Here is a 57,206-nt window from a genome sequence, read left to right on the forward strand (position 1 = left end):
CAGTCGGTTAGAATACCGGCCTGTCACGCCGGGGGTCGCGGGTTCGAGTCCCGTCCGCTGCGCCATATTCCACTTCCAGGGCCTACTGAACACCCGGAAGTAACAGAGAAAGCGACCTTAGGGTCGCTTTTTTTGTTTCTGCATTGAGCAAAAAACTATCTTGTACCTGTCAGGGCCTCATCGCCGGCAAGCCAGCTCCCACCTCGACCGCATTGATCTCAAGCCATACGCTATCCCTGTGGGAGCTGGCTTGCCGGCGAATGGGCTGCAAAGCAGCCCCGGCAATTTCAGCGGCGACGCTCTTCTTCCCGTAAGGTCAGCACCTCGACCCCATCCTCGGTCACCGCCACTGTATGCTCCCACTGCGCCGACAAGCTGTGGTCGCGGGTAATCACTGTCCAGCCGTCCTTCAGCGTGCGCGTCCCGCGTCCGCCCTGGTTGATCATCGGTTCGATGGTAAACACCATCCCCGGCTTCAACTTCAGGCCCATCCCGCGCTGGCCAATGTGCAGCACCTCGGGCCCTTCATGCATCTGTTGGCCAATGCCATGCCCGCAGTACTCACGTACGACGCTGTAGCCCGCCGCTTCGGCATGGGTCTGGATGGCATGCCCGATATCACCCAGCGTAGCCCCGGGGCGTACCTGTTCGATGCCTTTCCATAGCGCGTCATAGGTGGTGTCGACCAGGCGCTGCGCCTCATCGCTGATCGGCCCGATGCTGTACATCTTCGACGAGTCGGCGATATAGCCGCCTTGTTCCAGGGTGATGTCGATGTTGATGATCGAGCCTTCTTTCAGCACTTCATCGACCTTGGGCATGCCATGGCACACCACATGGTCCACCGAGGTGTTGAGCGCATAGGGGAAACCATACTGGCCCTTGCTCGCCGGGCGGGCCTTGAGCGTGCCGACGATGAACGCCTCGGCGCGGTCGTTGATCTGCATGGTGGTCACGCCGGGGCGGATGAAGCTGTCGAGGTCGGCGAACACCTGGGCAAGCAGCTGGCCGGCGCGGCGCATCAGGTCGAGTTGGGCGGGGGTCTTGATAATCACCTGGGACATGGGGGGAGGGCAGTGGCTCATGCTGGAATGTGCCCCAGCATAGCGCCATGGGGTGCGGGGTTGCCATCGCATGGTGCACAGCCTGTACCGGCCTCTTCGCGGGCACGCCCGCTCCCACAGGTGCAGCACCGCCCTCAGGCCTTGCGATATCCCTGTGGGAGCGGGCATGCCCGCGAAAGGGGCGGCACAGCTGGCCCATAAATTGCTGTTTCACCTCCATCCAGGGCTATCAACGTCGACAGCCCACAAAACTTCACGACAAAGGCGCCGTGTTGCCCCGCTTGCCCAGCAAGCAGGGGCAGCCGGCGCCTTTTTGCGTTCCCTACAGGAGCCCGCCATGGCCAACAGCGAAGTGCGCAGCGTCTGCCCCTACTGCGGCGTCGGTTGCGGCATCGTCATGAGCGTCGCCGATGGCAAGGTCGGCAAGATCAGCGGCGACAAGCAGCACCCCAGCAACTTCGGCCGCCTGTGCACCAAAGGCCTCACCGCACACCTGCCGCTGACTGCCGCCGGGCGCATGGAGGATGCCTATGTGCGCCAGCAGCGCAGCCAGCAGCCAGCGCGTACCGGCATCGACCAGGCCATCGCTGCCGCCGCCGGGCGCTTGCGCAGCATCATCGACCAGCACGGCCCCGACGCTGTGGCGCTGTACGTGTCCGGGCAGATGTCGCTGGAGGCCCAGTACCTGGCCAACAAGCTGGCCAAGGGCTTTATCCGCACCCGCCACATCGAGTCCAACTCGCGCCTGTGCATGGCCAGCGCCGGCAGCGGCTACAAGCTGTCGCTCGGTGCCGATGGCCCGCCCGGCAGCTATCAGGACTTCGAGCACGCCGACGTATTCCTGGTGATCGGCGCCAACATGGCCGACTGTCACCCGATCCTGTTCCTGCGCCTGCTCGACCGGGTCAAGGCGGGGGCCAAGCTGATCGTCGTCGACCCGCGGCGCAGTGCCACCGCCGACAAGGCCGACCTGTTCCTGCAGGTGCGCCCCGGCAGCGACATGGCCTTGCTCAACGGCCTGCTGCACCTGCTGCTGCGTAACGGCCACACCGACCCCGACTTCATCGCCCGCCACACTGAAGGCTGGGACGAACTGCCGGCCTTTCTCGATGACTACACCCCTGACCGCGTGGCCGCCATTACCGGGCTGGCCGAGGCCGACATCATCAGGGCCGCCGAATGGATCGGCAGCGCCAGCAACTGGATGAGCTGCTGGACCATGGGCCTGAACCAGAGCATCCATGGCACCTGGCACACCAATGCGATCTGCAACCTGCACCTGGCCACGGGCGCGATCTGCCGCCCGGGCAGCGGCCCGTTCTCGTTGACCGGCCAACCCAATGCCATGGGCGGCCGCGAGATGGGCTACATGGGCCCCGGCCTGCCAGGCCAGCGTTCGGCGCTGGTAGCGCAAGACCGTGCCTTCGTCGAGCAGCAGTGGCAACTGGCCCCGGGCAGCCTGCGCAACGAAGGCGGCGAGGGCACGGTGGCGCTGTTCGAGCAGATGAAAAGCGGCGCGGTAAAGGCCTGCTGGGTCATCTGCAGCAACCCGGTGGCCAGTGTCGCCAACCGCCAGCAGGTGATCGACGGCCTGCGCCAGGCTGAACTGGTAATTACCCAGGATGCCTTCCTCGACACCGAGACCAACCGCTACGCTGACATCCTGCTACCGGCTGCACTTTGGGCCGAAGGCGAGGGCGTGATGATCAACAGCGAGCGTAACCTCACCCTCATGCCACGTGCCGTCGAACCGCCCGGGCAGAGCCTGCCAGACTGGCAGATCATCGCCCGGGTCGCCTGCGCCATGGGCTATGCCGACGCCTTCGACTACCCCGATGCCGAGGCGGTGTACGAGGAGATCCGCCGCTTTCACAACCCAACCACCGGCTATGACCTGCGGGGCATCGGCTATGCCGAACTACGCGAACAGCCGCACCAGTGGCCCTGCGCCCCGGGCCGCGACAACCCGCGCAGCCCGCTGCGCTATCGCAACGACGGCAGCAGCCAGACGCTGTTGCACGATGCCCAGGGCGAGTGCCCGGTGTTGGCCTTCCCGACCGCCAGCGGCAAGGCCCGCTTCTTCGCCCGGCCCTGGTTGCCGGCGGCGGATCTGCCGGATGCCGAGTACCCCATGGTGCTGAATACCGGCCGCGTGCAGCACCAGTGGCACACCCTGACCAAGACCGGCAAGGTACCGGCGCTGAACAAGCTGGAGCCCGGCCCCTTCGTGGAAATCCACTGCGACGATGCTGCCCGGCTGGGCATCGCCGAAAAGGACCTGGTGGCCATTCGCTCGCGCCGCGGGCAGGCCGTGCTACCCGCGCGAATCAGCGACCGGGTCATGCCTGGCAACTGCTTTGCCCCGTTTCACTGGAATGACCTGATCGGCGAGCAACTGGCGATCAACGCCGTGACATGTGATGCGGTCGACCCGCTGTCGCTGCAGCCGGCGTTCAAGCATTGTGCCGTGACCCTGGAGCGGGTTGCCGGTGAGCGCATCGAAGCCCTTGATCTGAACACTGCCAATCCGGAGCCTGCCCGCATGCCGACCGCCACCCTGTCCCGTCTGCTTGGCCTGGACACCCTGCCAGCTCCGGTGCTGGCCGAGGAAGAGCGCCATTACCTGCAAGGCTTTCTGCTGGGCCTGGACCAGGCCCGCGCCGAGGGCGTGCCCTGTCTGCCGGCCAGTGCGCCGCTGGCCGCCAACCGCCGGTTGTTCGTCGATGGCTTGCTGGCCGGGCTGTTCGCCCAGCCGGCGGTGCTGCCCGATGCGGCGTTGATGGCACCACGGCACCAGGTGCTGTGGGCTTCGCAAACCGGCAACGGCGAGCTGTTGGCCGAACGCTGTGCCGAGCGCCTGCGTGGTGCCGGCCTCGACGTGCAGCTCAGCTGCATGGAAGCGGTCAGCCCGCGCCAGCTGCAGGGAGCCGCCAGCGTGGTGCTGATCGCCAGCACCTTTGGCGATGGTGACGCGCCCGACAGCGCAGCGGCATTCTGGCAAGCCTTGCAGGGCGAGGAGGGCGCCCACTGCGCCGAACTGCCTTTTGCCGTGCTGGCCCTGGGCGACTCCAGTTACGACCAGTTCTGCGGCTTTGGCCGCAAACTCGACCAACGCCTGGCCGAGCTGGGCGGGCGGCGCCTGCTGCAGCGGGTGGACTGCGAGCCGGACTTCGACGACGCCTTCGCCGCTTGGCTGGATGCGCTGCTGCCCACGCTAAGCAGCGCTGCTGCACCGCAACCGGTCACCGAGCCTGCGCCCGTGGCGGCCTATGGCAAGCAGCAACCCTGGGCTGCCACCTTGCTGGAAAACCGCCTGCTGAACGGCCCGGGTGCTACCAAGGAAACCCGTCAACTGGTGTTCGACCTCAGCGGCAGCGGCTTCACCTATGCCGCCGGTGATGCCCTGGGCGTGTGGCCGCGCAACTGTCCCGCCCTGGTCGACGAACTGCTGGCGCTAATACAGCTCGATGGCCAGACCATGGTCGAGCTGAAAGGCCAGCCCGCCATGCCGCTGACCGAAGCCCTTCAAGCGCACCTGGAAATCGCCAAGGTCACCACGCAGCAGCTGCAGGCCTTCGCCGGCAATGCTCCGGACCTGCAGCGCCTGCTGCAGCCCGAGTGCAAGGCCGAGCTGAAGGACTGGTTGTGGGGGCGGCAACTGGTCGATGTTCTGCGCGCCTTCCCCCAGCAACTGCCGCTGGCCAGCTGGCTGGAGCTGCTCAAGCCCTTGCAGCCGCGCCTGTACTCGATCAGCTCCAGCCCGCTGGCGCACCCGCAGCAGGTGCACCTGACCGTGTCAACGGTGCGCTATGGCGCGCGCAAAGGGGTGTGTTCAAGCTTCCTTGCCGACCGTGCGCAGGCGCTGAAGGTTGCCATCTTCCCGCAGGTGTCGAAGCACTTTCGCCTGCCCGAGGACGACAGCGTGCCGGTGATCATGGTCGGCCCCGGCACTGGCATTGCGCCGTTCAGGGCCTTTCTCGAAGAACGAGAGGCACGTGGGGCGAAAGGGGCTAACTGGCTGTTCTTTGGCGAGCAGTACGCGGCCACCGATTTCTATTACCAGGAGCAGCTACAGGCCTGGCAGGCGGCAGGGCACTTGCGCCTGGACACAGCGTTCTCGCGCGACCAGGCCGAGAAGGTCTATGTGCAGCAGCGCATGCTCGAACAGGGCGCGCAGTTGTGGCAATGGCTGGAGGCGGGCGCGTATTTCTATGTGTGTGGCGATGCGCAGCGCATGGCCAAGGATGTGGATGCGGCGTTGCGGGCGATCGTCGCCGAGCATGGCGGCATGGATGCAGTGGCGGCTGCGGCTTATGTCGAAGCGCTGGGCAGGGCCAAGCGGTATCGGCGGGATGTGTATTGATGTGCTCCAAGATGGGGAGTGATGCACTTGGAATGTGCATTTGCTGTACTGGCCTCTTCGCGGGCACGCCCGCTCCCACAGGTACTGCACAGGTCTGAATAAACGTGGAGAACCCTGTGGGAGCGGGCGTGCCCGCGAAGAGGCCGGTACAGGAAACAGGGTTGGCACACTCCCTGCTTTATCCCAGTTACAACAAAGCCCACTGATCAACGGCGATCAACCCGGGCCCCCTACCGTGATGAATACAGGCAAAGGCGCCTGGAGCTTCGGCTCCAGGCGCTTTTTTTTTGATCGAGGATCGGCTTATGAAGGCAACAGCGAGCAGCGGGCAACGAGAGCGACTGGTCATCGTCGGCAACGGCATGGTCGGCCACCATTGCGTCGAACAACTGGTCAGCCGCGGCGCCTTGCAGCGCTTCGAAGTGCATGTGTTCGGCGAAGAGCGCCAGCGTGCCTACGACCGCGTGCACCTGTCCGAGTACTTCGGCGGCAGCTGTGCCGAAACCCTGGCCCTGTGCGGGCAGGACTTCTACGGCGCCAACGGTGTGCACCTGCACCTCGGTGAAGCGGTGCTGGAAATCGACCGTGAGCACGCCGAAGTGGTTACCGCCGAGGGCCGTTACGGCTACGACCAATTGGTGCTGGCCACGGGTTCCTATCCCTTCGTGCCACCGATCGAAGGTTCCAACGGTAATGCCCGCCTGGTCTACCGCACCCTCGACGACCTCGACGCCATCCGCGCTGCCGCAGCCAGTGCCCGACGTGGCGTGGTAGTGGGCGGTGGCTTGCTTGGCCTGGAAGCAGCCAACGCCCTCAAGTCGCTGGGCCTGGAAGCCCACGTGGTGGAGTTCGCCCCACGGCTGATGCCGGTGCAGCTGGACGGCGAGGGCGGTGCCGCGCTCAAGGCACAGATCGAAGCGCTGGGTGTTGGCGTGCATCTGTCGCGGGCCACCCAGTCGATCAGTGCGGGTGAAGACTACCGCTACCGCATGAACTTCGATGGCGGCGAGCACCTGGAAACCGACCTGATCGTGTTCTCCGCAGGTATCCGCCCGCAGGATGCCCTGGGCCGTGCCTGTGGCCTGGACATCGCCGCGCGTGGCGGCGTGGTGATCGACAACCATTGCCGCAGCAGCGACCCACGCATCTTCGCCATCGGCGAGTGCGCCTCGTGGAACGGCAGTGTGTTCGGCCTGGTCGCCCCTGGCTACAGCATGGCGCGCAACCTGGCGGCTTTGCTGATGGGTGAGGCCGCTGGCGAATTCACCGGTGCCGACATGTCGACCAAGCTCAAGTTGCTGGGCGTGGATGTCGGCTCCATCGGCGATGCCCATGGCGCCACCCCGGGCGCACGCAGCTACCGCTTCATCGACGAAGCCAACAGCGCCTACCGCCGGCTGGTGGTGGATGCCAGCGGCAAGCACGTGCTCGGTGCGGTGCTGGTGGGCGACAACAGCTACTACGACACCCTTCTGCAATACGCCCAGAACGGCATCGCCCTGCCAGCCGACCCCGCGGCACTGATCCTGCCGCAAGGCGGCGGCACACCGGCCCTGGGCGCCGATGCGCTGCCCGATAGCGCGACCATCTGCTCGTGCCACAACGTCAGCAAGGGCGCGGTCTGCGCCGCCATAGACAGCGGCTGCGGCGACCTTGCCGCAGTCAAGGGCTGCACCAAGGCCGCCACCGGTTGTGGTGGTTGCGCGGCACTGCTCAAGCAGGTGTTCGAGCACGAGCTGACCGCCCGTGGCGTGGCGGTGGACAGGAGCCTGTGCGAGCACTTCGCCTACACCCGTCAGGAGCTGTACGGGCTGGTTCGGGTAGAGGGTATCCGCACCTTCAACGAACTGCTCGAACGCCACGGCAAGGGCCACGTTGGCTGCGACATCTGCAAGCCGGCGGTGGGCAGTATTCTCGCCTCGTGCTGGAACCAGCCGATCATGGACCCGGCGCTGGTGCCGCTGCAGGACACCAACGACACCTTCATGGCCAACATGCAGAAGAACGGCACCTACTCGGTGGTGCCGCGCATCCCCGGTGGTGAAATCACCCCCGACAAGCTCATCGTGATCGGCCAGGTGGCGAAAAAGTACGACCTGTACACCAAGATCACCGGCGGCCAGCGCATCGACCTGTTCGGCGCCCAGTTGCACGAGCTGCCGCTGATCTGGGGCGAGCTGATCGAGGCCGGCTTCGAAACCGGCCACGCCTACGGCAAGTCGACCCGCACGGTAAAGTCGTGCGTCGGCAGCACCTGGTGCCGTTATGGCGTGCAGGATAGCGTCGGCATGGCCCTGCGCCTGGAAGACCGCTACAAAGGCCTGCGCAGCCCGCACAAGCTCAAGTTCGCGGTGTCCGGCTGCACCCGCGAATGCGCCGAGGCACAGAGCAAGGACATCGGCGTGATCGCCACCGAAAAGGGCTGGAACCTGTACGTGTGCGGCAACGGCGGCATGCGCCCGCGGCACGCCGAACTGTTCGCCACCGACCTCGACGACGAAACCCTGGTGCGCCTGATCGACCGCGTGCTGATGTTCTACATCCGCACCGCCGACAAACTGCAGCGCACCTCGGTGTGGCGCGAGAGCCTGGAAGGTGGGCTGGACTACCTGAAGCAGGTGATCCTCGACGACAGCCTGGGCCTGGCCAGCGAGCTGGAGGCGCAGATGCAGCATGTGGTCGACCAGTATGAATGCGAATGGGCCAACGCCCTCAACGACCCCGAGAAGCTCAAGCGCTTCCGTACTTTCGTCAACGACCGCCGCGCCGACCCGGACGTGCACTTCGTGCGCGAACGCGAACAGCGCCGGCCTGCTGCGCCACTGCACCTGATCCCAACCGTCGAGGAGGCTGTCTGATGAACTTGTCCAATGCTGCTGTGAAAACCCACGAGAACTGGCAGGCGGTGTGCCAGGCGGATGACCTGGTGGCTGATTCCGGGGTGGTGGTTTGGCTCGACGGGGCCCAGGTGGCGCTGTTCTACCTGCCGGGGCAGGCGCAGCCGCTGTACGCGGTGGACAACCGCGACCCGAGGTCCGGCGCCAACATCATCGGTCGCGGCCTGGTGGGCAGTGTGCAGGGCGAGCTGGTGGTGGCGGCGCCGTTGTACAAGCAGCACTTCAGCCTGGAGAGCGGGGAGTGCCTGGAGGATAGCGGGCAGCGCCTGCGGGTGTGGCCGGTGCGGTTGAACGGGGAGGCGGTGGAGTTGGCTGTGGCCTGATAGTCATCTGCCGCCTGCACCGGCCTCTTCGCGGGCACGCCCGCTCCTACAGGTATTGCACTGGTCTGGAGAACTGTGGAGATCCCTGTGGGAGCGGGCGTGCCCGCGAAGAGGCCGGGACAGGCAATATACATAACCAGACCCAGCAATGCGGTAAGCTTGAGCCCATGAACCTCGACACCCGCATCAAGTACCGCCACCTGCTGTGCTTCCTGGAGATTGCCCGGCAGGGCAGCCTGGCCAGGGCTGCCGACATCCTGGCAATCAGCCAGCCAGCCATCTCCAAGACCCTCAAGGAACTCGAAGACCTGCTGGAAACGCGCCTGTTCGCGCGCAGCCGCCAGGGCGTCGAGCTGACCCCGGCCGGTACGCGTTTCATGCGCTATGCCGGGCCCAGCGTGCAAGCCCTGCGCGATGGCGTCAGCAGCCTGCGTGGCGAGGCGCGGGCGCCGTCGCAGGTGCGCATCGGTGTGCTGTCCACGGTCGAAGGCCTGCTCATGCCCGAAGTGCTGTGCCGCCTGCACCAGCGGCATGAGGCGCTGGTGATCAGTGTGGTCACCGGGGTCAGCGCGCAGCTGCTCGGCCAGTTGCGCCTCGGCGAACTGGAACTGGTGGTCGGGCGCATGACCGACAGCCCGCAGATCCAGGGCCTGTCGTTCGAGCACCTGTACAGCGAGTCGATGAGCCTGGTGGTGCGGCCCGGCCACCCGCTGCTGACCAGCAAGCCAGTAGAGCGCGGGGAGGTTGGACATTACCCGCTGGTGCTGCCGCCAGCCGGCACCACCATCCGCCAGCATGCCGACAGCCTGTTCGTGCAATGTGGCATCCAGATGCCCGCCCAGCGCCTGGAAACCCTGTCGCTGGCGCTAAGCCGGCGCTACCTGTTGGGCAGCGATGCAGTGTGGGTGGCGCCGCGCGATGCGGTGCTGCTCGACCTGCGCCGGGGCGAGCTGGTCGAGCTCGACCTGGGTGTGCGCGAGCCGGGCGGCTCGGTCGGCATCTGTCGCAATGCTGCCTTGCCGCAGAGCCTGCCGGGGCAGTGGGTGTGCGAGGTGCTGCGTGAGGTGGCAGGGCAGTACCGCGAGGGGGCCTACCCTTGAGCCCGCTCCCTCAACAGGGCACTGAGTGCCCTGTTGAGGTTGTCGTCGCTCAGGCTGCCGCTGGCCGCCATCAGGAGTAGGCGATTGCGGCTATCACGGCATCTACGCTTTTGTCATCGTTGTAAAAAATCTGCCCGCAAACCAGCATGCGTCCAGAGTTGGCTACAAAGGCAACAGAGGCGTCATAATCGGGTTCGAATCCACCAGCACCGACTGGTATATCGAGCATGCCATATCCGTCAGGTGGAACGAAGCTTGTATCCAGTTGGCCTTCAAGTGTGTAGCAAACAGCGCGATTATGCGTGTAGAAACCGCCCCATCCCATCAGGCGGCCCTCGAACTCATGCATGTGATCCCAGCCACCGGGTGCGGTGAATCGAAGGGGGTTACCCTCGTTGAACTTCTCGTGAGGCTTGCCGTCTGCGTCTAGCCTCTGCACCTCAGGAAACTCTGTTTTAAAGTCGTCAAACGTATGGGAGCCGTAGACAGTGATCACCTGCGATGGCGCATCGACGGACAAGTTGTGGTACAGGGTGCCGTGTTCTGCCGTATAGCGACCGCGGTCCGCAAATTGGGTATCAAGTTTTCCATCGTGGGCTATTTTGACCACTTGGGAGTAAAAGTTATCGTCAGCATCGTTCAGGATCGCTGTTACGATGCAGTTTCGGCCCAAGACAGCCATGCACAGTCCCAAGCTGCCGATGACGGGCTGCGAAAATATGGACGCCAGATCGACGGTTCCACGTTGTCCAAAGTCCTCGTTGATACTTCCATTCGACGCCAGTGCAAGCAACTTGTGTGTCCCACTCTGGCCAGTAACAAAGTACCCGTCCGCGCTTGCCCAGATCTGAATGAGGCCCGACAGATTGAGGTCATCAGCTTCGATGTAACCTTTGCCTGCAAAGCCGGTGTCCAAGGAACCATCATCATTGAACCGCCAGATACGACTGGCGGTGCTACCGTTCACAGTTGCGGTACCATGGCACAATATTTTGCCGTTTGCGTCTGCAATCAGCTGCTTAGGCCAGAATGTTCCTTCACTCAGATGATCCTCGATCTTCACGAGGCGTTTTTCGACCTTGCCGTTCGCATCAAGGCGCACGATGAATGTGTCATCTTGGTTGTCTGCAGTTCGATAAAATGATGCCACAGAATAAAATACGCCCGCTTTGATCGGGCTTTGAACGATGTCGGCACACAGCGAGTGGCGCGCGGAGTCCTGATCCACCACATAGCAGTAACCCTGGTCACCAAAATTTTCATCCACCGGGGCCACTTGCAGTTTTGCCGCGCTGGGGCGGCGTGGTTGTAGGCGGGTTTTGAAATGTTTGACCTGGTACTTGGTTGGCATGGCTGTTAGCTCCTATGCTTGGGCTTTCGCATCAATATTTTCAACTTGCCCTGCGATTAGGCGCCTGCGCATCGGTTGGTGCTACTGGCAGAAATGCCAGTTGCCAAGGAAGAAGACAGTGTCAAGTACCATACTGGCCAGTGGCTGCAATCGGGAGAATGAAGATGTCTTCACTTACTGAACTTCCTTACCAAAACTCGCTCCTATGCCGGTAGCCATTGGTCATGGCCGCCTGCTAAGCTCGCGGCTTTACCCTGATTGCCCTTTTGGCGCATGAACAAGGAAATAGCATGAAACAGCATCGTTTGGCGGCTGCGGTTGCCCTGGTAGGCCTGGTACTGGCTGGCTGTGATCAACAGACCAGCAGCCCCGAGCTGAAGACTCCGGCACAGAAAGCCTCCTACGGTATCGGCCTGAACATGGGCAAGAGCCTGGCTCAGGAAGGCATGGAAGACCTTGATTCGAAAGCAGTAGCCCTCGGCATCGAAGACGCCGTTGGCAAGAAGGAACAGCGCATCAAGGACGAAGAGCTGGTAGAAGCCTTCACTGCGCTGCAGAAGCGTGCCGAAGAGCGCCTGGCCAAGGCCAGCGAAGAAGCCGCCTCCGCCGGCAAGAAATTCCTCGAGGAAAACGCCAAGAAGGCAGGCGTGGTCACCACTGCCTCGGGCCTGCAGTACGAAGTGGTCAAGAAGGCCGATGGCCCGCAGCCCAAGGCGACTGATGTGGTCACCGTCCACTACGAAGGCAAGCTGATCGATGGCAAGGTGTTCGACAGCTCCGTCGAGCGCGGCAGCCCGATCGACCTGCCCGTCAGCGGCGTGATCCCGGGTTGGGTCGAAGGTCTGCAACTGATGCATGTCGGCGAGAAGTACAAGCTGTTCATCCCGGCTGAACTGGCTTACGGCGCACAAAGCCCAAGCCCGCTGATTCCGGCCAACTCGGTTCTGGTGTTCGACCTGGAACTGATCGCCATCAAGGATCCGGCCCAGTTGCAGGGCGCCGAGCCGGAAGCGGAAGCTCCTGCTGAAGCCCCGGCCGAAGCGCCTGCCAAGTAACACTGGCTGGCTCACGCAAAACGCCCCGTCCTGACGGGGCGTTTTCGTTTGTGCCGGGTAGTTGGACGAACCTGCAACTGCTGATACTGTCCGAGGAAATGCAGCGTGAAGCCGCAGGATGCTTCTGATGCAAATCGTTTGCGGCGTACCCACCCACGGTGTGAAACGACTGTGTAAAAAACGCCCGATCTGACCGAGGCCCTTGCCTGGCAGGCACCTGGGGTCAGAAACGTCGCCCTGTTCACAAGGTTATCCACAATAAATGTGGATAACCTTTTCCTCTGGAGGCTCCATGAGCGCACCCTGGAATTTTGCCCGTTTCCTGCCGTTGGCCGAGCGCCTGCTCAGCCGCGGCCGGTTGCCCGCCTTGCTGTTCGCGGTAGCTCGCAAAGGCCCGCGCATCGGCCAGCTGCGTGAAGACGTGAAGCTGCTGCAGTCGCTGTGCCTGGCCTGGTGGCGCGGCGAGTACCGTGCCATCAGCCCCAAGGCGCTGGTCACCATCGTCGCCGGGCTGCTGTATTTCGTCAGCCCCATCGACGCCATCCCCGACTGGCTGCTGGGCGTGGGTTTCCTCGACGACATCGCGGTCCTGGGCTGGGTACTGAAGACCGTGGCAGACGAACTGGCGCGCTTCAAGGCCTGGCGCGACAGCCAGGCGCCCGAACGGCTGCGCGTGGTCGAGCGCCTGCCGGCCACCCCCGAAGCGCTGCGGTTGGAACGCAACACGCAGTGAAACTGGCCGCAACCGCAGCGCAACTGCACAGACCCCAGAGTTGGTAATATAATTGGCATAAGGGTTATGCCTACGGATTACATGCTGTAATCCTTTTTAAAGGGGTTTGTAATGGGTATTCAGGTCATCAGCCGGGACGGTCAACCCGAGTACGCCGTCGTTCCCTGGGAACAGTACCAGGCACTGCTCAAGGCCGCAGGGCAGGCACCAGCCGAGGTAGTTGCCAGTGAAGCGCAGGGCGATGTAGCCAGTGCGCCATTGCCGGCCTTCAGCGAAGTGGCACAGATTCGCCAGGCAAAGGGCATTGCCCCTGAGCAGTTGGCGCGCAATGTCGGGGTAAGCCCGGCATACCTGGCCATGATCGAATCAGGTGAACGCCAGCCGGATGCTGCTATCCGCCGTGCTCTGGCCTGGCATCTGGGGGTGGCTGGCTGGAGCGAACCATCATGAGCCAGGTCAGGATCAGCCGTCAGCACTGGGATAACCTGCTGGGCGAGCTTGACCTGGCCCGTCGTCAACGTCACTTGCTGACCTATCGAGCGCTGATCGAGCGCTTGCAGTTGCCCAGCCCGGCCATGCAGACGCTGACGGCCGCGCTGGAGTATCTGGCGGTGCTGGATGCCCGCGCCGAGCAGCCATTGCGCAGCTCGCTGGTGATCAGTCAGGGTGCCAGCCGTTTGCCGCGTACCGGGTTTTTTGAGTGCGTTGAACGGTTGGGCCGATTTTCCGGGCCGGTCGACGGCATGGAAGCGGCCTCATGGCATGCCTCCGAGGTGGTCAGGGTGTTCGAGTACAGCTATCCCGAAACGGCCTGATTCGTTGCCTGTCCCGGCCTCTTCGCGGGTAAACCCGCTCCTACAAGGTACTGCACAAGGTTCAAGATGTGTGGTGAGCCTGTGGGAGCCGGCTTGCCGGTGACAGGGCCGGAACAGGCAGTGCATCCCTGTGAATCAATCCACAAGCCCTGCCATCGGCATCCACCACCTCCAATACCTCCAGGTGCCGGTGTCGGCCAAACAACTCCAGCAACTGCCCAATCGTCGCATTGAGCCGCACCGTCGGCTGTTCGGCCTGCGGAACGTTCATCAGCGCCGGTAGTGGCCGGCTTTCGCGCACCCCCAGCTCCTGCGGCCGCCCCAGCAGATAGCCCTGCACCAGGTCCACCCCCATTTCCACCAGCACCGCCAGCTCCTCCGCCATCTCGATGCCTTCGGCAATTACCTGCGCCTTCGACGCTCGGGCAATCTGCAATATCGAACCGACAAATTCACGCTTGAGCGGGTCGCGGTGGATGCCGTCGATGAAGTGGCGATCGATTTTCACATATTCAGGGCGCAGCTCCGACCACAGGCGCAGGCTCGAATAACCCGCTCCCAGATCGTCGATGGCAATCGAGAAGCCCATGTCCCGGTAGTGGTGCAGGGCGTTGGACAGCAGCTGGAAGTCGTCGGTCGGGGTGTGTTCGGTCAGCTCGATTACCACCCGGCTAGGCGGTAGGCCGACCTGTCCGAGCAGTTTCAGGGTCTGCCCGGACGGGTAGTGCGGCTCGAGCAGCGATTCCGGCGAGATGTTGAGAAACAGCTTGCCCTGCAACTGCTGTTCGCTGAAACGCCGGCAGGCGCTTTCCCGGCAGGCAGCCTCCAGTTCGGTCAGGCGGCCGGCCTGGCGGGCGATGGTAAACAGGTTCAGCGGTGCGTGCAGCGGGCTGTTGGACGGCCCGCGGCTCAACGCCTCATGGCCGAAAACCCGTTGCTCGCTCAGGCACATGATCGGCTGGAACAGACTGTGGATGCTGCGTTGAGCCAGGATGGCACTCAAGGCACTGAGCTGTTCGGCGACGGTCATGGCGTATTCCTGAAAATGAAAGGGCCGGGCGATTCCACGCCCGGCCCCTCTATTTCACGACAGCGCGATGACTGTTTGATGACAAGTAAAGCTAATTTGCCATCATTGCCACAGTCTTACTTCTTGGCCACCTTGGTGCTTGCACTCAGGTAGTCGATAAGGATGCGGCCGGTTTCCGACAGGTAGGCATCGTCTTCCGGCTTGGTGTTTTCATCCTCGGTCGGCAGCGCATCCTCGTCCTCTTTCTTCAGCTCCTTCAGCGGCTCTTCACCCTTGGCCTTGCGGCGGATGTTCTCCAGTGCCAGCTGCTTGGCCTCGATTGCATCGTGGCGTGCACGACGGTCCTGCTCGTTGAGGCTGACGGTCTTTTCGTTCATCAGCTTCTGGGTCAGGGCCAGGCGGTCGCGGATGTAGGTGAACTCTGCATCCTTGTCGCTGCGCGCTTCATGCTGCGCCTTGAGTTGGGCCAGGAACGGCTTGAACGGGTCGGCCGCCGGCTTGACCACCGGGCGAATGGTGTCCCACGGCATGGCCTCGGGCAGGGCGCTCTCGCCGATCTCCTTGGTATCGATGATCGACGGGTAGTCGATGTCCGGCAGCACGCCCTGATGCTGGGTGCTCTGCCCGGAAACCCGGTAGAACTTGGCCAGGGTAAGCTTCAGCTCGCCATGGTTGAGTGGCTGGATGGTCTGCACGGTGCCTTTGCCGAAGGTCTGGCCGCCGATGATCAGCGCACGGTGGTAGTCCTGCATGGCACCGGCGAAGATCTCCGAAGCCGAGGCCGACAGGCGGTTGACCAGCAGTGCCAATGGGCCCTTGTAGAAGGCACCGGGGTTTTCGTCTTCCAGCACGTCGACACGGCCGTCGCTGTTGCGCACCAGCACGGTTGGGCCTTTCTCGATGAACAGGCTGGTCAGCTCGGTAGCTTCCTGCAGCGAGCCGCCGCCGTTGTTGCGCAGGTCGATGACCACGCCGTCGACTTTTTCTTTCTGCAACTCGGTCAGCAGCTTCTTCACGTCACGCGTGGTGCTCTTGTACTCCGGGTCACCGGCGCGATAGGCCTTGAAGTCCAGGTAGAAGGCCGGGATCTCGATGATGCCCAGCTTGTAGTCACGCCCGTCCTGCTTGAGCTTGAGCACCGACTTCTTCGCTGCCTGCTCCTCGAGCTTCACCGCCTCGCGGGTGATCGACACGATCTTGCTGGTCTGGTCGCTAGGCGCGTTACTGGCGGGGATGATCTCCAGGCGCACCACCGAGCCTTTCGGGCCGCGGATCAGCTTGACCACTTCATCCAGGCGCCAGCCGACCACGTCGACCATCTCCTTGTTGCCCTGGGCCACACCGATGATCTTGTCGGCCGGTGCCACCTGCTTGGTCTTGGCCGCCGGGCCTGCCGGCACCAGGCGCACGATCTTGACCTGGTCATTGTCGCTTTGCAGCACTGCGCCGATGCCTTCCAGCGACAGGCTCATGTTGATATCGAAGTTTTCCGCATTGTCCGGCGACAGGTAGTTGGTGTGCGGGTCGTAGGATTGGGCGAAGGTATTGATGTAGGCCTGGAAGATGTCCTCGGCACGGGTCTGGTCCAGGCGCGACAGTTGGTTCTTGTAGCGCTTGGTCAGGGTTTCCTGGATCTGCTTGGGTTCCTTGCCGGCGATCTTCTGGCGCAGCACTTCGTCCTTGACGCGCTTGCGCCACAAATCGTCGAGCTCGGCCTGGTCCTTCATCCACGGGGCGTCCTTGCGGTCGATCAGCAAGGTTTCCTTGGCGTTGAAGTCGATCTTGTCCACGCCCTTGTTCAGCTCGGCCAGGGCAAAGTCCAGACGTTGCTTGACGCGGTCCAGATAGCGTTTGTAGATGGTGAAGCCCGGGTCCAGGTTGCCGCTCTTGAGGAAATCGTCGAATTGCGTTTTCCATTTGTCGAATTCGGCGATGTCGGCAGCGGTGAAGTAGCTGCGCGCCGGGTCCAGCAGCTTGATGTAGCTGTCATAGATGATGACCGAACGGGCGTCGTCCAGCGGCGGCTTGCTGTAGTGGTGGCGCTTGAGCAATTCCACCACGTTGAGGCTGGCGACGATCTCGTCGCGGTCCGGCTGCAGGCTGTCCCATTTGTTGGCGGCCGCCGCATTGCCGCCGAGCGTGAGGCTGCCCAGGCCGATCATCAGCGCCAGGGCGGTGCTTGGGAGGAAATGCTTCATGCTGATTCGACGTGGAGACAATTGATCACGCATAGTAGGCCGTCTTTTCTGTTCACCGGTTGCAAAAAACCGGATGCATACTGCAAAAAGCCTGGGGACTTGGCGTTCCCAGGCTCGGTCATATGATTCAACTATGGAGGCACTGTGAAGGCATTGCAAGGCGTTGACGGACATGTGGCTTGGGTCGAGGCCGAGCGCCCGGCCTGCGACGCGGGTCAAGTGCGCATTCGCGTGGCTGCTGCGGGGCTGAACCGCGCCGATCTGCTGCAGATGAAAGGTTTGTACCCACCACCGCCAGGCGCCAGCCCGTACATGGGCCTGGAGTGCTCCGGGGTGATCGAGGAAGTGGGGGCCGGTGCCGACTGGCGGGTGGGTGACCGGGTGTGCGCGCTGCTGGCCAGCGGCGCCATGGCCGAGGAAGTGGTGGTGGATGCCCGCCACGTGCTGCCGGTGCCCGAAGGCCTGAGCCTGCACGAAGCGGCTGCGTTGCCGGAGGTATATGCCACTGCCTGGCTGAACATCTTCCAGCTGGGTGGCGTGAAAGCTGGCGAGAAGGTGCTGGTGCACGCTGGCGCCAGTGGCGTTGGCTCGGCCGCCATCCAGCTGTGCAAGGCGTTCGGCAGCCCGGTATGGGTCAGCGTCGGTTCCCAGGACCGCCTGGCCTACTGCGAGGCGCTGGGCGCCGCCGGTGGTGTGGTACGTAACGAAAACCTGGAAGCGCTGGAAGGTTTCGGCCCGTTCGACGTGATTCTCGACCCGGTGGGCGCCAGCTACGGCGAGCTCAACCTCAAGTTGCTGGCGCGTGACGGGCGCTGGGTGATCATCGGCCTGATGGGCGGGCGCAAGTTCGAGCTGGACCTGGCACAGGTACTGGGCAAGCGCCTGGAGATTACCGGTTCCACACTGCGCAACCGCGATGACGGCTTCAAGGCCGAACTGCTGCGCGAGTTGCAGCAGCAGGTGTGGCCGCTGTTTGCCGAAGGGCGCCTGTCGCCGCAATTGGTGGACACCTACCCGGTGGAGTTTGCCCAGGCGGCGTATGCCGAGCTTGAGACCAACCAGGTGTCGGGCAAGCTGGTGATGGTGATAGACCCTAGCCTGGTGTAAGCAGGCCTGGCCCTTTCGCGGGCACGCCCGCTCCTACAAGGACCCCACAATATTCGAGTTTGTGGTGATTCCTGTGGGAGCGGGCGAGCCCGCGAAGAGGCCCACACAAATCTTCAAGTCCAGCTCAGAATCGGCCAGCCATTGATCTCGGCATGCTCCCGCAACACCGCATCCGGGTTCACCACATGCGGATGATCCACCTTCAGCAACAGCGGCAAATCGTTGCGCGAGTCGGAATAGAAAGTCGCCCCTTCCAGGTTCTCCTGCTCCTGGTCCAGCCATTCCAGCAACCGCGTGATCTTCCCTTCGCGATAGGTCAGCACCCCGTGGGTCTTGCCGGTATAAACCCCGTTCACCGCCTCCAGTTCAATCGCCAGGTATTCGTCCACCCCCAGCCGCGCCGCAATCGGCCCGACCAGGTGCGTACCCGACGCTGAAATGATCAGGATGCGATCCCCGCGCTTGCGGTGCTCGGCAATGCAGCGGCAGGCGTCGCCGTAGATGATTGGCTCGATCACCTCTTCGACCCACGGTGCTACCAGGTGCTCGACCTCTTCCAGGGTGCGCCCGGCAATCGGCTCCAGGCTGAAGGCCATGTAGTCCTCCATCCGCAGGTGGCCCTTGCCATAGGCTTCCATCAACTCATGGTCGCGGCGCAGGAAGGCTTTGCCGTCGACCCAGCCCAGCCGGGCCATCTGCTCGCTCCACAGTGAGGCGCAGTCGCCGTGGATCAGGGTTTCGTCCAGATCGAAAATTGCCAGTGCCATGGTGTTGATTCTCCTTAGGCCACTTCCCGTAGCGCCGTGGGGTCGATCGACAAGCTTACCCGTTGCCCGTCCGCGTGCAGGTCGGACGGTGAGCGGTTGAGCACGTCGACCACCAGTTCCACCTCGCGCACCCGCACCCGGTAGCGGATCACGTTGCCCAGCAGGCTGTGGCTGCGCACTTCGGCGTCCAGTTCACCGTTGATGCCCAAGGTAATCGACTCGGGGCGTATCGCCAGGCGGCTGGCCACCGGGCGCTGCAGCAGGCGGCTGGCGCTGTCGGCGTCGAGCAGGTTGTAGTTGCCGATGAAGCCGGCGGCAAACAGGTCCACCGGCGCGGTGTACAGGGTTTCGGCATCGCCGCTCTGGACGATGCGCCCCTGGTTCATCAGGAAGATGCGGTCGGACATGGTCAGCGCCTCTTCCTGGTCGTGGGTGACGAAGATGGTGGTCAGCCCCAGCTCGCGCTGGATGGCGCGGATCTGCTCGCGCAGGTGCTTGCGGATGCGCGCATCCAGCGCCGACAACGGCTCGTCGAGCAGCAGCAGGCGCGGGCGGGTGACCAGCGAGCGGGCCAGGGCAACGCGCTGGCACTGACCGCCGGACAACTGGTGCGGGTAGCGCCCGGCGAAGTTGCCCAGTTCCACCAGTTCCAGCGCCTCGCGCACCCGGGCCTGGCTTTCGTCGGCCTTGACCTTCAGCATGCGCAGGCCGAAGGCGACGTTCTGCTCCACGGTCATGTTGGGGAACAGCGCATAGCTTTGAAACACCATGCCGATGCCACGCTTTTGCGGGCTCAGCGGTACGATGTCATGGCCGTCGAGCAGGATCTGCCCGCTGTCCACCGGGGTCAGCCCGGCGATGCAGCGCAGCAGCGTGGACTTGCCGCAACCGGACGGGCCAAGCAGGGTGACGAACTCACCGCGTTCGATATGGCAGTCGATGTTCTCGAACACCGGGCTGCCGGCGTAGCTTTTTTGCAGTTTCTGTACGCTGACGAAGCTCATGTCAGGTCTTGTCCTTGTTCAGGCGGTTGGCGACCCAGGTCAGTACCAGCACGAAGGCGAAGTACGAGATCACCAGCGCGCTGTTGAAGTGGCCGCTGCTGTTGCGCATGTTGTTCAGGTACACCTGCAGGGTCTCGTAGCGGGTGCCGACCAGCAGGTTGGCGAACACGAACTCGCCGAACAGGAACGAGAACGACAGTAGCAGTGCCACCATCAGGCCCTTGCGCAGGTTCGGCAGCACCACCAGCAGCGCCGCCTGCCAGGTGCTGGCGCCCAGCAGCTGGGCGGCGTCCATCAGGTCGCGCAGGTTGATCGCCTGCAGGTTGTTGGTAATGGCCCGGTACATGAACGGCAAGGCGATGGTGAAGTAGCAGCCGATCAGGATCCACGGTGTACCGACCATGGCCATGGGCCCGCTGCCATACAGCTGCAGCAGCCCCACCGACGACACCACCGGCGGCACCGCGAACGGCAGCAGGATGAGGATGTTCATCAGCGCATCGAGCCTCGGGAAGTGGTAGTGCACCACGAACAGCAGCGGCAGGATAAGTACCACCGACAGCAGCAGCGCGCCCACGCACACCAGCAGCGACTGGCCGAAGGCGGCCAGGAAGCGCGGCTCACTCCACAGCGCGATGTACCACTTGAAGGTCAGGCCGCTGGGCAGCAGGCTGGCCGACCAGCTGGTGGCCAGCGAGTAGAGCAGGGTGCCGGCCAGCGGCAGCAGCAGGATGAGGAACAGCAGGTAGACCACGGCGCGGTGGTACCAGCCGCCGGAACGGGCGTCAGCGCGCATGGTAGCTCCTTTTCAGCAGCCATTGGTGCACCACCGTGACCAGCGTCATTAGCCCCACCAGTACCATCGCCAGGGCGCTGGCCAGGTTGGGATCGAGGCTGATGTCACCTGCCACCAGGCCGGCGATGCGGATCGGCAGTACGTTGAAGTTGCCGGTTGTCAGCGCGTACACGGTGGCGTAGGCACCGAGGGCGTTGGCCAACAGGATGACGAAAGTGCCCAGCAGTGCCGGGGTCAGCACCGGCAGGCCGATGTGTCGCCAGAATTGCCAGTGGCTGGCACCCAGCAGTGCGGCCGACTCGCGCCAGTCTTCGCGCAGTGCGTCGAACGCGGGGTACAGCAGCAACACGCCAAGCGGGATCTGGAAGTAGGTGTACACCAGGATCAGCCCGCTCTTGGAATAGATGCTGAAGTCCTCCAGCAGGCCGACCTGCTTCAGCAGCAGGGTCAGCGCGCCGTTGAAACCGAGCAGGATGATGAAGGCGAAGGCCAGCGGCACCCCGGCAAAGTTGCTGGTCATGTTGGCGAAGGCGCTGACGAAGTCGCGCAGCTTCGAGTCCACCTGGCGCAGCGAGTAGGCGCCCAGGGTGGCGATGACGATGCCGAACAGGCTTGACCAGAAGCTGATTTCCAGGCTGCGTTGCAGGGCCTGCAGGTAGAACTTCGAGGCGAATACCTTGCTGAAGTTGTCCACGCCCCAACCCGCTTCCGATTGCAGGCTGTTGATCGCCACCCAGGCCAGCGGGGCGATCTGAAAGATGACGAAGAACACGGCGAACGGTAGCAGGCAGAGCAGGGCCAGGTAGCGGCCACGGGTGTTGCTGCTCTTGGGTGTGGTCACTTCAGCAGCTCCCGGCAGACGGTCTTGTCATGCGGCGCGCCGAGCAGCTCGCAGATGGTCCCGCACAACTCGGTCTGCAGCGGTTTGGCCGCAGGATCCAGGCTGAAGGCATCGCCGAAGACGAACAGCGGCACTTCGCGCTCCTCGGTCAGCAGGCCATTGTGCGAGCGGTCGTTGTTCATGCCGTGGTCGGCGGTGACCAGTACCTGGTAGCCCTCTTCGAGCCAGCCTGGCAGGTAGTCTGCCAGCAGGATGTCGGCGCTGCGTGCGGCGTTGCGGTACTGGCTGCTGTCCAGACCGTGGTGGTGGCCGACATCGTCGATGCTCATCGGGTGCACCAGCAGGAAATTGGGGGCGTGGCGGCGGCGCAGGTATTCGCCATCGGCCAGCAGGTGCGAATCGGGGTAACGGTCGTCCCAGTAGAACAGCCCGTGCTGGATCGGCAGCTTCGGTGCGTGGGTATGGCGGTCGCGCTGCGGGTCGAAGGGCGAGCGGTTGTACAGCTCGCTCATCCAGTGATAGGCCGCAGCCGCAGTGCCCAGGTTGGCCTCGCGGGCGTAGTGGAACACGCTGCGCTGGTTGGACAGACGGTTGACGTTGTTGTGCACGATGCCGCTGTCGATCGGCGGTACACCGGTGAGGATGCACTCGTACAGCGGCCGCGACAGCGACGGCAGTTCGCATTCCACGCGGTACAGCGCGGCACGGTCGGCCTCGACGTAGGCGTGCAGGTGGCCCATGGCGTGATGCGCGACCTGGTAGTTGAGGCCGTCGAGCAGGACCAGGATGACGTTGTGTTGCATGGTGGCTCCAGTCATAAACCGCGTTGGCTTCTTCGCGGGCTCGCCCGCTCCCACAGGTTGATCACTGCCTTTCAGGCTTGTGCTCTACCTGTGGGAGCGGGCATGCCCGCGAAAGGGCCGGATCAGGCACTACAAAAGCTAGCCCCTTACTCCATCTCGATGATCACCTGCTCCTGCCACATCTGCGGCAGTTTCTTCGAGCTCGCTTCCCAGGCCCCGGCATTCTTGATCGGCTGCGCAGCCTTGTACTGTTCGTTGGGCAGCAACTTGGCCTGCACATCGTCCGGCAGCTTCAGGTGCTCGGCACGGATCGGCCGCGCATGCCCTTTGGCCAGGTTGATCTGCCCGGCATCGCTGAAGATGTATTCACGTGTCAGCTTGGCCGCATTCGGGTGCTTGGCGTACTTGTTGATGATGGTGGTATAGCCGGAGATCACCGAGCCATCCGACGGGATCAGCACTTCGAAACGCTTGGGGTCGATCTGTTCACGGTAGCTCAGGCCGTTGAAGTCCCACACCACGCCCACTTCCACCTCGCCCTTCTCCAGGGTCTGGATGGTCGGGTTGGCCAGCGACAGGCGCTTCTGCTGGGCCAGCTTGGTGAACAGTTGCAGGCCCGGTGCCAGGTTGGTCTCGTCACCCTTGTAGGCGATAGCCGCTGCCAGCACGCCGTTGGCGGCCTGGGCTGCGGTGCCGACGTCACCGATGGCAACCTTGTACTTGCCTTTTTCCAGGTCGTGCCAGGTCGTTGGCCGCTCGCCTTCCTTGACCAGGTCCTTGTTGATGATGAAGGCGATGGTGCCGGTATAGGCCAGCGCCCAGTGGCCGTCCTTGTCCTTGGCCCAGGTCGGCACCTGGTCCCAGGTGCTCGGCTTGTACGGTTGGCTCACGCCCTTGCTCACGGCGATCGGGCCGAAGGCGGCACCCACGTCGCCGATGTCGGCGCTGGCGTTGTCCTTCTCGGCTTCGAACTTGGCGATTTCCTGGGCCGAGCTCATGTCGGTGTCGCTGTGCTTCAGGCCGTACTTGCTGGCCAGGTCTTCCCAGGTGCCTTTCCAGTTGGCCCAGGCATCGGGCATGCCCACGCTGTTGACGTTGCCTTCCTTGCGGGCGGCGTCTTCCAGGGCCTTGAGGTCGGTATCGGCGGCCATTGCCGTGGTACACAGGGCGATGGCCGAACCGAGCAGTGACGCCATGAACAACTTTTTCATCCGAAGCTCCTTGGTGGGTGCCTTTAGCGATGGTTGTTATGAGTGAAGCCGTTGTCTGGTGACCGTTGGTCTAGGTCAGCAAACCTTGAGCCAAGGTAGGCTGCTTGCGTGACAGTTTGATGTAGGGAAGGGCCGGTGAAGGCCCTGAAGCTACAGCGTAGACCACGGAACCGCCCCGGTTCTGCTGGCTTGGCGCGTTTCTGGCAGTGTTTGGCCAAAGCCTTGTCACAGGATGTTCATCAGCCCTGCCTAGGCTTGCACTATTCTCCAAGTGCCCTGTTCTGGGGCTGGACTAGTCCAGATAGGTAACCTTTGATGCAGCCGATGCCACCGCGTGCGGTAACAGCCATCTGTCACGCCCTGCAGGAACAGATAGAGCACGGCCTGCTGGCGCCGGGCGGCAAGCTGCCGGCCGAGCGCAAGCTCAGCGAGGTGTTCGATACCACGCGCATTACCCTGCGTGAGGCGCTGGTGCAGCTGGAAGCCCAAGGGCTGATCTACCGCGAAGAGCGTCGCGGCTGGTTCGTCGCGCCCGAGCGGCTGACCTACGACCTGATCGAGCGCAGCCACTTCCATGCCATGGTCCGCGACCAGGGGCGGGTGCCCAGTACCGAACTCTTGTCAGCTCGGCTGCAGCCGGCGTCGGCGGCCATCTGTGCGCGCTTGCAACTGCCGGCGTTGTCCAGCGTGGTACGTATCTGCCGGTTGCGGCGGATCGATGGGCGGGCGGTGCTGTATGCCGAGCACTACCTCAACCCCCGGTACTTCCCGGAGATTCTCGAACAGGACCTGGCCCAGTCGCTGACCGAGATTTATGGGCGGGTGTACGGTATCCAGTATGGGCAGGTGTGCTTCGAGATCTTGCCGACGGCGTTGCCGGTGGAGGCAGCCGGTGCCTTGAAGGTGTCGGCGGGAAGCCCCGGGTTGCATATCACCCGGGTCAACAGTGACCAGCATGGGCACCTGATCGACTGCGACCTGGAGTATTGGCGGCATGATGCCATCCGCATCCGCGCCCAGGCGGGTTGAGGTGTTGGCTTCTTCGCGGGCTCGCCCGCTCCCACAGGGACGCCACAGCATCTGACCTGGCGTCATCCTGTGGGAGCGGGCAAGCCCGCGAACAGGCCCTAACTGGCGGAACCGGTTTGCGCCATCCCGCCACCCCCGGCCGTCACCACCTGCACCGACAATCGCGGCGTCGCCAGGTCCAGCCCCGCCTCATCCAGCTGCCGCTTCAACGCCAGGTTGAACGCCCGCGACACTTCCCACTGCTTGATCGGCGCAGTCTTGAACCGCGCTCGCAAGATCGCCGACCCCGACTCGAAGCTCTCCACCCCCTGCAGCTCCAGCGGCGACCAGATATTGCGGCGCATCAGCGGGTCGTTGCGCAGCTTCTGCCCCACTTCGCGAATCAGCGTGATGGCCTGGTCGATGTTCATGCTGTGCGGGATCGCCACGCGGAAGATCGCGTAGCCGAACTCGCGCGAGTAGTTCTTGATGCTCTTGATCTCGCTGAACGGGATGGTATGCACGATGCCGTCGATGTCACGCAGGCGTACGGTACGGATGGTCAGCCCCTCCACCGTGCCCAGGTGGCCGCCCACATCCACGTAGTCGTCGATGGCCAGCGAGTCCTCGATGATGATGAACAAGCCGGTGATCAGGTCGGCCACCAGCGACTGGGCACCAAAGCCGATGGCCAGGCCGATCACACCGGCACCCGCCAGCAGCGGGGTGACGTTCATGCCCATGTTGGCCAGGGCGACAATCACCGCGATGATGAAGATGACCACGAACATCACGTTGCGGATCAACGGCATCATGGTTTGCGCACGGGCGTTGGCCAGGCCCCGGCGCGAACGCACCAGTGCGTGGTGCACGGCGGTGTCGGCAAGGATCCACACCAGCCAGGCGACGATCAGCGTGCCGGCCAGGCCCAGCAGGCGCACGCTTATGTCGTGACCGTCGCCTTCGGCGAAGCTGATCATCGACAGGCCCCACACACGCAGCCCCAGTTCGATGAACACCAGCCAGATGAACAGGTGCACCAGCAGGTAGCCGAAGTTGCGCAGGCGTTCGGCGTACACCGCCTGGCGCTTGCTGGCGCGCTTGGGGTTGGCGGCGTGGCGGCGCACCAGGCCGTTGAGCACCATGCACACCACCACCAGCACCGTGCACATCAGCGACTGGCGCAGGGCGGTGCTGGTGTCGCCGGCCGAGATAAAGGTTGCGAACAGCGAAATCGCCACCAGGATCAGTGCTGGCACGAACCAGAAGCTGCCGAGGATCTCGATGGTGTCACTGAGGGTGCGCCGGGTCAGGCGCCGTGACAGCGGCTGGTTGCGGATCAGGTGGGCGATCGGGCGACGGAAGCGCAGGATGAACAGCCCGGTGCACAGCGCCGCGATCACGTTGGCCAGGGTGGCCAGGGCGTGGGCCAGGTGGGTGCCGAGGGCGACCATCAGGCGCGGGTCGCTCATCGCTTCGCCAAACGCGGCGAAACTGCCGATCAGCCACAGCGGGCGGAAGGCCTGGTGGCGCAGGATGTACAGGGCGCGGTGGCGGTGGGGGCCGTCGAGCAGCGAGAAGGCAATCACGCAGATGGCCGAGAAGCAGGTGCCGACCACCAGTGCGTAGGCCAGCACCATGGCCAGCGACTTGCCCAGCGACGGCGGCAGCACGAAGCTCAGGTACACGGTGAACACCAGCGCCACCAGCCATGGGCCCAGCTTGCGCAGGGCAAAGCGCACCAGGTCCCAGGTGCGCGGGTGCTGCGGCAGTTCCTCGCTCAGGCCAAAACGCAGGCGTACCCGATGCCCGACCCAGTTGAAGGCGTAGGCCAGCACGCTCCAGACGGCGATGACGGCGGCAAAGCCGAACAGAATGGCCGGCCACTGGTGCACCGGCACCATCAACTCGGTCAGTTCGGCCTGGGCCTGTTCGATTTCCGCGGCCCAGCGATGGAACGGGCTGGCATCGCCGCTGAACTGCTTTTCGAAGTCCTGCAGGGTGCCGCCGATCAGGCCGAGCACGCCCTGTTCGACGGTGGGTTGCGATTGCCTGGTGGCGTCGCGCAGCTTTTTCAGGTCGGCCAGGAGTTTGGCCCGCTGCTGGTCGTTTTCCAGGTTCTTGATCACCTCGTCCAGCGACTTGCCCAGCGGTTCGCTGGCTTCTGGCTGCGCGGGCGCGCTGCCACCCAGCAGGCCTGGCAGGCCCGCAGCCTGTAACGGGGTGACAAACAGGAACAGCAGCAGGAACAGGCAACGCAGGAGAGCAGGCACTGGCAAAACTACCTCAGGTCAAACGATTGACCGAGTGTAGAGGTTCACGACGGCAGTTGCTCCAGGATTTTCCAGCAGGTGAGGCCGAAGATACCCAGTGTGCCGACCCACATCATCACAACGCCGATATTGCGCTCGCGCAGGCTGAAACCGATGGTCAGCAGCAACAGGAACAGAAACACCGGCACGAACAGGGACAGGAACGGGGACATGGACAGCAATCCTTTTGCAGTGGGGCCATGTAACAAGCATAGCGGGTGGTAGACGAAGCGGGATTGACCTTGAGCAGGCCCGGCCTCTTCGCGGGCATGCCCGCTCCCACAGGTACTGCACAGTCCTTGAATGCTGTGATGATCCTGTGGGAGCGGGCGAGCCCGCGAAGAGGCCGGGCCTGGCTACATCAAAGCATCAAGGCAACTCGCGGCAACGGTAGAAGGCGCTCAGCACCTTCACCAGGTGCGCCAGGTCATGGCTGCCGCACAGTTCGCGAATCGAATGCATGGCAAAGGTCGGCAAGCCGATATCCACCGTACGCACGCCCAGGTGGCTGGCGGCAATCGGCCCGATGGTCGAACCACAGCCCATGTCGCTGCGTACCACGAAGCTCTGCACCGGCACTTCCTCGGCCATGCACAGGTGACGGAAGAACCCGGCGGTTTCGCTGTTGGTAGCGTAGCGCTGGTTGTTGTTCACCTTGATTACCGGCCCGGCGTTGAGTTTGGGCCCGTGGTTGCCGTCGTGCTTGTCGGCGTAGTTGGGGTGCACGCCGTGGGCGTTGTCGGCCGACACCATCAGCGAGCGCTGGATGGTGCGCACGTAGGCGTCGCCATCCGGCAGCAGGCGCTGCAGGGTCTGCTCCAGCATCGGCCCGTCGGCGCCACAGGCCGAGCAGCTACCGACTTCTTCATGGTCGTTGCACACCAGTACGCAGGTTTCGTCGCTGTCGGCGGCCAGCAGTGCCTGCAGGCCGGCATAGCACGACAACAGGTTGTCCAGGCGCGCGCCGGCGATGAAGTCGCCGTTCAGGCCGACCAGCGCGGCGTTTTGGGTGTCGTAGAAGCTCAGCTCGTAATCCAGCACCACGTCGGCAATCAGCTCGTGCTCGCGGGCCAGTTGCTCGGTGAGCAGGGCGCGGAAGTCGATGCGCTCGTCACCCGCCACCTGGGCCAGGATCGGCGGCAGCTCGTTCTGCGGGTTGATCGCCCAGCCTTCGTTGGCGGTGCGATTGAGATGGATTGCCAGGTTGGGGATGACCGCGATCGGCAGCTTGAAGTCGATCAGCTGGCTTTCGACCTTGCCGTCACGGCGGTAGGTGACCCGGCCGGCCAGCGACAGGTCGCGGTCGAACCATGGCGCCAGCAGGGCGCCGCCATACACTTCGACGCCCAGCTGCAGGAAGCCCTGGCGCTGCAGCTCGGGCTGCGGCTTGACCCGCAGGCACGGGCTGTCGGTGTGGGCACCGACCATGCGGATGCCGTTCAGCAACGGTGCCTGCTTGCCCAGCTTGATGGCGATGATCGACGAGTCGTTACGGGTGACGTAGTAGCGGCCGCCAGGTACCGTGGCCCAGCTGTCGCGCTCGTCCAGGCGCTGGTAGCCGGCAGCTTCCAGGCGCTGGGCCAGGCTGGCGGTGGCGTGGAAGGGCGTGGGGGAGGCCTTGAGGAAGTCGATAAGGCCAGAATTCAGTGCGTCGCGCATAGCTCACTCCAGACAGCAGTGGCGCGAGTTTAGCGTATTAGGTCGACAAATTGTGTCTGCCTCTTCGCGGGCTCGCCCGCTCCCACAGGTACTGCACAGATTTCGAATGCAGTGTTATCCCTGTGGGAGCGGGCAAGCCCGCGAAGAGGCCTGTACAGGCAGTACAAATTCAGAAAGGCGCAGGGCACTCGAACTTCAACCGCTCCCCGGACACCGGGTGGGTAAAGCTCAGCATCGAGGCATGCAGGCACAACCGCTCATGGGCAGCCAGTGCCTCGGGGTTGGCATACAGCCGGTCGCCCAGCAGCGGGTGCCCGATCGACAGCATGTGCACGCGCAACTGGTGCGAACGCCCGGTAATCGGTGTCAGCTCTACCCGGCAGTAATCACCGCAGCGCTCGACGATGCGCCAGAAGGTCAGCGCATGCTTGCCCTGCTCGTGGTCCACCACATGCCGTGGCTTGGTCGGCGGGTCGTAGCGCAGCGGCAGGTCGATGCTGCCGCTGTCCAGCGCCGGCTGGCCCCAGCACAGCGCGGTGTAGGCCTTTTCGGTTTCGCGGTCGTGGAACTGGCGCGACAGCTCACGATGGCTGTCGGCATCCCGTGCCAGCAGGATGATGCCGGAAGTTTCCCAGTCCAGGCGGTGCACAATCAGCGCGTCGGGGTAGCCGTTTTCCTGCAGGCGAGTGATCAGGCAGTCCTTGTTGTCCTCGGCGCGGCCGGGTACCGACAGCAGCAGGGTCGGTTTGTTGATCACCAGGATGGCGGCGTCTTCGTGCAGGATCTGGATGTTGGACAGCGGCATTGCTTGGTCTCGGTTATATCGGGGAAAACACTGGGGCCGCTTTGCGGCCCATCGCCGGCAAGCCAGCTCCCACAGGTACAGCGCGAACCCTGTGGGAGCTGGCTTGCCGGCGATGGGCTGCAAAGCAGCCCCAATGATCCAGGCCTGGTCGCGAAATCAGCGATCCGGCAAGGTGATGTTCAGCTCCAGAATCGAGCAGCTACCCTGGTTTTCCAGCTCGATATGCACATCATCGTTGCCGATGTTCACATATTTGCGGATCACTTCCAGCAGTTCTTTCTGCAGCGCTGGCAGGTAGTCCGGTTCGCTGCGTTGGCCGCGCTCGTGCGCCACGATGATCTGTAGACGCTCTTTCGCTACCGACGCGCTGGTCTGTTTCTGTCTGCCACGAAAGAAGTCAAAAAGGTTCATGGTTTACTTGCCTCCAAACAGGCGCGCGAAGAATCCTTGCTTCGGCACTTCGATGAACCGCAGGGGCTTTTCTTTGCCCAGCAGACGGTCGACGGTATCGCTATAGGCCTGGCCGGCATCGCTCTGGTCGTCGAGGATGACCGGGATACCCTGGTTGGAAGCCTTGAGCACTGCCTGGCTCTCGGGGATCACACCCTTGAGCTTGATCGCCAGGATCTCTTCGACGTCGGCGATGCTCAGCATTTCGCCCTTTTCCACGCGCTCCGGGTGGTAGCGGGTGATCAGCAGGTGTTCCTTGATCGGCTCTTCGCCGTTCTCGGAGCGGCGCGACTTGCTCGACAGGATGCCCAGCATGCGGTCGGAGTCACGAACCGAGGATACCTCGGGGTTGGTGACCACGACGGCTTCGTCGGCAAAGTACATGGCCAGGTGTGCGCCTTTCTCGATACCGGCCGGCGAGTCGCAGATGACGAAGTCGAAGTCTTTCTTCAGCTCCATCAGGACCTTTTCCACGCCTTCCTGGGTCAGCGCGTCCTTGTCACGGGTCTGGCTGGCGGCCAGCACGTACAGGTTCTCGAGGCGCTTGTCCTTGATCAGGGCCTGTTGCAGGTTGGCTTCGCCGTTGACCACGTTGACGAAGTCGTACACCACGCGGCGTTCGCAGCCCATGATCAGGTCGAGGTTACGCAGGCCCACGTCGAAGTCGACGATGACGGTCTTGTGGCCACGCAGTGCGAGGCCGGTACCAATGGCGGCGCTGGTGGTGGTCTTGCCCACACCCCCCTTGCCGGAAGTAACCACGATAATCTTGGCCAAGGTGTTTCACCCCTAAAATAATCGGGACACACGTCCCTGCAAAAATACAAATAAATGGCAACGGTAAGAAAAGTTGCACTAAAAATGCTGGCAAGTATCCGTTAAAGACGGGTGATGTTCAACACGTCGCCAGACAGGCTGACTTGCACGCCTGTGCCCCACAGCGGGTCGCGGCGCAGGTCCTCGCAGACCTTGTACTGGCCGGCGATGGAGACCATTTCGGCGGTCATCTGCTGACAGAAGATACGTGCCTTGGTGTTGCCTTTGATGCCGGCCAGGGCGCGGCCGCGCATGGCGCCGTACACATGGATGTTGCCATCGGCCAGAAGTTCCGCCCCCGGGCTGACCGAAGCGGTCACCACCAGGTCGCCGCCCTGGGCGTAGATCTGCTGGCCGCCACGTACTGGCGCAGTGATGATGCGGGTCGGGCGCACCTCGGGTTCGAGGATTGGTGGCGGGACAGGGGCTGGCTCTGGCTTCTTCACCTCGGGTTCGGGCTCCAGCGGCCGCTCGCGCGCGCCGGATGGCGGTAGCACCGGCAGGTCGATGGCAATGGCGGCGGCGATGTCCTCGATGCGGTTGGCACGGATGGCCAGGGTACGCAGGCCGTGGTGGCGGCAGATCCGCATCAAGCCGGGCAGGTCGATTGCCCCCTCGTCGGCCGGCAGCTTGTCCAGCGCCAGCACCAGTGGCGTGTTGCTGAAGAAGTTCGGTGCCTGGGCGACTTTGGCCGCCAGTTGGCGGTCGAGGGCTTCAAGGTCATTGCGCGCCAGCTCCAGCACTGTAATGGCGAGCATGCTGCCCTTGAGCTGGAACACGGAGGCGGTGTCGGGTGTGTGGTTTGGGCTCATGGTCTGCATAGACGGCTTGTTGCGAAAAAAGTGCCCTGACTTATAACGATAAGACCGGTTGCCCGCAACATGCGCTGATCCGTTGTAGAATGCGCGGCCTTTGTCTTTCCGGAAGCTTCAATGGAACGCCCGCGTTTTCGTCCCTATTTCCTTCACCCACGTTTCTGGGGCCTGTGGCTGGGCCTGGGCCTGCTGTGGCTGGTGGTCCAGTTGCCGTACCGGGTACTGTTGAAAGTCGGTGCCGTGCTGGGAGCGGTGATGTACCGCTTTGCCGGTGAGCGGCGGCGCATTGCCGCACGCAACCTGGAGCTGTGCTTCCCGGAGCTGTCGGTCGACGAACGGCAGCGCCTGCTCAAGGCCAACTTCGCCTCCACCGGTATCGCCTTCTTCGAAATGGCCATGAGCTGGTGGTGGCCCAAGGCCCGGTTGGCGCGCCTGGCCCATGTCGAGGGGCTGGAGCACCTGCAGGCCGCCCAGCAGGCGGGGCAGGGGGCCATTCTGATGGCGGTGCACTTCACCACCCTGGAGATCGGCGCCGCACTGCTGGGCCAGCATCACACCATCGATGGCATGTACCGCGAGCACGGCAACCCGCTGTTCGACTTCATCCAGCGCAGCGGCCGCGAGCGGCATAACCTCGACTCGCTGGCGGTGGAGCGCGAGGACGTGCGCGGCATGCTCAAGCTGCTGCGTTCGGGCCGGGCGATCTGGTACGCACCCGACCAGGACTACGGCGCCAAGCAGAGCCTGTTCGTGCCGCTGTTCGGCATCCCGGCGGCGACGGTGACCGCTACCACCAAGTTTGCCCGGTTGGGCAAGGCGCAAGTGATACCGTTCACCCAGAAGCGCCTGGAGGATGGCAGCGGCTATCGCCTGGTGATCCACCCGCCGCTGGCGGATTTCCCCGGGGAGAGCGAAGAGGCTGACTGCCTGCGAATCAACCAGTGGGTGGAAAGCGTGTTGCGCGAATGCCCCGAGCAGTACCTGTGGGCGCATCGCCGGTTCAAGTCGCGGCCCGAAGGGGAGCCGCGGCTGTATGACAAGAAAAAGCGCTGAATTTTGTTTTGCCTGTGCCGGCCTATTCGCGGGCGCGCCCGCTCCCACAGGTATTGCACAGCCTTCAAGGCCGGTGAAGAACCTGTAGGAGCGGGTTTACCCGCGAAAGGGCCGGCACTGACAGCCCACCAACCCCAGGAAGGACTCCAATGGCCCCACCCCCGGTAACCGGTCTTATCCTTTCTGGCGGCGGCGCCCGCGCCGCCTACCAGGTGGGCGTGCTGGCCGGCATTGCCGAGTTGCTGCCCGCCGGCGCGCACAATCCGTTCCCGGTCATCGTGGGCACCTCCGCCGGGGCCATCAACGCCGTCACCCTGGCCAGCGGCGCCACCCATTTCAGTGACGCCGTACAACGGCTCACCGCCTTCTGGCAGAACTTCCGCAGCCACCTGGTCATCCGCAGCGACTGGCCCGGTGTGGTCCGTCAGGCCAGCCGCTTCGTCGCCCACAACCTGCTGGGCGTGGGTGGCCCGGCGCCAGTGGCGCTCCTGGACAGCAGCCCATTGCGCGGCTTGCTGCAGGCGCACCTGAACCTGGACGGTATCGCCCACTCCCTGGCCGCCGAGCAACTGCGCGCCGTCGCGGTGACCGCGTTTGGCTACGAGTCCGGCCAGGCGGTGACCTTCTACCAGGGCCGCGGCACCATCGAAGCCTGGTTGCGCCATCGCCGTATCGGCATGCCCACGCCATTGACCATCGATCATCTGCTGGCCAGCGCGGCCATCCCGTTGCTGTTCGCCCCGGTGCGGCTGGGTGATGAATATTTCGGCGATGGTGCGGTGCGCCAGTCGGCACCGATCAGCCCGGCCCTGCACCTGGGCGCCAGCCGGGTACTGGTGGTCGGGGTCAGCGGCAACCCGCAGCGGCCGGCGCCACCGCTGCCGACCCAGCGGGTGTTCAGCGGGCAGCAGCCGAGCCTGGCGCAGATCGGCGGGCACATGCTCAACAGTACGTTCATTGACAGCCTGGAAGACGACATCGAGCTGCTGCAGCGCCTCAACCACCTGAGCCACCTGTTGCCGGCGCACCTGGACGCCCGGCGCCTGGGCCTGGCGCCGATCGACGTGCTGGTGGTGGCGCCCAGCCAGCCGCTGGACGAGATTGCCGCGCGACATAGACGCGAGTTGCCGGCGGCGTTGCGCATGTTCCTGCGTGGGCCGGGGGCGACGCGTACCAGCGGGGCGGGGGTGTTGAGCTATTTGCTGTTCGAGGCCAGTTACTGCAGCGAGCTGATAGAGCTGGGGCGAAAGGATGCCTTGGCCAAGAAGCGGGAGCTTTGCCTGTTCCTGGGGATTTGAGGTTGCCTGTCATGGCCCTATCGCCGGCAAGCCAGCTCCCACAGGACCACCGAAGGCCCGGGCATTGTGAGGACCTGTGGGAGCTGGCTTGCCGGCGATAGGGCCGGATCGGCCTACTCGGCTATCTGCAACTTGCGCGCCTGGGTATACACGTACCGCACCTTCTCGTACTCGAACGGCGAGTTGAGCTGGCCATAGCGGAATTTGGTGCTGTAGCGCTTGTCCACCACGCGCAGCACGGAGATTTCCGGGTGGTCGCTGCTGGCTTCGGCCACGTTCAGGTAGTTGATCGCCTGTTCGCCTGCATAGTCCACCACCAGCCCGGTGGTATCGCGCAGGTTCGAAGGCCCCAGCACCGGCAGCATCAGGTACGGCCCGTCCGGTACGCCATAGAAGCCCAAGGTCTGGCCAAAGTCTTCACTTTGCCGCGGCAGGCCCATCTTGGTGGCCGGGTCCCAAAGCCCACCCACGCCGATGATGGTGTTGAACATGAGCCGCGCGGTGATCTCGGCCGAGCGCTTGGCCTTGAGCTGCAACACGCTGTTGAACAGGTTCGGCACGTCGCCCAGGTTGTTGAAGAAGTTGGTCACCCCGGTGCGCACGAAGCGCGGGGTGACGTACTGGTAGCCGCTTACCATCGGCAGCAGCACCCATTGGTCCAGACGGTAGTTGAAGTGATAGACGCGCCGGTTGATCGACTCCAGCGGGTCGTACACGTTCAGCGCTTGCAGGGTGGAGCGCTCGAACTCGCGCTGGTCCAGCCCCGGGTTGAATTTCAGCTCACGCAGCGGGTCGAGGAAACCATCGGTCTCGGGCGCCAGTGGCGCTTCGGTGACTTGCGGGTCGGCCTCGACCACGCTGGCCCGGGGGGCGGTTTCGGCAGCCAGGGCGTGGCCGGCGGCGAACAGGGCAGTGGCGAAGAGGAGTTTGTTAACCACGGAAGAACTCCAGCATGGCGTCACTGTTGACGCGGTAATTGAGGTTGCCGCAATGGCCGCCATGGGGGTAAAGGGTCAGACGCTCACCGAACACCTTGCGCAGGAAGCCGATGTCACCAGGGCCGAGGATGACGTCGTCGGCGTTGTGCATCACGGCGATCTTGTCGCTGCTGCTCAGGTAGTCTTCAAGTGCATACAGGCTGACCTGGTTGACCAGTTGCAGGATGCTGTTGCCGTCGGTCCGGGCGCGCCACATGGGGATGACTTGCTCGGTCATGTAGCAGTCGAAGTCGCACTGCAGGGCACGCTTGAAGAATGGCGTGAGGCTGCTGCCCTCGGTGATCGGGAACTTCGGCGGAATGATCAGGCCGCGGCGGTTGATCAGGTCGGAGGTGAAGGCAATGTCGGCCGCCGAGAAGCGGAACGAGGTGCCGATCAGCATGGCCATCTGCTCGTTGGACAGGTGCTGGCGCGACTGCTGGAAGTCGTACAGCAAGGCCTCATTGAGGTCGATGTAGCCCTTTTCCTGGAAGTAGCGGGTCAGCTTGGCCAACATCAGCTCGTAGAAGGTGGTGCTGCGGTCGATGCCCTTGACCTGGGTCTGCACCAGCTTGTCCAGGTTGTTGATCGAGGTGTACAGGTTGACCGGCGGGTTCAGCAGCAGTACGCGCTTGAAGTTGAAGCTGCGGCGGGTTTCGTCCAGGTGGCTGACAAAGGCAGCGTCGAGTGCGCCCAGGCTGTAGCCGGTGAGGTAGAACTCGCTGATCGGCAGGCGCGGGTGCTGGGCACGCACGGCCTGCATCACCCGGTACATGTCTTCGGCATCCTCCTGGCTGACGCCTGGGGTGGCGAAGCGCGAGGCGGCGCTCATGAAGTCGTAACTGGTTGGCGACGACAGCTGCACCACGTGGAAGCCGGCCTGGTAGAACAGCTTCTTCAGGTATTCGTTGATGCTGCTGGTGTAGGGCGCACCGGTGCCGGCGATGATGAAGATCAGCGGCGCCTCGCGGTCCTGGCGGGCCAGGCGGTACTTGAGCTTTTTCACCGCCCAGAAATTGTCCGGCAGAGTGAATTCACGGTCCGGGCGCAGGTTGAGGCTGTAGTCGGACTGGTTGATTTCGTCATCTTCGGGCAGGGTGGGGCGCTGGTCCGGTGGCGTGGTGGCGATGGTTGCCTCGAACGGGTTGGTCAAGGGAAAACCATAGCTCGCGGCGTCGATATCCCGCGCCGAAGCGGCCACAGCCATGAGCAGGCCACCGAGCAAGGCAGCGAGGCGCAAAGATCGAAGCATGTAATCCCCCAAAAGAACGCAAGGTCGAGCAGTGTGCAGGCTAGGACCACAACGGGCCGGGCAAAGTTGCCAGGTGCGGTGGTCTTTGGTGTGCTTGTTATCTGCAACATAGCTGCAGGGAGGTGATTTTGCCTTACAACTGGGCATAAGCGATCATGGATGCTTTCGATTACCGCTATTGGAGAGCTGGATGTCTCGTTCGCTGCCGGCTGCGCTGCTTGTGCTGTTTCTGGGGCTCTGGCTTGCTGCCAGTTATGGTGTGCGCTATGGGCTGATGGAGGACGGGCAGTGGGTGGGGCTGTGCACGGCGCCGGCGGCGTACTGGCAGTGTGAGGTGCGGTCGTTGCTGGGGTTGGGCATTCATCATCAGGTGATGGCCTGGAGCGGGCTGGCGCTGGCGCTGCTGGCGCAGGTCGTTGCCGGCCGTGGCGGCTGGTGGCTGGCGGTGGTGGCGTTGGTGTTCGCGGTGCCGGCACTGGTGCTGTATACCGCCAGCATTGCCGTGTTCGCGCTGGTGCTGGCGGGGTTGCGGTTGGTCAGGTCGCCGGATCAAGGCTGAAAGGGGCCGCTTTGCGGCCCATCGCAGGCAAGCCAGTTCCCACAGGGACCGCGCCGATTTCATAGGCAGCATAACTCCTGTGGGAGCTGGCTTGCCTGCGATGGAGCGCGAAGCGGTCCCAAGGATATCAGGCCGGGCGCAGCCGCAAGCTCCGCCACAAGGCTGCGGTCATCAGCACACTGACCACTGCCCACCCCCAGGCCTGTTGGTTCTCCAACCCTTCCACAAACAACTGCGGCGCCACCCCGGCACCGACGATGAACGCCAGTAACGCTACCTCCGCACGCCGCGCCCGCACCGGCCACACTGCAAACACCAGCGCCGGCAACGCCAACGCCGCGCTGGGGAAGCTGCGGTAGCGTGGGTCGAACACCATCGCCAGCATGCTCACCGCCGCGGCAAAACCCGCCGCCAGCAACAGCCAGCCGGCCCGCGCCTGCAACCAGGCGTACAGGCGCTCGCGCCAGCCCGCGCGCCGTGCCAGGGCCAGCACGGCATGGGCCAGCACCAGCAGGTTCAGTCCTGCCAGCAGCACCGCCCACAGCCACTCCCCGGCAAAACGCGCATGGGTGCGCATCAGCTCGCCCCAAAGCCCCAGGCAGCCTGCCCCAAACGCTGCCAGCAACGGCAGCAGCATGGCTGCCGCCGGGGTGGCGGGGCGCCCGGCAAGCATCAGCATCACCACCGTCAGCACGGCACTGGCCAGCAACCACTGCGGCCAGTAAGGCAGGTTGCTCACCGGCCCTTCGAGTATGCCCTTGTCCTGCCGGTCGGCATCGTAAAGCCCCCAGTAACCACCAACCGCCCCTTCATTGGCGCGCTTCCATGGCTGGTCGAACGCCTCGATCAGGTTGTAGTGCCAGCCGTTGCTTTCGGCCATGGCCACGAACCCGCGAATGAAGCGCGCCTCGTTGACCCGGCTGGGCTGTGCGGTTTCGCGCTGGCGGCCTTCGCTGGGCCAGCCGGTTTCGCCGATCAGAATGTCCTTCGGCGCGAAACGCGTGCCGAACACCCGGCGCACATCGGCGACGTGGGCCAGGGCTTCGTCGATGCCCCGCGGGTCGTCTTCCCAGTAAGGCAGCAAGTGAATAGTCAGGAAGTCCACCGCAGGCGCTACCTGCGGGTGCTGCAACCAGAATTCCCACACATCGGCGTAGGTTACCGGCACCTTGACCTGGCTTTTCACCCGGGCGATCAGCGTGGCCAGGTGTGCGCCGGTCACCTCCTTGCGCAGCAGCGTCTCGTTGCCGACGATCACCGCACTGACCACGTCGGGGTTGGCATTGGCGGCGGCGATCAGTAGCTCGATTTCTTTCTCGGTGTCGGCCGGGTGGGCGTTGACCCAGGCACCCAGCATCACTTTCAGGCCATGCTTGCGTGCCAGCGCCGGGATTGCCTCAAGACCGGTCTGGGAATAGGTACGGATGCACTGGAAACGCTCGGCCAGCAACGCCAGGTCGGCATCCATGCGGGCCGGGCGCAGGCGCAACGGCTGGTCGTAGGGCGACTGGTCCTTGTCGAACGGGGTATACGAGGCGCATTGCAGCTTGTGCGTCGGGCTGGCCGCGTCCGGCAGTTGCACCGGCTTGCCAAGCCCGTACCAGAGCCCTCCGAGCCCGAGCAGGGCGAGCAGGCAGGCAAGCAGGTACAACGGCAGCAGCAGGCGGGTAGAACTGGGCATCGGGCGGTCCATCGTCAGGCGCAAAAGGGTAGATAGTAGCCCGGCGCCAAACTTTTGGCATGCAAGGATCGCGCAGGGCGGCATAGGCCGATGGCGCTAATGGCATAGTGCTGTCGCATATGGGGCGGATATAGGTCGTAGCTGGAGCAGGTCGACTATTGTTGCAGGACCATGATGCAAATTCCGAGACCTGACGAGGGGATGCTTTGATGGCTGCTAATACAAAAATGCGACGTTTCCTGGGTGTGGGTACTGCCATGGTACTGGCCATGGGCGCGGCACAGGCAATGGCCAAAGAAGTCAGCATTGGTTACGTGGATGGTTGGGCTGACAGCGTGGCGACCACCAACGTGGCTGCCGAAGTGATCAAGCAGAAACTCGGCTACGACGTGAAGTTGCAGGCCGTTGCCACCGGGATCATGTGGCAGGGCGTGGCCACCGGCAAGCTCGATGCCATGTTGTCGGCCTGGTTGCCGGTAACCCATGGCGAGTACTGGGCCAAGAACAAGGACAACGTGGTCGACTACGGCCCGAACTTCAAGGACGCCAAGATTGGCCTGATCGTCCCTGAGTACGTCAAGGCGGTGAGCATCGCCGACCTCAAGACCGATGACACCTTCAAGCAGAAGATCGTCGGCATCGACGCCGGCTCCGGCGTAATGCTCAAGACCGACCAGGCAATCAAGGACTACGACCTGACCGGTTACAAGCTGCAGGCCAGTTCCGGCGCGGCGATGACAGCAGAACTGGGCCGTGCCTATGCCAAGCAGCAGTCGATTGCGGTGACCGGCTGGGTACCGCACTGGATGTTCGCCAAGTGGAAGCTGAAGTTCCTCGAAGACCCGAAAGGCGTGTATGGCGCCGCGGAAACCGTGAACAGCATCGGCAGCAAGGAACTGGCCACCAAGGCACCGGAAGTGGCGGAGTTCCTGAAGAAGTTCAACTGGCAGTCGAAGGACGAGATTGGCGAAGTGATGCTGGCTATCCAGGAAGGCGCCAAGCCTGAAGCGGCGGCCAAGGACTGGGTGGCCAAGCACCCTGATCGCGTGAAGGAGTGGACTGGCAAATAACAACCTGTCAGGGCCAGTTTTGCTGCTTCGCGGGTGAACCCGCTCCTACAGGGATATCACTGCCTTCCGGGCTGGTGATGCCCCTGTGGGAGCGGGCGTGCCCGCGAATGGGCCATCACTTTGTTACGCAACCGGTAAAACACCGTTGCATCTAAGACTAAGGTCGTCTGGTTGGCGTCCGATAGCCGCATAAAGTAAGGGTCGTGGGTTCCACCCCTATCTGTGCTGCTAGGACAAAAACAATGAACGACAGCATTTACCTCTCGATACAAAACAGCCCCCGCTTCAAGGAGCTGGTCACCAAACGCGAACGGTTCGCCTGGATTCTCTCGGCGATCATGCTCGGCCTGTACTGCGCCTTCATCCTCCTGATCGCCTACGGTCCTCAGATCCTGGGCACCAAGCTCAGCCCTGAGTCGTCGATTACCTGGGGCATCCCCCTGGGCGTCGGCCTGATCGTCTCGGCATTCGTCCTGACCGCCATCTACGTACGCCGCGCCAACGGCGAATTCGATGAGCTGAACAAGGCCATCCTGAAGGAGGCGCAACAATGATTCGCCACGCCAAAGCCCTGGCCGTACTGGCCTGCGGAGCCTTCGCACCCGCCGTGTGGGCCGCCGATGCCCTGACCGGCGAGGTGCAGAAGCAACCGCTGAACGTCTCCGCGATCGCCATGTTCGTGGCCTTCGTCGCCTTCACCCTCGGTATCACCTACTGGGCCTCCAAGCGCAACAAGTCGGCGTCGGACTACTACGCCGCCGGTGGCAAGATCACCGGCTTCCAGAACGGCCTGGCGATTGCCGGTGACTACATGTCGGCCGCCTCGTTCCTGGGTATTTCTGCACTTGTGTTCACCTCTGGCTACGATGGCTTGATCTATTCGATCGGCTTCCTGGTCGGCTGGCCGATCATCCTCTTCCTGATCGCCGAACGCCTGCGCAACCTGGGCAAGTACACCTTCGCCGACGTGGCCTCGTACCGCCTCGGGCAGAAGGAAATCCGCACCCTGTCGGCCTCCGGTTCGCTGGTGGTGGTGGCGTTCTACCTGATCGCGCAGATGGTCGGTGCCGGCAAGCTGATCGAGCTGCTGTTCGGCCTGGACTACCACGTGGCGGTGATCCTGGTGGGTATCCTGATGTGCCTGTATGTACTGTTCGGCGGCATGCTGGCCACTACCTGGGTACAGATCATCAAGGCCGTGTTGCTGCTGTCCGGTGCCAGCTTCATGGCGCTGATGGTGATGAAGCACGTGGGCTTCGACTTCAACACCCTGTTCTCCGAGGCAATCAAGGTGCACGCCAAGGGCGAGGCGATCATGAGCCCGGGCGGCCTGGTCAAGGACCCGATCTCGGCATTCTCGCTGGGCCTGGCGTTGATGTTCGGAACCGCCGGCCTGCCGCACATCCTGATGCGCTTCTTCACCGTCAGTGACGCCAAGGAAGCGCGCAAGAGCGTGCTGTACGCCACCGGCTTCATCGGCTACTTCTACATCCTCACCTTCATCATCGGCTTTGGCGCCATCCTGTTGGTCAGCACCAACCCGGACTTCAAGGACGCCGCTGGCGCCCTGCTGGGTGGCAACAACATGGCAGCGGTGCACCTGGCCAACGCCGTGGGTGGCAGCGTGTTCCTCGGCTTCATCTCGGCTGTTGCCTTCGCCACCATCCTGGCGGTGGTCGCCGGCCTGACCCTGGCCGGTGCCTCAGCGGTGTCCCACGACCTGTACGCCAGTGTATGGCGCAAGGGCAAGGCCAACGACAAGGACGAGATCCGCGTGTCGAAGATCACCACCGTCGCCCTGGGCGTACTGGCGATCGGCCTGGGTATCCTGTTCGAGAAGCAGAACATCGCCTTCATGGTCGGCCTGGCGTTCTCCATCGCGGCCAGCTGCAACTTCCCGGTACTGCTGCTCTCGATGTACTGGAAGAAGCTGACCACCCGCGGTGCGATGATCGGCGGCTGGCTGGGCCTGGTGAGCGCGGTGACGCTGATGATCCTCGGCCCGACCATCTGGGTGCAGATCCTCGGCCACGAGAAGCCGATCTACCCGTACGAGTACCCGGCGCTGTTCTCGATGCTGATCGCCTTCGTCGGTATCTGGTTCTTCTCGGTCACCGACAAGTCCAAGGCTGCCGAAGACGAACGTGCGCTGTTCTTCCCGCAGTTCGTGCGTTCGCAGACTGGCCTGGGCGCCAGCGGGGCGGTATCCCACTGATCTGGCACTGACGCTTCAGCAAAACGCCCCGCTTGCCGGGGCGTTTTGCTGTCCGGCACACCAGGCGGGATGTCGTTGGGAAATTTCAACAATTCGCTCGGAGGGTTCCCGTATTTTCCTTGTGGGTAAGTGCGAATAATCCAACCTGTCAACGGCGCTTTGCCTGATTGACTCTCAATCAAAGCTTATGTCTACAGGTTTCCAGGAGATCTATTCGTGAAAGCATTCATGCTGGCACTTCCCTTCGTTGCACTCGTTGCCGGCCAGGCCATGGCCGGTGACCCGATCGAGAAACAGGTGCTCATCACTGCCACCGTGCCCACCGCCAACTTCTACGTCGAACCCGTCGGCGGCAACTGGATGAACGACCCGCAAGAGATGGCCTGGAACTCGTTTCAAGGCAACCTGACCCCCGTTCGCAAGCAGCTGCAGGCCAAGAGCACCATCGGCCCGATCACTGCCCACCTGCTGTCGCCGGCCGTGGTCAGCAGTGGCCTCGACGCCATCGACCTGGACGTGAAGATCGGCACCACCATTCTCACCACCAGCGCTGCAGAAATCCTCACCGAGACCGAGGCTGCGCCGGGTGCCATCGTCGACTTCGAAGTTGCCGCGCAGGTTCCGGCCGGTGGCTACAAGCCAGGCAACTACCAGGGCCTGGTCAGCATGATGTTCGAAACCGCCGCGCCCTGATTCGTCCTACGTTTCTTATCCCCTCATCCGTTGTTGCTCATCTTCACCCCTTGGGTCGCGCCGGGGGTGAAGGCGGCGTCTTGCTTGCAGACAGGGTCATGGCCTTTTCCTCAACTACAAAGACTTTGCTGTTGACCGCATGCTTTGCCGTGCTCCCGGTCGCTGCCCTGGCTTCTGAGAATGCTATGGGCGTGGTCAGCCAGGCCCAGGGGCTGCCACGGGAGTTTGAAGAGCACTTTTTCGACGTGCCGCTGGCGGTGCGGGTGGATCTGGATGGCCGCTACCTGGGCGATGCCATGGTGGTGCTCAGCCGCGACGAGCGCGTGCAACTGCTGGAGTTCACCGACCATTTCGACAGCCGCGAGCCAGAAACCCTGCGCCGCCGCTGGCAGGAGCGCCTGGCATCGGGCCGCCCCCTGGGCGACTGCAAGCGCGACTGCCCGGATGGCTTGCGCGCTATCCACTACAGCCTGGTCAACTCGCAGCTTTCCTTGCTTACCCATGCCGCCGAGCTGGCCGGCGACGCACCGCGCTACCATGCCTTGCCCGACCAGGGCGGCGGGCTGCTGCTGCGCAACCAGCTCAACCTGGTCAGCGATGGCCGCGATACCAGTGGCCTGTTTTCTCTGGCAGGCCAGGGCAGCCTGGGCAACTGGACTACCCTGGGCGATGCCCAGTTCGACCGTGGCAGTGCGAGCAACCAGCAGACCCGCCACCGGGTCAGCCAGCTGTACGCCGAGCGCCTGCACGATGAACATTTCTTTCGCCTGGGCTACTTCACCCCGGGCGTGCAGGGCCTGACCCGACAGCCGCGGCTGCTCGGGCAGAGCCCCGATACCACGCTTGGCCTGATGTTCGGCAGCAGCGACAGCCTGCTGATCGACAATGGCCAGCCCAGTTCGACGCCAATCTACGTCACCCCCAACCGCCCCGGCGTGGTGGAGATCTACCGCAATGGCTCGCTGATCAACAGCCAGCCGGTGCAGCCTGGCTTGCAGACCCTGGATACCCGGGTGTTGCCAGGCGGCATCTATCAGGTCGAAGTGCGCCTGCTGGAAGATGGCCAGGAAACCGCCCGCACCGAAGAGTTCGTCTACAAGCCCAACAGCTGGCGCAACCCCGACAGCCGCTGGCGCTACAACCTGTACCTCGGCCAGCAGGCCAGCCTGCTCAGCAACTGGGACGAAGACCATGCCGACAGCCTCAGCGCCGGTGTCATTGCCAACTACCTGCTGCACCCGCGGGCAATCCTCGGTCTGTCCGTGCAGCAGGTGGACGAAGCCATGCAGTACGGCACCTCGCTGGACTGGGACGTGCTCGACCGCCTCAAGTTCTACGGCAACCTCTACCGCACCGAAGACCAGGGCAATGGCTACGACCTGCAGGTGATCCACAACCATGATCTGGGCTCGCTGGTGTTCAGCCACAGCCGTTCCTGGCTGGAAACCGTCAGGCGCCCGACCCACAGCCAATTCGTGCGCTACGAGGAACAGAGCCAGACCTCCATGTTGTTGACCCACCGCCTGAACAACCGCAGTACTGCCACCATTCGGCTGGCCCACAGCTCGGGCGCAGCCGACGGCGTCGGCATCGACCTGGGCTGGTCGTACTACGGCAAGTTGCTGGGTTCCGACGCCAACTGGCGCCTGAGCCTGTTCGACCGCCCCGGCACCCGCAGCAGCGGCGACACGCGCAGCCGTGGCGTCAACCTGACCGTGAGCATGAGCCTGGGTGGCCCCGGCGAGCGCATTGCCGCCAGCATCGGCAGCCGCACCTCCCATGATGGCGGGCGTGACCAGAATGCCTCATTGTCCTACCAGCGCGACGTCGACCTGGGTGTTGTGCGCAGCCTTGGCGGTACCGTGACGGCGGACCGTTATGGCGCCGGTTTCGGTGGCGATGCCCAGTTCCAGAACGAGGTGCTGTATGGCGATGCCTATGCGCAGAGTTCGTCCTACAACGGTGAGATCAGCGCCGGCCTCAACCTGCAGAGCATCGTTGCCGTGGGCGAGGGCAAGCTGGCCATGACCGGCCAGTACCTGCCCCACGATGCCGGGCTGATCGTCGATGTCGAGAGCGACATCGACGGCCTGGCCCTGCGTGCCGACGACCAGTACGGGCTGAGTGCCACGCTGCACCCCGGTCGCAACCTGATCCCGGTTGGGGCCTACAAATCCGGCTACGTGCAGTTCGATCTCGACGGCGATACCGAAGCGGCGGCGGTGATCCAGCCGACCAGCTTCGACTACCACCTCAACCGCGGAGGCGTGGGTTATCGCAAGTTGCGGGTGATGCGCACGGTGACTGTGCTGGGGCGCCTGCTTGACCGCCATGGCCAGCCGATGCAGGGCGCGCAGGTGCTCAATCACGCCAGTCGTGGCGTCAGTGAAGCTGGAGGGCATTTTGCCGTGGAAATGAGTGAGTCAACGCCGACGCTGGAGGTGCGCAAGGGAGGGCAGGCGCTGTGCCTGCTTGAACTGGCGCTGACGCAACTCGAACGCGAGGGCGATGTATTGCTGGCAGGCGACCTGGCTTGTGAGCCGGGCAATATCGCTCGGATCGGGTCGGTACAAATGGAGGACAAGGGTTGAGCGAGTGCCTGAACAACAGAGGGGCGTCCCGACTGTCCTGGGGGTTATGGCTGTTGCTTGGCCTGGCCGCTGCCGGGCGAGAGGCTGTCGCCCTGGAAGCGCTCGTCAGCGCCGAGTACCTTGGGGATGCTTCGGGACGCTTCGAGAACACCACCCCGCTGGCGGCCTACTGCCAGCGCTGGTCTGCAGACTGCCGGGAAATGCGTGCCATGCAGCTTCCCATCACCTACGACCGCACGACAATCAAGAACAGCGGCGATGTACGTGACCATTTCTACGTTCAGTTGCCTTCAGCCCGGACGGTGGACGTGTTCAACAGTACTACCGGAGAGTCCCATCGCCTGAACTTCGAGTTTCTTGGCGTCAGTCAACAGGTTCAGGGCACGCCCGAATTACGCGTCAATCCTGTGTGGACCTACAACGTCAGGGGAGGCTGTTCGTATCGGCAGACATTCGGCTATGCCAGCCGCCCTTATGCCACGCATTATCTGTGGCTGGTACGCGACCCGAAGTCACCTGCCGGTTGCTACTCCATTCATGATGCGATGTCGACTGGGTATACGGTCAAGACTTCGGTCAGCAACATGGGCATCGCGTATCGGCTGACCATGCCCGAACCCAGTCGAATGAAGCCCGGCTTTTATACCGGTAGCCTGACCTACAGCATCGGGCCAGGTGGCGATTTCGACTTCGGCAATGGTGTCAGCGCTATCAATGGCAATAGCCTCACATTGAACTTTGAACTCGATGTGCAGCATGCCTTCGTCTTCGAGTTTCCCCCTGGGTCAGACCGGGCCGTGCTGGAGCCGCCAGGTGGGTGGAGTGCCTGGCTGGGAGGCCGGGGCGCGCCCCAGCGGTTACAGCGGGATGTTCCGTTTCGGCTCTGGTCCACAGGCCCGTTCAAGGTCTACAAGCTTTGCCAGCAATACCAGGGCAGTGGATGCGCCATCCGCAGTAGCGACAACCATAGCGTGCCAGTCGCCATTGCCTTGAGCCTGCCGGGGGGCATTCAGCACCAGGGCAAGCCGGTACAGAGGCTGGAACTGCCCACCGGCCGTGCCGCGGCATTGGCGTTCGAATCGGTGACACCGGTACTCAACCGCCCCGGGCAGTTGCATTTCACGGTGGGCCCAGAAGATGTCAAGGCCATGCTGGGCCACCCCGGCAGCCGCTATGAGGGCCTGGTGACGGTGGTGTTTGACGCAGAACTATGACCGGAAGCTTGTCTTTAGGAAGTTTCCTCAAGCGATAGGGAAATTTCCTGCATTTTGCGTGCGAGCAAAAGACCACAATCGATCCATTGATGCTGATTGGCTATCAAGGGCTTTCTGCTATGAGGACTCTGTCGTGAAACCACTTCGCTATTTCTGCCTGGCTTTGGCGCTGTTGCCGTGCATGGCCCATGCAGCGCCGGAGCTGAACGTCGGCGGGCTCTACGATTACCTGGAGGAGGGCAAGAGCACCTTGCTCAAGCGCGTACGCAATGGCGGTGATTCCACTGCCTTCGTCAAGGTCAGCGTGGTCGAGCTGGTGTATGACGGCAGCGCCGCCCCTCGCGAAGTGCCCCTCGACGGCCTGGCCCTGGAGCAGCGGGGCCTGGTGGTCAGCCCGGCACGGCTGATCGTGCCGGCGCGTGGTATGCAGGCAGTACGCCTGTTGTACCGCGGCGAGCGTGACAAGGAGCGCTACTACCGCCTGCGTTTCATCCCGGTGTTGCCGGAGCTGGGCGACGGCTTTGCCGTCAGCGAAGCCGAAGCCGAGCAGTACCGCGACAGCCTCAAGGCCGGCGTCAACCTGCTGGCCGGCTACGGCACGCTGCTGTTCGTGCGCCCCGACCAGACCCGCTATGAAACGCCGATCCGTCGTCAGGCTGGCGCGTTGACCGTGACCAACCAGGGTAACGCCACCGTGGTGCTCGACCACTTCCGCCAATGCCAGGCCCAGGATCAGGTTTGCGAGCCGGCCACCAAGCACCATCTGCTACCCGGGCGCACCCGCAAGTTCGAAGGCCAGGCCGCCAAGGTGCACCAGTTCGAGCTGCAGGAAGGGAGCGAGCGCAAGGCCATGGTGCTGGAAGGATGAGCCCCGCTGCAGCAGCGTATCAGCCAGGCGAGGTGGGCGATGCATAGAGCACTGGTCGTCGACGACCACCCCTTCATCCGCTCCACGGTGTGCATGCTGTTGCGCCAGGAGCGCCTGCAGGTCATCGGCCAGACCGACAACGGCATCGATGCGGTGCGCATGGCGCGCGAGCTGGCCCCCGATATCATCATCCTCGACATCAGCCTGCCCGGGCTCGACGGCATGGAGGTGATCGCCCGGGTCAAGCGCCTCGAGCGCCCGGTCAAGACCCTGGTGCTGACCTCGCACCTGGCAGAGGCCTATTCCCTGCGCTGCATGCAGGCCGGGGCTGCCGGTTTCGTCTCCAAGACCAACGACCTGGGCGAGCTGAACAAGGCGGTACGTGCGGTGCTGTCCGGGTTTACCTATTTCCCCGACGTGGTCATGAGTTCGGTGCACAGCCACGAACTGCATGCCACCGACGCCCAGCGCATCGCCAGCCTCAGCGACCGCGAGCTGATGATCCTGCAGCACCTGGCCCGTGGCCTGAGCAACAAGGCAGTCGGCGAGGCCATGCTGCTGAGCAACAAGACCGTCAGCACCTACAAGGGGCGCCTGCTGGAAAAATTGCGCCTGAACTCGCTTATCGACATGGCGGATTTCGCTCGTCGCAACCAGCTGATCTGAACCGTGCGTGCAATCTGGCTGCTGTTGTTGTGCTGTGTATTTCCCCTGCCGGGCCTGGCTGTGCCCGTATTCCATGGCCGCGCTACCTTCGAGGGGCCACGTGCGGAGCCGGCCGGCAGTGACCTGCGCTGGCTGTGGCAGCAACGGGTGTTGCGCCTTGGGGTGCTGGGCAGCGACCAGCCGCCGCTGGATGTGCTCGGCAACGGGCGTGCCTACGAGGGGATCACGGCCGACTACGCGGGGCTGGTGGCCGAACATCTGCACCTGGACATGCAGGTACAGGTGTTCGACTCGTTCGAGGCGGCGGTCGCAGCGTTGCACGAGGGCAGGGTCGACATGCTCGGTTCGGTCACCACTCAGCAGGCGCAGCAGGCCGGCTTGCACCTGTCGTCACCCTACGCCGAGGACCACCCCTTGCTGTTGGCCCAGGAGCGCAAGGTCGACATCGAGGGCACCGAGCGGCTGCGGCTGGTAATGGTGGATGGCTACCGAACAGCGGAGCAGGTCAGCCAGTACTACCCGAAGGCCAACCTTCAGGTACACCCCACCGCGTTCAGTGCCCTTGCCGCGCTGGCCCTCGGCCAGGCCGACCTGTACCTGGGAAATGCACTGGTCGCACGTTACGTACAGGGGCGCAGCCCATTCAGCGGTGTGGAGGAAATCGGCCATGCGGACCTGCCGCGCCAGGGCATCGGCTTTGCCATGCTCGACAACGGTACGCCCCTGCCGCGGCTGGTGGACACTGTGCTGGCGGGTATCAGCGCGAACCAGCGTGCACGCATACAGGCGCGCTGGAGCCCGCTGGCGAGCGGCGCGCGTTCGCGCCAGGCGGTGCACTTGAGCGAGGCTCAGCAGCGCTGGCTGGCTGCCAACCCGAAGGTGCGGGTGTTGGTGGACGAGCAAGTGCTGCCGCTGAGCTATCGCGACAGCAAGGGCCAGTTGCGCGGCCTCACCCTCGATGTGCTGCAACTGATCACCCGGCGTACCGGCCTTGAGTTCGACGTGCAGTCAGGGGCGGGCGTGGAGCAAATGATCGGCCAGGTAACCCAGGGCAAGGCGCAGCTGATTGCCGGGCTGCCCTACAGCGACAGCCTGACGCAGCGACTGGATTTCAGCCGTGCCTACCTCAGTGCTTCGCGGGTATTGGTCAGCCGCACGGGCGCCCAGGCGCCGGCCAGCCTCGAGCAACTGGCCGGGCGGCAGGTGGCGCTGGTCTGGGGCAGTGCAATGGTCGAACTGCTGCGGGAACTATATCCGCAGGTGCGCCAGCACTTGCTGCACGGCCCGCTGGAGGCCCTGCACGCGGTTGCCGATGGCCGGGTGGACGCGGCCTTGCTGACCCTTGACGACGCCCGGCCACTGGTCGCCCGCTGGTACCCCGGGCAGTTGCAGGTCAGTGCCAGCCTGGCCCTGCCGCCAGCGCACTTCGCCCTGGCCGGGGCCCGGGGTGCCAGCGAGCTGCTGGGCATCATCGACAGCGCGTTGCTCAGCCTTGCGCCGCACGAGACCAATGCGCTGGTGCGCCGCTGGCGCAACCCGATGATCGTCCCCGACGGCGCATGGCCGCGCTTGCGCGGCAAAATCCTGATCGGCTTTGGCATTGCCCTGTGCCTGCTGCTGATGGCCTTGCTGTGGATTCGCTACCTGGGCCGGCTGCAGGTACGGTTGCGGCGGGCCAAGCGTGCGGCAGATGCGGCCAACCAGGCCAAGACCGAATTTCTCGCCACCATCAGCCACGAGATCCGCACGCCGTTGCATGCGGTGCTGGGCATGCTCGAGCTGGCCCAGCGCAAGGCCGCGCAAGGTGTGCTCGATCGCCTGGCCATCGAGGTGGCTACCGAGGCGGCGCGCGGGTTGAAAGAGCTGATTGGCGACATACTCGACATCACCCGCATCGAAACGGGCCATCTGCAGCTTTCGCCACAACGGGTACGCGTGAGCGAGCTGGTCGGGCGGGTGGTGCAACTGTTCGAGCAACTGGCCCGTGGCAAAGGCCTGGAGTTGCAGATGCAGCTGAGTGGGGCAGTGGGAGCCGAGGTCATGCTCGACCCCCTGCGTTTCAAGCAGGTGCTGGCCAATCTGCTGAGCAACGCGATCAAGTTCACCCAGCGCGGGCGCATCGTGGTCAGCCTGCAGGCGGCTCCGGTAGACGGGCAGCTCGATATCGTGCTGCGGGTCAAGGACAGTGGCGTGGGCATCGCCGCCAGCGAGCTGGCGGCACTCGGCGAGCCGTTCAGGCAGGCCAGCAACCAGCGCCAGTCGCCACGTGCCAGCACGGGCCTGGGTTTGAACATCAGTCGCAGCTTGTGCCAGTTGATGGGCGGCAAGTTACAGCTGCGCAGCACGCTAGGGGAGGGCACCGAGGTGCAGGTGGAGCTCAAGTTACCGTTGTTGCCGAGCGCGGGAGCGCCACCTGGCACATCGTCCTTGCCGGATGTCGAACCAGGCGCGCGGCTGCGGGTATTGGTGGTGGACGACTATCCGGCCAACCGGCTGCTGTTGGCGCAGCAGCTGGATTATCTCGGCCACCAGGCCCGGGTGGCGGAAGATGGCGCACAGGCCTTGCGCCTGTGGTTGAAGGAGCATTTCGATGTGGTCATCAGTGACTGCAACATGCCGAGGCTGGATGGCGACGGACTGGCCCGAGCCATCCGCGAGCACGAGCGCCGCAGCGGGCGCCCGCGTTGCCGGTTGATCGGCCTGACCGCCAGCGCCCAGGAGGTCGATCGCAGGCGCAGCTGCGAGGCGGGGATGGATGATTGCCTGTTCAAGCCCCTGGACCTCGACAGCCTGACCCAGGCCCTGATCAGCGCACGGCCAGTGCCGGAACCCGATGACGGCAGCAGCCTGCTCGACCTGCAGCACCTGAGGCACCTGGTGGGCAACGACGAAGCTGCGCTGAAGGCGCTGCTGGGCGATCTGCGCGCCAGCAATCGTGAGGACCTGCAGCGCCTGGAAAGCCTCGGCGATGCGCCAGAGGCCATCGCCGGCCTGGCCCATCGGGTAAAGGGCGGCGCACGCATTGTCCGCGCCGGTGCCCTGGTTGCCCTGTGCGAGCAGGTCGAACGGTGTTGCCACGCCCAGCCGGTGGAGCGCGCTGCGCTCGGCCTGGCGGTACGTGCCATGGGCGACGCCATGCGGCGCCTCGAACGGCAGCTGGCGCGCCAGGCCGGGCAGGGCGTGGCGGGGTCATATCATGCCGAGCAACAACAACACCAACAGGACCACCAGCACCACGCCGATGATGCCGGACGGGCCATAGCCCCAGCTGCGCGAGTGCGGGAAGACCGGTAAGCCACCAATCAGCAGAAGGATCAGGATGATGATGAGGATCGTGGTCATGACGGAGTCCTTGCGTGGTTGAGGGTCAAGGGCCTCGGACTGCTGGCCTCTTGTAAGTAAGGACTGGTGGTAAGTGTCAAAGATTCCATTTGTGTGCTGCCTGTACCGGCCCCTTCGCGGGCTTGCCCGCTCCCACAGGATCATCACAGGCCTGAGGGCAGCTGTGGGAGCGGGCAAGCCCGCGAAGGGGCCAGTGCAGGCTATCCACACAGTCATGCCCCTCCATTCACTACCCTGATAAACCCTGCTGCTACCCGGCCCCTTGTTTAGACTCCTTTCACCAGTCAGCAGAACAAGGCCAGCCACCATGCAAAACCGCATCATGATCACCGGCGCCGGGTCCGGCCTCGGTCGCGAGATCGCCCTGCGCTGGGCGCGCGAGGGCTGGCGCCTGGCGCTGGCCGATGTCAACGAAGCCGGCCTGCGCGAAACCCTGGAGCTGGCCCGCGCAGCCGGTGGCGATGGCTTTGCCCAGCGTTGCGACGTGCGCGACTACAGCCAGCTCACCGCCCTGGCCCAGGCCTGCACCGAGCAGTTCGGTGGTATCGATGTGGTCGTCAATAACGCCGGCGTTGCTTCGGGCGGGTTCTTCGCTGAACTGTCGCTGGAGGACTGGGACTGGCAGATCGCGGTCAACCTGATGGGCGTGGTCAAGGGCTGCAAGGCCTTTCTGCCGCTGCTGGAGCGCAGCAAGGGGCGGATCATCAACATCGCCTCGATGGCTGCGCTGATGCAGGGGCCGGGCATGAGCAACTACAACGTGGCCAAGGCCGGCGTACTGGCCCTGTCGGAAAGCCTGCTGGTCGAGCTACGCGAACTGGAAGTGGCGGTGCACGTGGTGTGCCCGTCTTTCTTCCAGACCAACCTGCTGGACTCGTTCCGCGGGCCGAACCCGGCGATGAAAGCCCAGGTTGGCAAGCTGCTTGAAGGCTCGCCGATCAATGCGGCGGACATCGCCGAGTACATCCACCGGCAGGTTGCCGCTGGCGAGTTCCTGATCCTGCCCCATGAGGCCGGGCGCCAGGCCTGGCAACTGAAGCGCCAGGCCCCTGAGCGGCTGTACGACGAGATGGCCGAAATGGCGGTGAAAATGCGGGCCAAGGCTCAGTCGCGATGATTCGTCTGTAAGGAAAATTACCTGGAAATGTAGGGCGCTTCTGAAACACGGCAGAACTATTGAGTAGCCCTATGCCGTCAAGGCAGGCTCCGGTTTTCCCTTTCGCTGGAGGATCGGAGCATGCTGGTAATAGGGCGCGAAGTGGGAGAGATCATCGTGATTGGTGATGACATTCGGATCATGGTCGTGGAGACGCGGGACGGGGTGGTGCGCTTTGGCGTGGATGCACCGCGGCAAGTGCCGGTGCATCGGGCCGAGGTGTACAAGCGCATCAAGGAAGGGCAGCAGGCCAAGGCCCGCAGGGTTTGATGTTGCCTGTGCCGGCCTCTTCGCGGGCACGCCCGCTCCCACAGGTACTGCACCGCCCTCAAGACTTGTGAAATTCCTGTGGGAGCGGGCGAGCCCGCGAAGAGGTCAGACCTGTTAGTCGAGCAGCTCGCGGGGCACATCATGCTTGGCCAGCAACTGGCACTGCTGGCTTTCCGGGTCGAACAGGATGAACGCCTGGCCCTTGGCCAATGCCTGGCGCACCCGCAGCACGCGGGTTTCCAGCGGGGTGTCGTCGCCGTTGTCGGTACCGTCACGGGTGACGAAGTCCTCGATCAGGCGGGTCAGGGTTTCGGCTTGCAGTTGGTCGTAGGGGATCAGCATGGTGGGCGTTGCCTAGGTGTTGGTGGGGGCATGCTACGCGAAACATTCGGGATTTTGGGGCCGCGTTGCGGCCCAATCGCCGGCAAGCCAGCTCCCACAGGGACAGCACAAAGCCTGGGCCTGTGGTGATCCTGTGGGAGCTGGCTTGCCGGCGATTGGGCTGCAAAGCAGCCCCCAGGGCCCTCAGCCCTTGTTGCCAACCAGGCTATCCACCGCCGGCACCCGCGTATCGCTTTCCATCTGTGCATCATGTTCCAGCTGGTGGCTGAAGCGCTCCAACGATGCATTGGCCGGCTGCGAATCACTGGCAAACACCGGCGGGCTCAGCAGGTACGCCGACAACAAGCGGCTCAACGCCGCCAGGCTGTCGATGTGTGTTCGCTCGTAGCCATGGGTGGCATCGCAACCAAAGGCTACCAGCGCGGTACGAATATCGTGCCCCGCCGTCACTGCCGAATGGGCATCGCTGAAGTAGTAGCGGAACAGATCGCGCCGCACCGGCAGGTCGTGGTCGCCGGCCAGTTTCAGCAGGTGCCGGGACAGGTGGTAGTCGTAAGGCCCCGACGAGTCCTGCATGGCCACGCTCACTGCATGTTCGCTGGAGGCCTGCCCGGGCGCCACCGGGGCGATGTCGATGCCGACGAACTCGCTGACGTCCCAGGGCAGGGCGCCAGCCGCTCCCGAGCCGGTCTCTTCGGTGATGGTGAACAGCGGGTGGCAGTCGATCAACGGTTGGCGGCCGCTTTCCACCACGGCTTTCAGCGCCGCCAGCAGCGCTGCCACGCCGGCCTTGTCGTCCAGGTGGCGGGCGCTGATGTGGCCGCTTTCGGTGAATTCGGGCAGCGGGTCGAAGGCAACGAAATCACCGATGCTTACACCCAGCGCCTCGCAGTCGGCGCGGGTGGCGCAGTAGGCGTCCAGGCGTACCTCAACGTGCTCCCAGCTGACCGGCATCTGGTCGATGGCGGTGTTGAAGGCATGCCCGCTGGCCATCAGCGGCAGCACGCTGCCCCGGTATACGCCGGTATCGGTGAACACGCTGACCCGGCTGCCTTCGGCGAAGCGGCTGGACCAGCAACCGACCGGCGCCAGGGCCAGGCGGCCGTTGTCCTGCAACTGGCGCACGCTGGCGCCGATGGTGTCCAGGTGAGCGGACACGGCGCGGTCGGGCGAGGTCTGGCGGCCCTTGAGGGTGGCGCGGATGGTGCCGCGGCGGGTCAGCTCGAATGGGATGCCCAGCTCGTCCAGGCGCTCGGCCACATAGCGCACGATGGTGTCGGTGAAACCGGTGGGGCTGGGGATGGCGAGCATTTCCAGCAGCACGCGCTTGAGGTAGTCGAGATCGGGTTCGGGATGTCGGTCGGACATGGTTGGGGACTCCTTTACTCCTGTGCCGGCCTCTTCGCGGGCACGCCCGCTCCCACAGGAACCCCACAAGTCTCGAGGGCTGTGCTGGACCTGTGGGAGCGGGCGAGCCCGCGAAGAGGCCATCAGCCTTTACGCCAAAGGCCGGCTATGCGGAAACAGCAGGTCGATAAAGCGCTCGGCGGTCGGTTGCGGTTCATGGTTGGCCAACCCGGCACGCTCGTTTGCCTCGATGATCACGTACTCCGGTTGCCCGGCATCACGCACCATGAAGTCCAGCCCCACCACCGGGATCTCCAGCGCCCGTGCAGCGCGCACTGCGGCGTCGGCCAGCACCGGGTGCAGGCGTTCGGTCACGTCTTCCAGGGTGCCGCCGGTGTGCAGGTTGGCGGTGCGTCGCACGGCCAGGCGCTGGCCGGCGGGCAACACGTCGTCGTAGCCAAAGCCCGCCGCGCGCAGGGTGCGCTCGGTTTCGTCATCCAGTGGAATGCGGCTTTCGCCACCGGTTGCGGCCTGGCGCCGACGGCTCTGGGCATCGATCAGCTCGCGGATGCTGTACTTGCCATCGCCCAGCACTTGCGCTGGGTGACGGATGGCTGCCGCCACCACTTCGTAGCCGATCACCACGATGCGCAGGTCATGCCCGGCATGGAAGCTTTCCAGCAACACGCGGCTGTCGAACTGGCGGGCATGCGCCACGGCTTGGGTGATGTCGTCGATGCAGGTGAGGTTCACCGCCACTCCCTGGCCTTGCTCGCCATCGACCGGCTTGACCACCACCGCGCCATGCTCTTCGAGAAACGCCAGGTTGTCGTCGGCATTGCCGGCCAGCTGCTGCGCCGGCACCTGCAGCCCGGCATTGTGCAAGGCATGTTGGGTAAGGCGCTTGTCCTGACACAGGGTCATGGTCACGGCGCTGGTCAGGTCGCTGAGCGACTCACGGCAGCGAATGCGGCGCCCGCCCAGGCTGAGGGTGAACAGGCCGCCAGCGGCATCGTCCACTTGTACCTCAATGCCTCGACGCAGCGCTTCGTCGACGATGATGCGTGCGTAGGGGTTGAGGTCGGCTTGAGGCCCCGGCCCCAGAAACAGCTGTTCGTTGATGCCGTTCTTGCGCTTGACCGCGAAGGTCGGCAGGTTGCGAAAACCCAGCTTCTGGTAAAGGCGCTTGGCCTGGCGGTTGTCGTGCAGCACCGACAGGTCCAGGTAGGCCAGGCCGCGGCTCATGAAGTGTTCGATCAGATGGCGCACCAGCACCTCGCCCACGCCGGGGCGGGTGCAGTGCGGGTCTACCGCCAGGCACCAGAGGCTGCTGCCGTGCTCGGGGTCGTCGAACGCCTTGGCGTGGTTCAGGCCCATGACACTGCCGATTACCGCGCCGCTGTCTTCGTCCTCGGCCAGCCAGTACGCCGGGCCGCCCAAGTGCAGAGGCGTAAGCAGCTCGGCGTCCACCGGCAACATGCCGCGCGCCTGGTACAGGGTGTTGATCGCCTGCCAGTCGCCCGGGTTCTGCGCCCGGCGCACGCGAAAGCCGCGGAACACCCGCTGCGCCGGGCGGTAGTCGGTGAACCACAGGCGCAGGGTGTCGGACGGGTCGAGGAACAGTTGCTGCGGGGCCTGGGCCAGCAGCTGCTGCGGCGCGGCCACGTACAGGGCGATATCGCGCTCGCCGGGGCGTTCTTCCAGCAGGTCGGCGGCCAGGTCGGCCGGGTTGGGGTAGGTGTGGCCGATCAGCAGCCGGCCCCAGCCGCAATGTACTGCGCGCGGCTGGTTGTGGGGCTGGCTGCCGTCGCCGGCCAGGCGCGCCTGCAGGCGCTCGTAGGACGGCGCCTGGCCGCGCAGCAGGCGCTGACCGTAAGCGATTTCATGGGCTTTCATCGGTCAGATTCCTTGTTCGCTCAGCCACAGGTTCAGCGCCGCCAGCTGCCACAGCTTGGAGCCGCGTAGCGGTGTCAGCTGGCCGTGCGGGTTGCTCAGCAGGCGGTCGAGCATGGCCGGGTTGAACAGCCCGCGGTCCTGGCTGGGGTCGGTCAGCAGTTCACGTACCCAGCCGAGGGTGGCGCCTTCCAGATGCTTCAGGCCCGGCACCGGGAAGTAGCCCTTCTTGCGGTCGATCACCTCGTGCGGGATCACCCGCCGCGCCGCCTGCTTGAGCACCTGCTTGCCGCCGTCGGGCAGCTTGAAGCGTGCCGGAATGCGTGCCGAAAGCTCCACCAGCCGGTAGTCGAGGAATGGTGTGCGTGCCTCCAGGCCCCAGGCCATGGTCATGTTGTCGACCCGTTTGACCGGGTCGTCGACCAGCATCACCGTGCTGTCCAGGCGCAGCGCCTTGTCTACCGCATCGGGGGCGCCAGGGCGGGCGAAGTGTTCACGGACGAAGTCGCCCGCTGCGTCGCTTTCCAGCAGCCAGGGTGCCTGCACGGTGTCGCGGTACTCGGCGTGGCTGCGATCGAAGAAGGCTTCGCGGTAGGCGGTAAAGGCATCCTCTGCGCCGTCCACCTGCGGGTACCAGTGGTAGCCGGCGAACAGCTCGTCGGCGCCCTGGCCGCTTTGCACGCCCTTGCAGTGCCTGGCCACTTCCCGCGACAGCAGGTAGAAGGCGATGCAGTCATGGCTGACCATGGGTTCGCTCATGGCGCGGAAGGCGGCTGGCAACTGGTCGATGATTTCGTGCTCGGCAATGCGCAGCTGGTGGTGACGGGTGCCGTAGTGCTTGGCGATCAGGTCGGAGTACTGGAACTCGTCGCCGCGTTCGCCACCGGCATCCTCGAAACCGATGGAGAAGGTCGACAGGTCATCCACGCCCACTTCGCGCAGCAGGCCGACCAGCAGGCTGGAATCGACCCCGCCAGACAGCAGTACACCTACGTCCACTGCTGCCCGTTGGCGAATGGCCACGGCGTCGCGGGTGGCGTCGAGCACGCGGGTGGTCCAGCCTTCCAGGTCCAGCTCACGTTCATCGGGGTTGGCGCCGTAGTGCAGCTGCCACCAGGTCTGGCGTTCCACTTCGCCATGACGATCGATGCGCATCCAGGTACCGGGTTCCAGCTTTTGCACGTTGGCCAGCAGGGTGCGTGGCGCCGGCACCACGGCGTGGAAATTCAGGTAGTGGTTGAGTGCCACCGGGTCGAGCATCGGGTCGATGTCACCACCTTTGAGCAGCGCTGGCAGGGTCGAGGCGAAGCGCAGGCGCTCGCCGTTGCGCGACAGGTACAAGGGCTTTACGCCCAGGCGGTCGCGGGCGAGGAACAGGCGCTGGTTGTCGCGTTCC

At 64.0% G+C, this 57,206-nt stretch carries 48 protein-coding genes, 1 tRNA gene and 1 pseudogene (2 of these 50 running past the window's edge); 25 read left to right on the top strand and 25 right to left on the bottom strand.

Translation table 11 applies throughout. From position 1 onward, the window contains the following. A tRNA-Asp gene (locus tag AC2T3R_RS06215) sits at window positions 1-65 on the top strand; it begins 12 nt to the left of the window's first position. Window positions 66-287: 222 nt separating this feature from the next. Here the strand turns inward: AC2T3R_RS06215 and map are convergent. Then, window positions 288-1,136 carry a type I methionyl aminopeptidase gene (gene map / locus AC2T3R_RS06220; RefSeq protein WP_486744782.1) on the bottom strand — a complete coding sequence of 283 codons (849 nt, stop codon included), beginning with the start codon at window positions 1,134-1,136 and terminating at the stop codon, window positions 288-290. A gap of 265 nt (window positions 1,137-1,401) precedes the next feature. On the opposite strand from map, the gene AC2T3R_RS06225 reads away from it, so the two are divergent. From AC2T3R_RS06225 to pcaQ, 4 genes are all read left to right on the top strand, one after another. After that, on the top strand, window positions 1,402-5,427 hold the full coding sequence (locus tag AC2T3R_RS06225; RefSeq protein ID WP_486744783.1) for a bifunctional nitrate reductase/sulfite reductase flavoprotein subunit alpha: 4,026 nt from the start codon (window positions 1,402-1,404) through the stop codon (window positions 5,425-5,427). Window positions 5,428-5,732: 305 nt separating this feature from the next. Next, window positions 5,733-8,285: a nitrite reductase large subunit NirB gene (gene nirB / locus AC2T3R_RS06230; protein WP_486744784.1), complete on the top strand. Its 2,553-nt coding sequence runs from the start codon at window positions 5,733-5,735 to the stop codon at window positions 8,283-8,285. After that, a complete protein-coding gene (gene nirD / locus AC2T3R_RS06235) occupies window positions 8,285-8,647 on the top strand; it encodes a nitrite reductase small subunit NirD (protein ID WP_196174337.1) in 363 nt (120 codons plus the stop codon). Before nirB ends, nirD begins: the two co-directional genes overlap by 1 nt. 167 nt (window positions 8,648-8,814) lie before the next feature. Then, a complete protein-coding gene (gene pcaQ, locus AC2T3R_RS06240) occupies window positions 8,815-9,747 on the top strand; it encodes a pca operon transcription factor PcaQ (RefSeq protein WP_410952005.1) in 933 nt (310 codons plus the stop codon). A 70-nt stretch (window positions 9,748-9,817) separates the two neighbouring features. On the opposite strand, the gene AC2T3R_RS06245 is transcribed toward pcaQ, so the two are convergent. Beyond that, window positions 9,818-11,098, bottom strand: a complete 1,281-nt coding sequence (locus AC2T3R_RS06245; RefSeq protein WP_486744785.1) for a delta-60 repeat domain-containing protein — start codon at window positions 11,096-11,098, stop codon at window positions 9,818-9,820. 290 nt (window positions 11,099-11,388) lie between these two features. Here AC2T3R_RS06245 and bamJ point away from each other — a divergent pair, with 290 nt between their 5' ends. From bamJ to AC2T3R_RS06265, 4 genes are all read left to right on the top strand, one after another. Next, a complete protein-coding gene (bamJ, locus tag AC2T3R_RS06250) occupies window positions 11,389-12,153 on the top strand; it encodes a BamJ family beta-barrel-assembly machinery protein (RefSeq protein ID WP_486744786.1) in 765 nt (254 codons plus the stop codon). Window positions 12,154-12,445: 292 nt separating this feature from the next. Further along, a complete protein-coding gene (locus AC2T3R_RS06255) occupies window positions 12,446-12,886 on the top strand; it encodes a YkvA family protein (RefSeq protein WP_015269270.1) in 441 nt (146 codons plus the stop codon). 111 nt (window positions 12,887-12,997) lie between these two features. Beyond that, window positions 12,998-13,336, top strand: coding sequence for a helix-turn-helix domain-containing protein (locus AC2T3R_RS06260; RefSeq protein WP_015269271.1), 339 nt, complete (start codon window positions 12,998-13,000; stop codon window positions 13,334-13,336). Further along, window positions 13,333-13,701 (top strand): hypothetical protein, encoded by a 369-nt coding sequence (locus AC2T3R_RS06265; protein WP_013971408.1) that lies wholly within the window; start codon window positions 13,333-13,335, stop codon window positions 13,699-13,701. Before AC2T3R_RS06260 ends, AC2T3R_RS06265 begins: the two co-directional genes overlap by 4 nt. A gap of 61 nt (window positions 13,702-13,762) precedes the next feature. On the opposite strand, the gene AC2T3R_RS06270 is transcribed toward AC2T3R_RS06265, so the two are convergent. Both AC2T3R_RS06270 and AC2T3R_RS06275 read right to left on the bottom strand, forming a co-directional pair. Beyond that, a complete protein-coding gene (locus AC2T3R_RS06270) occupies window positions 13,763-14,731 on the bottom strand; it encodes an EAL domain-containing protein (protein WP_015269272.1) in 969 nt (322 codons plus the stop codon). Window positions 14,732-14,847: 116 nt separating this feature from the next. Continuing rightward, the gene (locus AC2T3R_RS06275; RefSeq protein ID WP_013971410.1) at window positions 14,848-16,929 is read right to left on the bottom strand and encodes a carboxy terminal-processing peptidase; all 2,082 of its coding nucleotides are present in this window, start codon (window positions 16,927-16,929) and stop codon (window positions 14,848-14,850) included. 144 nt (window positions 16,930-17,073) lie between these two features. Here AC2T3R_RS06275 and AC2T3R_RS06280 point away from each other — a divergent pair, with 144 nt between their 5' ends. Continuing rightward, window positions 17,074-18,036 (top strand): NAD(P)H-quinone oxidoreductase, encoded by a 963-nt coding sequence (locus tag AC2T3R_RS06280; RefSeq protein ID WP_397461929.1) that lies wholly within the window; start codon window positions 17,074-17,076, stop codon window positions 18,034-18,036. A gap of 113 nt (window positions 18,037-18,149) precedes the next feature. On the opposite strand, the gene AC2T3R_RS06285 is transcribed toward AC2T3R_RS06280, so the two are convergent. The 6 genes from AC2T3R_RS06285 to AC2T3R_RS06310 form a co-directional block, all read right to left on the bottom strand. Continuing rightward, window positions 18,150-18,803, bottom strand: coding sequence for an HAD family hydrolase (locus tag AC2T3R_RS06285; RefSeq protein ID WP_015269274.1), 654 nt, complete (start codon window positions 18,801-18,803; stop codon window positions 18,150-18,152). A 14-nt stretch (window positions 18,804-18,817) separates the two neighbouring features. Continuing rightward, window positions 18,818-19,807: an ABC transporter ATP-binding protein gene (locus AC2T3R_RS06290; RefSeq protein WP_486744787.1), complete on the bottom strand. Its 990-nt coding sequence runs from the start codon at window positions 19,805-19,807 to the stop codon at window positions 18,818-18,820. A 1-nt stretch (window position 19,808) separates the two neighbouring features. Further along, window positions 19,809-20,603 (bottom strand): ABC transporter permease, encoded by a 795-nt coding sequence (locus tag AC2T3R_RS06295; protein WP_013971414.1) that lies wholly within the window; start codon window positions 20,601-20,603, stop codon window positions 19,809-19,811. Then, a complete protein-coding gene (locus AC2T3R_RS06300) occupies window positions 20,593-21,444 on the bottom strand; it encodes an ABC transporter permease (RefSeq protein ID WP_039614575.1) in 852 nt (283 codons plus the stop codon). The genes AC2T3R_RS06295 and AC2T3R_RS06300 overlap by 11 nt, the downstream gene beginning before the upstream one ends. Next, window positions 21,441-22,247, bottom strand: coding sequence for an alkaline phosphatase family protein (locus AC2T3R_RS06305; RefSeq protein WP_013971416.1), 807 nt, complete (start codon window positions 22,245-22,247; stop codon window positions 21,441-21,443). Before AC2T3R_RS06305 ends, AC2T3R_RS06300 begins: the two co-directional genes overlap by 4 nt. A gap of 146 nt (window positions 22,248-22,393) precedes the next feature. Continuing rightward, the gene (locus AC2T3R_RS06310; protein WP_486744788.1) at window positions 22,394-23,458 is read right to left on the bottom strand and encodes an ABC transporter substrate-binding protein; all 1,065 of its coding nucleotides are present in this window, start codon (window positions 23,456-23,458) and stop codon (window positions 22,394-22,396) included. A gap of 315 nt (window positions 23,459-23,773) precedes the next feature. Between AC2T3R_RS06310 and phnR the strand changes: the two genes are divergently transcribed. After that, on the top strand, window positions 23,774-24,487 hold the full coding sequence (gene phnR, locus AC2T3R_RS06315) for a phosphonate utilization transcriptional regulator PhnR (RefSeq protein WP_013971418.1): 714 nt from the start codon (window positions 23,774-23,776) through the stop codon (window positions 24,485-24,487). Window positions 24,488-24,585: 98 nt separating this feature from the next. Here the strand turns inward: phnR and AC2T3R_RS06320 are convergent, their stop codons facing one another. From AC2T3R_RS06320 to minC, 7 genes are all read right to left on the bottom strand, one after another. Next, window positions 24,586-26,739, bottom strand: coding sequence for a mechanosensitive ion channel family protein (locus AC2T3R_RS06320; protein ID WP_486744789.1), 2,154 nt, complete (start codon window positions 26,737-26,739; stop codon window positions 24,586-24,588). 44 nt (window positions 26,740-26,783) lie between these two features. Further along, window positions 26,784-26,951, bottom strand: a complete 168-nt coding sequence (locus AC2T3R_RS06325; protein WP_003260099.1) for a hypothetical protein — start codon at window positions 26,949-26,951, stop codon at window positions 26,784-26,786. A gap of 196 nt (window positions 26,952-27,147) precedes the next feature. After that, window positions 27,148-28,437: a M18 family aminopeptidase gene (locus AC2T3R_RS06330; RefSeq protein ID WP_247727188.1), complete on the bottom strand. Its 1,290-nt coding sequence runs from the start codon at window positions 28,435-28,437 to the stop codon at window positions 27,148-27,150. A 169-nt stretch (window positions 28,438-28,606) separates the two neighbouring features. Further along, the gene (locus AC2T3R_RS06335; protein WP_011532730.1) at window positions 28,607-29,242 is read right to left on the bottom strand and encodes an RluA family pseudouridine synthase; all 636 of its coding nucleotides are present in this window, start codon (window positions 29,240-29,242) and stop codon (window positions 28,607-28,609) included. Window positions 29,243-29,398: 156 nt separating this feature from the next. Then, a complete protein-coding gene (minE, locus tag AC2T3R_RS06340; protein WP_003252572.1) occupies window positions 29,399-29,653 on the bottom strand; it encodes a cell division topological specificity factor MinE in 255 nt (84 codons plus the stop codon). 3 nt (window positions 29,654-29,656) lie between these two features. Then, a complete protein-coding gene (gene minD / locus AC2T3R_RS06345; protein ID WP_013971423.1) occupies window positions 29,657-30,469 on the bottom strand; it encodes a septum site-determining protein MinD in 813 nt (270 codons plus the stop codon). A 101-nt stretch (window positions 30,470-30,570) separates the two neighbouring features. Further along, window positions 30,571-31,329 (bottom strand): septum site-determining protein MinC, encoded by a 759-nt coding sequence (minC, locus tag AC2T3R_RS06350; RefSeq protein ID WP_023660587.1) that lies wholly within the window; start codon window positions 31,327-31,329, stop codon window positions 30,571-30,573. 111 nt (window positions 31,330-31,440) lie between these two features. Here minC and AC2T3R_RS06355 point away from each other — a divergent pair, with 111 nt between their 5' ends. After that, entirely contained in the window at window positions 31,441-32,376 is a 936-nt protein-coding gene (locus tag AC2T3R_RS06355; RefSeq protein WP_217190912.1) for a lipid A biosynthesis lauroyl acyltransferase, read from the top strand. Between the two features lie 149 nt (window positions 32,377-32,525). Continuing rightward, a complete protein-coding gene (locus tag AC2T3R_RS06360; RefSeq protein WP_286101200.1) occupies window positions 32,526-33,674 on the top strand; it encodes a patatin-like phospholipase family protein in 1,149 nt (382 codons plus the stop codon). Window positions 33,675-33,787: 113 nt separating this feature from the next. Here the strand turns inward: AC2T3R_RS06360 and AC2T3R_RS06365 are convergent, their stop codons facing one another. After that, on the bottom strand, window positions 33,788-34,531 hold the full coding sequence (locus AC2T3R_RS06365) for an MlaA family lipoprotein (RefSeq protein WP_043936071.1): 744 nt from the start codon (window positions 34,529-34,531) through the stop codon (window positions 33,788-33,790). 73 nt (window positions 34,532-34,604) lie between these two features. Then, window positions 34,605-35,903 carry a hypothetical protein gene (locus AC2T3R_RS06370; protein WP_003260096.1) on the bottom strand — a complete coding sequence of 433 codons (1,299 nt, stop codon included), beginning with the start codon at window positions 35,901-35,903 and terminating at the stop codon, window positions 34,605-34,607. 190 nt (window positions 35,904-36,093) lie between these two features. On the opposite strand from AC2T3R_RS06370, the gene AC2T3R_RS06375 reads away from it, so the two are divergent. After that, window positions 36,094-36,462 (top strand): hypothetical protein, encoded by a 369-nt coding sequence (locus tag AC2T3R_RS06375; protein WP_274298021.1) that lies wholly within the window; start codon window positions 36,094-36,096, stop codon window positions 36,460-36,462. Window positions 36,463-36,589: 127 nt separating this feature from the next. Here AC2T3R_RS06375 and AC2T3R_RS06380 read toward each other — a convergent pair whose 3' ends face one another. Beyond that, window positions 36,590-38,155, bottom strand: coding sequence for a glycoside hydrolase family 17 protein (locus AC2T3R_RS06380; protein ID WP_411959317.1), 1,566 nt, complete (start codon window positions 38,153-38,155; stop codon window positions 36,590-36,592). A gap of 197 nt (window positions 38,156-38,352) precedes the next feature. Between AC2T3R_RS06380 and AC2T3R_RS06385 the strand changes: the two genes are divergently transcribed. The 9 genes and pseudogenes from AC2T3R_RS06385 to AC2T3R_RS06425 form a co-directional block, all read left to right on the top strand. Then, on the top strand, window positions 38,353-39,213 hold the full coding sequence (locus AC2T3R_RS06385) for a glycine betaine ABC transporter substrate-binding protein (RefSeq protein WP_054573879.1): 861 nt from the start codon (window positions 38,353-38,355) through the stop codon (window positions 39,211-39,213). 242 nt (window positions 39,214-39,455) lie between these two features. Then, entirely contained in the window at window positions 39,456-39,767 is a 312-nt protein-coding gene (locus AC2T3R_RS06390) for a DUF485 domain-containing protein (protein WP_003260090.1), read from the top strand. Next, the gene (locus AC2T3R_RS06395; RefSeq protein WP_013971432.1) at window positions 39,764-41,428 is read left to right on the top strand and encodes a cation acetate symporter; all 1,665 of its coding nucleotides are present in this window, start codon (window positions 39,764-39,766) and stop codon (window positions 41,426-41,428) included. The genes AC2T3R_RS06390 and AC2T3R_RS06395 overlap by 4 nt, the downstream gene beginning before the upstream one ends. A gap of 216 nt (window positions 41,429-41,644) precedes the next feature. Next, the gene (locus tag AC2T3R_RS06400) at window positions 41,645-42,121 is read left to right on the top strand and encodes a CS1 type fimbrial major subunit (protein ID WP_096010055.1); all 477 of its coding nucleotides are present in this window, start codon (window positions 41,645-41,647) and stop codon (window positions 42,119-42,121) included. Between the two features lie 185 nt (window positions 42,122-42,306). Continuing rightward, entirely contained in the window at window positions 42,307-44,712 is a 2,406-nt protein-coding gene (locus tag AC2T3R_RS06405) for a TcfC E-set like domain-containing protein (protein ID WP_486744790.1), read from the top strand. Beyond that, window positions 44,709-45,926 (top strand): hypothetical protein, encoded by a 1,218-nt coding sequence (locus AC2T3R_RS06410; protein ID WP_410951996.1) that lies wholly within the window; start codon window positions 44,709-44,711, stop codon window positions 45,924-45,926. Before AC2T3R_RS06405 ends, AC2T3R_RS06410 begins: the two co-directional genes overlap by 4 nt. A gap of 181 nt (window positions 45,927-46,107) precedes the next feature. Next, complete coding sequence (locus AC2T3R_RS06415) at window positions 46,108-46,794, top strand: pilus assembly protein (protein ID WP_096010084.1); 687 nt, start codon at window positions 46,108-46,110, stop codon at window positions 46,792-46,794. 39 nt (window positions 46,795-46,833) lie between these two features. Further along, entirely contained in the window at window positions 46,834-47,460 is a 627-nt protein-coding gene (locus AC2T3R_RS06420; protein ID WP_096010053.1) for a response regulator transcription factor, read from the top strand. A 192-nt stretch (window positions 47,461-47,652) separates the two neighbouring features. Beyond that, window positions 47,653-50,538 (top strand): annotated as a pseudogene (locus AC2T3R_RS06425) (ATP-binding protein); the annotation flags it as partial. 111 nt (window positions 50,539-50,649) lie between these two features. Here the strand turns inward: AC2T3R_RS06425 and AC2T3R_RS06430 are convergent. Further along, on the bottom strand, window positions 50,650-50,802 hold the full coding sequence (locus AC2T3R_RS06430; RefSeq protein WP_013971433.1) for a DUF3309 family protein: 153 nt from the start codon (window positions 50,800-50,802) through the stop codon (window positions 50,650-50,652). A 307-nt stretch (window positions 50,803-51,109) separates the two neighbouring features. Between AC2T3R_RS06430 and AC2T3R_RS06435 the strand changes: the two genes are divergently transcribed. Continuing rightward, a complete protein-coding gene (locus AC2T3R_RS06435) occupies window positions 51,110-51,919 on the top strand; it encodes an SDR family oxidoreductase (protein ID WP_486744791.1) in 810 nt (269 codons plus the stop codon). A 120-nt stretch (window positions 51,920-52,039) separates the two neighbouring features. Further along, on the top strand, window positions 52,040-52,228 hold the full coding sequence (csrA, locus tag AC2T3R_RS06440; RefSeq protein WP_025338083.1) for a carbon storage regulator CsrA: 189 nt from the start codon (window positions 52,040-52,042) through the stop codon (window positions 52,226-52,228). Between the two features lie 114 nt (window positions 52,229-52,342). Here csrA and AC2T3R_RS06445 read toward each other — a convergent pair whose 3' ends face one another. The 4 genes from AC2T3R_RS06445 to AC2T3R_RS06460 form a co-directional block, all read right to left on the bottom strand. Continuing rightward, window positions 52,343-52,570, bottom strand: coding sequence for a YheU family protein (locus tag AC2T3R_RS06445; protein ID WP_013971435.1), 228 nt, complete (start codon window positions 52,568-52,570; stop codon window positions 52,343-52,345). 183 nt (window positions 52,571-52,753) lie between these two features. Further along, window positions 52,754-53,938, bottom strand: a complete 1,185-nt coding sequence (locus tag AC2T3R_RS06450; protein ID WP_085617662.1) for an osmoprotectant NAGGN system M42 family peptidase — start codon at window positions 53,936-53,938, stop codon at window positions 52,754-52,756. 129 nt (window positions 53,939-54,067) lie between these two features. Continuing rightward, entirely contained in the window at window positions 54,068-55,813 is a 1,746-nt protein-coding gene (gene ngg, locus AC2T3R_RS06455) for an N-acetylglutaminylglutamine synthetase (protein WP_486744792.1), read from the bottom strand. Between the two features lie 3 nt (window positions 55,814-55,816). After that, on the bottom strand, window positions 55,817-57,206 hold the 3' portion of the coding sequence (locus AC2T3R_RS06460) for an N-acetylglutaminylglutamine amidotransferase (RefSeq protein WP_410951993.1). 398 nt of this gene lie beyond the right edge of the window; 1,390 of the gene's 1,788 nt are visible here — the last part of the coding sequence; the start codon falls outside the window, past its right edge; it ends in the stop codon at window positions 55,817-55,819.

This window comes from Pseudomonas sp. PVC-5-1 (assembly GCF_057444345.1).

Excerpts from the sequence above, each read along its gene's own strand:
- AC2T3R_RS06385 (WP_054573879.1), top strand. The coding sequence starts at position 38,353 with ATGGCTGCTAATACAAAAATGCGACGTTTCCTGGGTGTGGGTACTGCC.
- AC2T3R_RS06305 (WP_013971416.1), bottom strand. The coding sequence starts at position 22,247 with ATGCAACACAACGTCATCCTGGTCCTGCTCGACGGCCTCAACTACCAG.
- nirD (WP_196174337.1), top strand. The coding sequence starts at position 8,285 with ATGAACTTGTCCAATGCTGCTGTGAAAACCCACGAGAACTGGCAGGCG.
- pcaQ (WP_410952005.1), top strand. The coding sequence starts at position 8,815 with ATGAACCTCGACACCCGCATCAAGTACCGCCACCTGCTGTGCTTCCTG.
- AC2T3R_RS06375 (WP_274298021.1), top strand. The coding sequence starts at position 36,094 with ATGTCTCGTTCGCTGCCGGCTGCGCTGCTTGTGCTGTTTCTGGGGCTC.
- AC2T3R_RS06435 (WP_486744791.1), top strand. The coding sequence starts at position 51,110 with ATGCAAAACCGCATCATGATCACCGGCGCCGGGTCCGGCCTCGGTCGC.
- AC2T3R_RS06390 (WP_003260090.1), top strand. The coding sequence starts at position 39,456 with ATGAACGACAGCATTTACCTCTCGATACAAAACAGCCCCCGCTTCAAG.
- AC2T3R_RS06285 (WP_015269274.1), bottom strand. The coding sequence starts at position 18,803 with ATGGCACTGGCAATTTTCGATCTGGACGAAACCCTGATCCACGGCGAC.
- AC2T3R_RS06270 (WP_015269272.1), bottom strand. The coding sequence starts at position 14,731 with ATGACCGTCGCCGAACAGCTCAGTGCCTTGAGTGCCATCCTGGCTCAA.
- csrA (WP_025338083.1), top strand. The coding sequence starts at position 52,040 with ATGCTGGTAATAGGGCGCGAAGTGGGAGAGATCATCGTGATTGGTGAT.
- AC2T3R_RS06325 (WP_003260099.1), bottom strand. The coding sequence starts at position 26,951 with ATGTCCCCGTTCCTGTCCCTGTTCGTGCCGGTGTTTCTGTTCCTGTTG.
- AC2T3R_RS06370 (WP_003260096.1), bottom strand. The coding sequence starts at position 35,903 with ATGCTTCGATCTTTGCGCCTCGCTGCCTTGCTCGGTGGCCTGCTCATG.
- AC2T3R_RS06335 (WP_011532730.1), bottom strand. The coding sequence starts at position 29,242 with ATGCCGCTGTCCAACATCCAGATCCTGCACGAAGACGCCGCCATCCTG.
- AC2T3R_RS06290 (WP_486744787.1), bottom strand. The coding sequence starts at position 19,807 with ATGAGCTTCGTCAGCGTACAGAAACTGCAAAAAAGCTACGCCGGCAGC.
- AC2T3R_RS06275 (WP_013971410.1), bottom strand. The coding sequence starts at position 16,929 with ATGAAGCATTTCCTCCCAAGCACCGCCCTGGCGCTGATGATCGGCCTG.
- AC2T3R_RS06310 (WP_486744788.1), bottom strand. The coding sequence starts at position 23,458 with ATGAAAAAGTTGTTCATGGCGTCACTGCTCGGTTCGGCCATCGCCCTG.
- phnR (WP_013971418.1), top strand. The coding sequence starts at position 23,774 with ATGCAGCCGATGCCACCGCGTGCGGTAACAGCCATCTGTCACGCCCTG.
- AC2T3R_RS06380 (WP_411959317.1), bottom strand. The coding sequence starts at position 38,155 with ATGGACCGCCCGATGCCCAGTTCTACCCGCCTGCTGCTGCCGTTGTAC.
- AC2T3R_RS06415 (WP_096010084.1), top strand. The coding sequence starts at position 46,108 with ATGGCCCATGCAGCGCCGGAGCTGAACGTCGGCGGGCTCTACGATTAC.
- ngg (WP_486744792.1), bottom strand. The coding sequence starts at position 55,813 with ATGAAAGCCCATGAAATCGCTTACGGTCAGCGCCTGCTGCGCGGCCAG.
- AC2T3R_RS06420 (WP_096010053.1), top strand. The coding sequence starts at position 46,834 with ATGCATAGAGCACTGGTCGTCGACGACCACCCCTTCATCCGCTCCACG.
- AC2T3R_RS06225 (WP_486744783.1), top strand. The coding sequence starts at position 1,402 with ATGGCCAACAGCGAAGTGCGCAGCGTCTGCCCCTACTGCGGCGTCGGT.
- map (WP_486744782.1), bottom strand. The coding sequence starts at position 1,136 with ATGCGATGGCAACCCCGCACCCCATGGCGCTATGCTGGGGCACATTCC.
- AC2T3R_RS06430 (WP_013971433.1), bottom strand. The coding sequence starts at position 50,802 with ATGACCACGATCCTCATCATCATCCTGATCCTTCTGCTGATTGGTGGC.
- AC2T3R_RS06450 (WP_085617662.1), bottom strand. The coding sequence starts at position 53,938 with ATGTCCGACCGACATCCCGAACCCGATCTCGACTACCTCAAGCGCGTG.
- nirB (WP_486744784.1), top strand. The coding sequence starts at position 5,733 with ATGAAGGCAACAGCGAGCAGCGGGCAACGAGAGCGACTGGTCATCGTC.
- AC2T3R_RS06260 (WP_015269271.1), top strand. The coding sequence starts at position 12,998 with ATGGGTATTCAGGTCATCAGCCGGGACGGTCAACCCGAGTACGCCGTC.
- AC2T3R_RS06405 (WP_486744790.1), top strand. The coding sequence starts at position 42,307 with ATGGGCGTGGTCAGCCAGGCCCAGGGGCTGCCACGGGAGTTTGAAGAG.
- minE (WP_003252572.1), bottom strand. The coding sequence starts at position 29,653 with ATGAACCTTTTTGACTTCTTTCGTGGCAGACAGAAACAGACCAGCGCG.
- AC2T3R_RS06360 (WP_286101200.1), top strand. The coding sequence starts at position 32,526 with ATGGCCCCACCCCCGGTAACCGGTCTTATCCTTTCTGGCGGCGGCGCC.
- AC2T3R_RS06355 (WP_217190912.1), top strand. The coding sequence starts at position 31,441 with ATGGAACGCCCGCGTTTTCGTCCCTATTTCCTTCACCCACGTTTCTGG.
- AC2T3R_RS06255 (WP_015269270.1), top strand. The coding sequence starts at position 12,446 with ATGAGCGCACCCTGGAATTTTGCCCGTTTCCTGCCGTTGGCCGAGCGC.
- bamJ (WP_486744786.1), top strand. The coding sequence starts at position 11,389 with ATGAAACAGCATCGTTTGGCGGCTGCGGTTGCCCTGGTAGGCCTGGTA.
- AC2T3R_RS06395 (WP_013971432.1), top strand. The coding sequence starts at position 39,764 with ATGATTCGCCACGCCAAAGCCCTGGCCGTACTGGCCTGCGGAGCCTTC.
- minC (WP_023660587.1), bottom strand. The coding sequence starts at position 31,329 with ATGCAGACCATGAGCCCAAACCACACACCCGACACCGCCTCCGTGTTC.
- AC2T3R_RS06245 (WP_486744785.1), bottom strand. The coding sequence starts at position 11,098 with ATGCCAACCAAGTACCAGGTCAAACATTTCAAAACCCGCCTACAACCA.
- AC2T3R_RS06295 (WP_013971414.1), bottom strand. The coding sequence starts at position 20,603 with ATGCGCGCTGACGCCCGTTCCGGCGGCTGGTACCACCGCGCCGTGGTC.
- AC2T3R_RS06330 (WP_247727188.1), bottom strand. The coding sequence starts at position 28,437 with ATGCGCGACGCACTGAATTCTGGCCTTATCGACTTCCTCAAGGCCTCC.
- AC2T3R_RS06265 (WP_013971408.1), top strand. The coding sequence starts at position 13,333 with ATGAGCCAGGTCAGGATCAGCCGTCAGCACTGGGATAACCTGCTGGGC.
- AC2T3R_RS06445 (WP_013971435.1), bottom strand. The coding sequence starts at position 52,570 with ATGCTGATCCCCTACGACCAACTGCAAGCCGAAACCCTGACCCGCCTG.